52 protein-coding genes, 4 pseudogenes and 1 riboswitch (1 of these 57 running past the window's edge) are annotated in these 57,671 nt (G+C 36.3%); of the genes and pseudogenes, 40 read left to right on the plus strand and 16 right to left on the minus strand.

Features of this window, described 5'->3' with window-relative positions; all coding sequences use genetic code 11:
• Both HBN42_RS10185 and HBN42_RS01105 read left to right on the plus strand, forming a co-directional pair.
• Positions 1-3,337, plus strand: the 3' portion of a protein-coding gene (locus HBN42_RS10185; RefSeq protein ID WP_328804274.1) for a S8 family serine peptidase. The gene continues 1,220 nt to the left of window position 1, outside the view; 3,337 of the gene's 4,557 nt are visible here — the last part of the coding sequence; the start codon falls outside the window, past its left edge; it ends in the stop codon at positions 3,335-3,337.
• A 402-nt stretch (positions 3,338-3,739) separates the two neighbouring features.
• Positions 3,740-5,275, plus strand: coding sequence for a ClC family H(+)/Cl(-) exchange transporter (locus tag HBN42_RS01105; RefSeq protein WP_165992896.1), 1,536 nt, complete (start codon positions 3,740-3,742; stop codon positions 5,273-5,275).
• Between the two features lie 60 nt (positions 5,276-5,335).
• Here the strand turns inward: HBN42_RS01105 and HBN42_RS01110 are convergent, their stop codons facing one another.
• Complete coding sequence (locus HBN42_RS01110) at positions 5,336-6,253, minus strand: AraC family transcriptional regulator (protein ID WP_413251921.1); 918 nt, start codon at positions 6,251-6,253, stop codon at positions 5,336-5,338.
• Positions 6,254-6,655: 402 nt separating this feature from the next.
• Here HBN42_RS01110 and HBN42_RS09955 point away from each other — a divergent pair.
• The 6 genes and pseudogenes from HBN42_RS09955 to radC all read left to right on the plus strand — a co-directional run.
• A pseudogene (locus HBN42_RS09955) lies at positions 6,656-6,799 on the plus strand (family 1 glycosylhydrolase); the annotation flags it as partial.
• Between the two features lie 221 nt (positions 6,800-7,020).
• Positions 7,021-7,638, plus strand: coding sequence for an SGNH/GDSL hydrolase family protein (locus HBN42_RS01120; protein ID WP_165992900.1), 618 nt, complete (start codon positions 7,021-7,023; stop codon positions 7,636-7,638).
• A 30-nt stretch (positions 7,639-7,668) separates the two neighbouring features.
• Positions 7,669-8,499 carry a Cof-type HAD-IIB family hydrolase gene (locus tag HBN42_RS01125; RefSeq protein ID WP_165992902.1) on the plus strand — a complete coding sequence of 277 codons (831 nt, stop codon included), beginning with the start codon at positions 7,669-7,671 and terminating at the stop codon, positions 8,497-8,499.
• Positions 8,500-8,666: 167 nt separating this feature from the next.
• Positions 8,667-9,170 (plus strand): annotated as a pseudogene (locus tag HBN42_RS01130) (family 1 glycosylhydrolase); the annotation flags it as partial.
• A 168-nt stretch (positions 9,171-9,338) separates the two neighbouring features.
• Positions 9,339-10,469, plus strand: coding sequence for an AI-2E family transporter (locus tag HBN42_RS01135; RefSeq protein ID WP_165992904.1), 1,131 nt, complete (start codon positions 9,339-9,341; stop codon positions 10,467-10,469).
• A 189-nt stretch (positions 10,470-10,658) separates the two neighbouring features.
• A complete protein-coding gene (radC, locus tag HBN42_RS01140; RefSeq protein ID WP_165992907.1) occupies positions 10,659-11,339 on the plus strand; it encodes a RadC family protein in 681 nt (226 codons plus the stop codon).
• Between the two features lie 2 nt (positions 11,340-11,341).
• Here radC and HBN42_RS01145 read toward each other — a convergent pair whose 3' ends face one another.
• From HBN42_RS01145 to HBN42_RS01170, 6 genes are all read right to left on the minus strand, one after another.
• A complete protein-coding gene (locus tag HBN42_RS01145) occupies positions 11,342-12,037 on the minus strand; it encodes a gamma-glutamyl-gamma-aminobutyrate hydrolase family protein (RefSeq protein WP_165992909.1) in 696 nt (231 codons plus the stop codon).
• A 14-nt stretch (positions 12,038-12,051) separates the two neighbouring features.
• The gene (locus HBN42_RS01150) at positions 12,052-12,693 is read right to left on the minus strand and encodes a redox-sensing transcriptional repressor Rex (RefSeq protein WP_165992911.1); all 642 of its coding nucleotides are present in this window, start codon (positions 12,691-12,693) and stop codon (positions 12,052-12,054) included.
• A 283-nt stretch (positions 12,694-12,976) separates the two neighbouring features.
• Positions 12,977-13,324, minus strand: coding sequence for a DUF1831 domain-containing protein (locus HBN42_RS01155; protein ID WP_165992913.1), 348 nt, complete (start codon positions 13,322-13,324; stop codon positions 12,977-12,979).
• Position 13,325: 1 nt separating this feature from the next.
• Entirely contained in the window at positions 13,326-14,444 is a 1,119-nt protein-coding gene (locus HBN42_RS01160) for a cysteine desulfurase family protein (RefSeq protein ID WP_165992915.1), read from the minus strand.
• 2 nt (positions 14,445-14,446) lie between these two features.
• Positions 14,447-15,421, minus strand: coding sequence for a ribose-phosphate diphosphokinase (locus tag HBN42_RS01165; RefSeq protein ID WP_165992917.1), 975 nt, complete (start codon positions 15,419-15,421; stop codon positions 14,447-14,449).
• A 121-nt stretch (positions 15,422-15,542) separates the two neighbouring features.
• Positions 15,543-16,115 carry a CYTH domain-containing protein gene (locus HBN42_RS01170; RefSeq protein WP_165992919.1) on the minus strand — a complete coding sequence of 191 codons (573 nt, stop codon included), beginning with the start codon at positions 16,113-16,115 and terminating at the stop codon, positions 15,543-15,545.
• 93 nt (positions 16,116-16,208) lie between these two features.
• Between HBN42_RS01170 and yjbM the strand changes: the two genes are divergently transcribed.
• From yjbM to HBN42_RS01200, 6 genes are all read left to right on the plus strand, one after another.
• The gene (yjbM, locus tag HBN42_RS01175) at positions 16,209-16,880 is read left to right on the plus strand and encodes a GTP diphosphokinase (RefSeq protein ID WP_165992920.1); all 672 of its coding nucleotides are present in this window, start codon (positions 16,209-16,211) and stop codon (positions 16,878-16,880) included.
• Complete coding sequence (locus HBN42_RS01180; protein ID WP_165992922.1) at positions 16,855-17,691, plus strand: NAD kinase; 837 nt, start codon at positions 16,855-16,857, stop codon at positions 17,689-17,691. The genes yjbM and HBN42_RS01180 overlap by 26 nt, the downstream gene beginning before the upstream one ends.
• Positions 17,688-18,581, plus strand: a complete 894-nt coding sequence (locus HBN42_RS01185; RefSeq protein ID WP_165992924.1) for an RluA family pseudouridine synthase — start codon at positions 17,688-17,690, stop codon at positions 18,579-18,581. Before HBN42_RS01180 ends, HBN42_RS01185 begins: the two co-directional genes overlap by 4 nt.
• Before the next feature lie 14 nt (positions 18,582-18,595).
• Positions 18,596-19,591: a phosphate acetyltransferase gene (gene pta, locus HBN42_RS01190; protein ID WP_165992926.1), complete on the plus strand. Its 996-nt coding sequence runs from the start codon at positions 18,596-18,598 to the stop codon at positions 19,589-19,591.
• Positions 19,592-19,671: 80 nt separating this feature from the next.
• The gene (locus HBN42_RS01195) at positions 19,672-20,442 is read left to right on the plus strand and encodes an SDR family NAD(P)-dependent oxidoreductase (RefSeq protein ID WP_165992928.1); all 771 of its coding nucleotides are present in this window, start codon (positions 19,672-19,674) and stop codon (positions 20,440-20,442) included.
• A gap of 163 nt (positions 20,443-20,605) precedes the next feature.
• On the plus strand, positions 20,606-21,952 hold the full coding sequence (locus tag HBN42_RS01200) for an MFS transporter (RefSeq protein ID WP_165992929.1): 1,347 nt from the start codon (positions 20,606-20,608) through the stop codon (positions 21,950-21,952).
• A 50-nt stretch (positions 21,953-22,002) separates the two neighbouring features.
• Here HBN42_RS01200 and HBN42_RS01205 read toward each other — a convergent pair whose 3' ends face one another.
• Positions 22,003-22,689, minus strand: coding sequence for a hypothetical protein (locus HBN42_RS01205; RefSeq protein ID WP_165992930.1), 687 nt, complete (start codon positions 22,687-22,689; stop codon positions 22,003-22,005).
• 144 nt (positions 22,690-22,833) lie between these two features.
• Between HBN42_RS01205 and HBN42_RS01210 the strand changes: the two are divergent.
• The 8 genes and pseudogenes from HBN42_RS01210 (at position 22,834) to mgtA (ending at position 32,365) form a co-directional block, all read left to right on the plus strand.
• A pseudogene (locus tag HBN42_RS01210) lies at positions 22,834-23,714 on the plus strand (Cof-type HAD-IIB family hydrolase).
• 130 nt (positions 23,715-23,844) lie between these two features.
• Positions 23,845-23,994: a hypothetical protein gene (locus tag HBN42_RS01215; RefSeq protein WP_165992932.1), complete on the plus strand. Its 150-nt coding sequence runs from the start codon at positions 23,845-23,847 to the stop codon at positions 23,992-23,994.
• The gene (locus HBN42_RS01220) at positions 23,991-24,719 is read left to right on the plus strand and encodes an ABC transporter ATP-binding protein (RefSeq protein ID WP_165992934.1); all 729 of its coding nucleotides are present in this window, start codon (positions 23,991-23,993) and stop codon (positions 24,717-24,719) included. Before HBN42_RS01215 ends, HBN42_RS01220 begins: the two co-directional genes overlap by 4 nt.
• Entirely contained in the window at positions 24,712-26,241 is a 1,530-nt protein-coding gene (locus HBN42_RS01225) for an ABC transporter permease/substrate-binding protein (protein ID WP_165992936.1), read from the plus strand. Before HBN42_RS01220 ends, HBN42_RS01225 begins: the two co-directional genes overlap by 8 nt.
• 249 nt (positions 26,242-26,490) lie before the next feature.
• Positions 26,491-27,474, plus strand: coding sequence for a GMP reductase (gene guaC / locus HBN42_RS01230; protein ID WP_165992938.1), 984 nt, complete (start codon positions 26,491-26,493; stop codon positions 27,472-27,474).
• 43 nt (positions 27,475-27,517) lie between these two features.
• A riboswitch (purine riboswitch) is annotated at positions 27,518-27,613 on the plus strand.
• An 84-nt stretch (positions 27,614-27,697) separates the two neighbouring features.
• Entirely contained in the window at positions 27,698-28,279 is a 582-nt protein-coding gene (locus HBN42_RS01235) for a xanthine phosphoribosyltransferase (RefSeq protein WP_165992940.1), read from the plus strand.
• Positions 28,279-29,556, plus strand: coding sequence for a nucleobase:cation symporter-2 family protein (locus HBN42_RS01240; protein WP_165992943.1), 1,278 nt, complete (start codon positions 28,279-28,281; stop codon positions 29,554-29,556). The genes HBN42_RS01235 and HBN42_RS01240 overlap by 1 nt, the downstream gene beginning before the upstream one ends.
• Positions 29,557-29,782: 226 nt before the next feature.
• Positions 29,783-32,365, plus strand: a complete 2,583-nt coding sequence (gene mgtA, locus HBN42_RS01245; protein ID WP_165992944.1) for a magnesium-translocating P-type ATPase — start codon at positions 29,783-29,785, stop codon at positions 32,363-32,365.
• Between the two features lie 56 nt (positions 32,366-32,421).
• Here the strand turns inward: mgtA and HBN42_RS01250 are convergent, their stop codons facing one another.
• The gene (locus tag HBN42_RS01250) at positions 32,422-33,360 is read right to left on the minus strand and encodes an FAD:protein FMN transferase (RefSeq protein WP_165992946.1); all 939 of its coding nucleotides are present in this window, start codon (positions 33,358-33,360) and stop codon (positions 32,422-32,424) included.
• A 62-nt stretch (positions 33,361-33,422) separates the two neighbouring features.
• Positions 33,423-33,647 carry a 4-oxalocrotonate tautomerase gene (locus HBN42_RS01255; RefSeq protein WP_165992948.1) on the minus strand — a complete coding sequence of 75 codons (225 nt, stop codon included), beginning with the start codon at positions 33,645-33,647 and terminating at the stop codon, positions 33,423-33,425.
• 135 nt (positions 33,648-33,782) lie between these two features.
• Here HBN42_RS01255 and HBN42_RS01260 point away from each other — a divergent pair, with 135 nt between their 5' ends.
• From HBN42_RS01260 to nox, 9 genes are all read left to right on the plus strand, one after another.
• Positions 33,783-34,382 carry a thymidine kinase gene (locus HBN42_RS01260; RefSeq protein WP_165992950.1) on the plus strand — a complete coding sequence of 200 codons (600 nt, stop codon included), beginning with the start codon at positions 33,783-33,785 and terminating at the stop codon, positions 34,380-34,382.
• Positions 34,383-34,406: 24 nt separating this feature from the next.
• A complete protein-coding gene (gene prfA / locus HBN42_RS01265) occupies positions 34,407-35,486 on the plus strand; it encodes a peptide chain release factor 1 (protein ID WP_165992953.1) in 1,080 nt (359 codons plus the stop codon).
• The gene (gene prmC / locus HBN42_RS01270; protein ID WP_165992955.1) at positions 35,486-36,322 is read left to right on the plus strand and encodes a peptide chain release factor N(5)-glutamine methyltransferase; all 837 of its coding nucleotides are present in this window, start codon (positions 35,486-35,488) and stop codon (positions 36,320-36,322) included. The genes prfA and prmC overlap by 1 nt, the downstream gene beginning before the upstream one ends.
• Positions 36,309-36,899, plus strand: a complete 591-nt coding sequence (locus tag HBN42_RS01275) for an L-threonylcarbamoyladenylate synthase (protein WP_328804283.1) — start codon at positions 36,309-36,311, stop codon at positions 36,897-36,899. Before prmC ends, HBN42_RS01275 begins: the two co-directional genes overlap by 14 nt.
• A 10-nt stretch (positions 36,900-36,909) precedes the next feature.
• Positions 36,910-37,344 carry a GNAT family N-acetyltransferase gene (locus HBN42_RS01280; protein ID WP_165992957.1) on the plus strand — a complete coding sequence of 145 codons (435 nt, stop codon included), beginning with the start codon at positions 36,910-36,912 and terminating at the stop codon, positions 37,342-37,344.
• A 3-nt stretch (positions 37,345-37,347) separates the two neighbouring features.
• Entirely contained in the window at positions 37,348-38,607 is a 1,260-nt protein-coding gene (gene glyA, locus HBN42_RS01285) for a serine hydroxymethyltransferase (protein WP_165992958.1), read from the plus strand.
• Positions 38,608-38,609: 2 nt separating this feature from the next.
• A complete protein-coding gene (locus HBN42_RS01290) occupies positions 38,610-39,587 on the plus strand; it encodes a nucleoid-associated protein (RefSeq protein WP_165992961.1) in 978 nt (325 codons plus the stop codon).
• A complete protein-coding gene (locus HBN42_RS01295; protein WP_165992963.1) occupies positions 39,587-40,189 on the plus strand; it encodes a lysozyme family protein in 603 nt (200 codons plus the stop codon). Before HBN42_RS01290 ends, HBN42_RS01295 begins: the two co-directional genes overlap by 1 nt.
• Positions 40,190-40,469: 280 nt before the next feature.
• Positions 40,470-41,837, plus strand: a complete 1,368-nt coding sequence (gene nox / locus HBN42_RS01300; RefSeq protein ID WP_165992965.1) for a H2O-forming NADH oxidase — start codon at positions 40,470-40,472, stop codon at positions 41,835-41,837.
• A gap of 211 nt (positions 41,838-42,048) precedes the next feature.
• Here nox and HBN42_RS01305 read toward each other — a convergent pair whose 3' ends face one another.
• Entirely contained in the window at positions 42,049-43,032 is a 984-nt protein-coding gene (locus HBN42_RS01305) for an L-lactate dehydrogenase (RefSeq protein ID WP_165992966.1), read from the minus strand.
• A gap of 192 nt (positions 43,033-43,224) precedes the next feature.
• On the opposite strand from HBN42_RS01305, the gene gyrA reads away from it, so the two are divergent.
• The 8 genes and pseudogenes from gyrA (at position 43,225) to HBN42_RS10045 (ending at position 52,075) form a co-directional block, all read left to right on the plus strand.
• Positions 43,225-45,729, plus strand: coding sequence for a DNA gyrase subunit A (gyrA, locus tag HBN42_RS01310; protein WP_165992968.1), 2,505 nt, complete (start codon positions 43,225-43,227; stop codon positions 45,727-45,729).
• Positions 45,730-45,732: 3 nt separating this feature from the next.
• The gene (locus HBN42_RS01315) at positions 45,733-46,488 is read left to right on the plus strand and encodes a class A sortase (protein ID WP_165992970.1); all 756 of its coding nucleotides are present in this window, start codon (positions 45,733-45,735) and stop codon (positions 46,486-46,488) included.
• A 47-nt stretch (positions 46,489-46,535) separates the two neighbouring features.
• On the plus strand, positions 46,536-46,949 hold the full coding sequence (gene gloA2 / locus HBN42_RS01320; protein ID WP_165992972.1) for an SMU1112c/YaeR family gloxylase I-like metalloprotein: 414 nt from the start codon (positions 46,536-46,538) through the stop codon (positions 46,947-46,949).
• Between the two features lie 231 nt (positions 46,950-47,180).
• The gene (locus tag HBN42_RS01325) at positions 47,181-48,140 is read left to right on the plus strand and encodes a DUF1002 domain-containing protein (RefSeq protein ID WP_165992974.1); all 960 of its coding nucleotides are present in this window, start codon (positions 47,181-47,183) and stop codon (positions 48,138-48,140) included.
• Positions 48,141-48,329: 189 nt separating this feature from the next.
• Positions 48,330-49,256 carry a metal ABC transporter solute-binding protein, Zn/Mn family gene (locus HBN42_RS01330; RefSeq protein WP_165992976.1) on the plus strand — a complete coding sequence of 309 codons (927 nt, stop codon included), beginning with the start codon at positions 48,330-48,332 and terminating at the stop codon, positions 49,254-49,256.
• Between the two features lie 12 nt (positions 49,257-49,268).
• Positions 49,269-51,398 (plus strand): pneumococcal-type histidine triad protein, encoded by a 2,130-nt coding sequence (locus HBN42_RS01335; RefSeq protein WP_165992978.1) that lies wholly within the window; start codon positions 49,269-49,271, stop codon positions 51,396-51,398.
• A gap of 356 nt (positions 51,399-51,754) precedes the next feature.
• Positions 51,755-51,817 (plus strand): annotated as a pseudogene (locus tag HBN42_RS10040) (hypothetical protein); the annotation flags it as partial.
• A 15-nt stretch (positions 51,818-51,832) separates the two neighbouring features.
• The gene (locus HBN42_RS10045) at positions 51,833-52,075 is read left to right on the plus strand and encodes a hypothetical protein (protein WP_235925321.1); all 243 of its coding nucleotides are present in this window, start codon (positions 51,833-51,835) and stop codon (positions 52,073-52,075) included.
• A gap of 53 nt (positions 52,076-52,128) precedes the next feature.
• Here the strand turns inward: HBN42_RS10045 and HBN42_RS01345 are convergent, their stop codons facing one another.
• The gene (locus tag HBN42_RS01345; RefSeq protein ID WP_165992980.1) at positions 52,129-52,848 is read right to left on the minus strand and encodes a DUF554 domain-containing protein; all 720 of its coding nucleotides are present in this window, start codon (positions 52,846-52,848) and stop codon (positions 52,129-52,131) included.
• Positions 52,849-53,118: 270 nt separating this feature from the next.
• Here HBN42_RS01345 and HBN42_RS01350 point away from each other — a divergent pair, with 270 nt between their 5' ends.
• The gene (locus tag HBN42_RS01350; protein WP_165992981.1) at positions 53,119-53,478 is read left to right on the plus strand and encodes a hypothetical protein; all 360 of its coding nucleotides are present in this window, start codon (positions 53,119-53,121) and stop codon (positions 53,476-53,478) included.
• 143 nt (positions 53,479-53,621) lie between these two features.
• Here the strand turns inward: HBN42_RS01350 and HBN42_RS01355 are convergent, their stop codons facing one another.
• The 4 genes from HBN42_RS01355 to HBN42_RS01370 form a co-directional block, all read right to left on the minus strand.
• Positions 53,622-55,094: a peptide MFS transporter gene (locus HBN42_RS01355; protein ID WP_165992982.1), complete on the minus strand. Its 1,473-nt coding sequence runs from the start codon at positions 55,092-55,094 to the stop codon at positions 53,622-53,624.
• A gap of 118 nt (positions 55,095-55,212) precedes the next feature.
• Complete coding sequence (locus HBN42_RS01360; protein ID WP_165992983.1) at positions 55,213-56,355, minus strand: cation:proton antiporter; 1,143 nt, start codon at positions 56,353-56,355, stop codon at positions 55,213-55,215.
• Between the two features lie 753 nt (positions 56,356-57,108).
• Complete coding sequence (locus HBN42_RS10050; RefSeq protein ID WP_235925320.1) at positions 57,109-57,300, minus strand: hypothetical protein; 192 nt, start codon at positions 57,298-57,300, stop codon at positions 57,109-57,111.
• A 1-nt stretch (position 57,301) separates the two neighbouring features.
• Positions 57,302-57,595, minus strand: coding sequence for a type II toxin-antitoxin system RelB/DinJ family antitoxin (locus HBN42_RS01370; RefSeq protein WP_165992984.1), 294 nt, complete (start codon positions 57,593-57,595; stop codon positions 57,302-57,304).
• Positions 57,596-57,671 lie beyond the last annotated feature (76 nt).

Here is a 57,671-nt window from a genome sequence, read left to right on the forward strand (position 1 = left end):
TAATTCAGCTACCCCAACTACTTATGGTAATTATAAAACAATCCCAGAGATCAGAAGTACTTTATTAGGTGATACTGGTGGGTTATTTAAAGCAACATGGGCTATCAGTATTTCAGAACAAGATGGTTACCGTGTTAGAAGTTATTTGAAGGATAAATTAAATTCAAAAGTTAAATTAAATTTAGAACGAGATCCTAAATCAACAAAGGTATTTGAACATCGAGGGATTTCAGGTTTTAGTACTTGGGGACCAACCCCAACTTTAGAATTAAAACCAGATTTAGTAGCACCGGGTGAAAATATTTATTCCACTGGAAATGAAGGTGGCTACTTTAATGAGAGTGGAACTTCAATGGCTGCACCACATGTCGCTGGTGCAAGTGCATTATTATTACCAGTAACTAAGGAATTGAAAGAGAAATGGAATAAGCAATTTCCAAGTATTTCATTGATTCAATTGAATAAACTATTATTTCAAAATACAGCTGATATCCTTGAAGACTACACAATTCCTGAAGATGGAAAAAGATTACCTTATTCTCCTAGACGACAAGGTGCAGGTGCAATTAATCTGATAAAAGCAGCAAAAAATAAAGTTTTTGTATCCACTGACAATCATAAAGGTGCTATATTATTAAAAGATTTTGTTGAAAAAGAAAAACAATTTTCAGTTGTTATGCGAAATCTGTCAAACACTGAAAAGTTATTTAAAGTAGAAGCTAGTCCCATTTTAGGGCAAAAAACCTATTCAAATTACCGACAACATTTTGATCAGACTAATAAAATTAATTCAGTTCACGCTGTTCAAATTGATGGATCATCTTTATCATTTCCTTCGTATATTAGAGTACCAGCAAATTCTGAACTAACAATTCCACTGACATTGCATATTGGTAGTTTACAAATGGATCAATTTGTTGAAGGATTTATCAGTTTTAAATCCTTGGATAAAAATCAGCCAGATTTAAATATTCCATATCTTGGTTTTTATGGTGATTGGAATAAAGAAAAGATTGTTGATCCGGTGTCCTGGCAAGACGGAAGTAAGACTAAAATGACAGGGATAGTAACTGCTTATCCAACCGGGTTGGATGTTTTTGATTACGTTCCTTGGGGTGTTGACTATCAAAAATGGAAAGCTGATAATAATTATCTTGACGCAGATCCTAGATATTATGTGATGCAATCACAAGGTGGAATTGATAATCACTCAAAAATGAAACTCAGACTAATTTTTATGCGTCATGCTAAAGATTTCCAAGTAGAAATTACAGATTCTAAAGATGAGAAACAAGCAAAGACATTAAAAATTCTTAAAAACGGTCATTATTATCCAAAATATATGGAAAGTGCATATCATGAATACCCCGATCGTTATAAATTGATGTTTGGTGACTATGATTTAGATTTGGAATGGGATGGTAGTGTTTACAATCCTAAGAATAATGAAGAAGTGCCTCTCAAAGAAGGGACATACTATATTAAAGTTAAAGCACGACTTGAAGAGTCAAGGCCGTGGCAAGTTACCTATATACCATTTACTATAGATAATACCCCTCCTGAAGTTTCAATAATTGATAGAAATTCTAAAGAAATTACAATTACTGTTAAAGATAAACATTTGAAATCTGTTTCCCTAGTAAAAGAAAATAAAGTTATTAAGCAATTAGATCCAGATAAGGATGGTAATTATCATATGTCAATCTCTGATAATTATCAAAATCAAGATATTCGATTAAGAGTAGAAGATTTTGGTGAAAATAAAGGGGAATTTGAGTTTGATGACTTATTAAAAGGAGTTGTGAAAGATAAAATTTCTCATTTTTCATTAAATTCAACCATATCTGATAAGAATAGATGGAGTAAAACCCAAATTGCTAGTTCATCTTCACAATTAGGACATAACCTATTAGTGAATTCTGAAGAAACAACTGACAGTTTTTCTGAAAATGATGATGTTGATGATTTAGATCAGTCAGAAGATAACCCTCAAGAATTTATTAGTGGGACTGATTTTCATGACGGTAAAGTAACTTCTTCATATACAGAAGCAACGACTTCAAATAAAGTTAATATTGAGACAGATGAAAATGGGAATTCTTATAGACCGTATTTTGTTCATCTTCAAAAAGGTCAATACCTGATCATGACAAACACAAATGCACTTCAAAATGCTAAACAAGGGAATGAATTATTTCAACCAAGTTGGCAAGAAAAATTTGAATATAATGAATCTGATTACAAAGAAAGTCATTTTAAAAAGATTAAAGTACCAATGTATCAGGGATCCAATATATTAAATGTAAAAGTGTATTTTGCAGATAAAATAATTTTTAATAAAGGATTTGCAGTAAAACTAGATACTAAATTTCCAGAGTTGACCATTAACAATCAAAATATCCGCTATTTTAATAAAGATGGTCTTAATGCAGAAGTCACAAATGACCAAGTTATAGGAGAAATTTCAATTCCTAATAACACTTTACGCTTAGCTGGTGAAATAAAGGATGGACAAGATGGTTGGCGACTATTTATTAATGGTGATATGGTTGATAGTACGATAAAGGATGGTGAGTATGACGATTATTTCCACCAAAATAATAAATCTTGGTATTATGAAAAAACTGTAGAAGATGGTGATTATGTAAAAGTGACAATTATCGATTATGTTAAAAATAATAAGTCATTTTTATTTAAAGTTAAGTGTAATGTCAAAGACAGTGTGGATGGATTAGCAAAATTGCCTGTGCTTAATTCAGATCAGAAAGTACGTGATCACTTAACGGAAACTAACAAAGCGAACGCATCATTGAAAATACCTAAGGAATTATCTAATTTTAATGGACAAGGTATTACAAATCCAGAACAACTCATTAGAGAACTATCAAAACTATTACCAGACTATGGCATTGAGATTTTGAATATGACTAAAGGAAATAAAAACAATTCTCAATATTCAGCGATTATTCAAATTCAAAAAGGAGCATCTAGTCATCACCATCATTTAACTTGGAATGAAAAGGTCGATAAATCAAATCTACAAAAAATTATATTAAAGACAGCAACTGGTTATGATGATGAGAAAGTTTTGAATGAAAAAACAAAGAATTACCAACCTCTATTACCACTTTCAGATAAAGTTGAAAATAAGTCATTTAACTTAATTAACGCAAAAGAAAAGAAGAATGTGATGGACAAGTCAATACTTCCTCAAACTTCTGATTGTCATTCAAAATCTGAATTCTTACTTATGATACTAATTGCAGCTTGTGGTATTCTATGGAAAGGAGATAAAACAAGGAAAAATAAGACAAGTAACTCTCAAAGAAATAATTAGTCAAATCAATATTCTAAATAATTGAATTGATAATTAATAGACAAAAACGAATAATGAATACCTTCAGCTGATTAGAAGTGGTTCGATTATTCGTTTTTTGTTTATAATCCAATATCATCTTTCAGTCTTTTTGTTATAGTTGATCATTTAGTTGGAAATTAAGGTTTTGCATATCCAAATGATGAAAGTATTGACTTACAAATTAAAAAGTGCAAGCTTTGATCTAAAGAATAGCTAATCAGTCACAAAAGTAATGATTAACATATTTTTTGGAAGTCATTTCAGAAGTTAAGTATGGTGTATACAATTTAAAAGTAATAGTCATGAAATTGACTCTAGTAAACTAGAAACAATTCTAAAACTTTGATACAATAGAAAAAAGTGTTAGAAAGTGAGGGAATAATGGAAAATCATAAAAATGAGTATGCTTTAGTTGACAATTCTATTATTTCATTTGTTTGGCGTGGTGCTTTAGTCGGTCTTGTGGCAGGGACGGTTGTCTCTATATTTCGGTTGGCAATTGAGAAACTGGGTCATTTAGTTGTTCTTAGTTATCAAGCTGCCCATCATAATCCTCTTATTTTACTTGCCATTGCTGTTACTAGCTTTTTTATTTTACTTTTGGTTGGCTATCTTATTCAAACGGACTCAGATATTAAGGGTTCTGGCATTCCTCACGTTGAGGGTGAATTGAAAGGTCTTTTGACTCCCAAGTGGTGGAGTGTTCTTTGGAAAAAATTTCTTGCCGGAACATTGTCAATTTCCATGGGTTTTATGTTGGGACGTGAAGGGCCTTCTATTCAATTGGGGGCAATGACAGCCAAAGGCATCGCAGAGGGGCTTAAGTCCACTCGTTTAGAGAAACGGATTATGATTGCAAGTGGAGCTGCCGCTGGCTTATCAGCAGCCTTTAATGCCCCCATTGCAGGTTTACTTTTTGTTGTTGAAGAAATTTATCATCATTTTTCACGTTTGATTTGGATTAGTGCTCTAGTAGCAAGTTTAGTAGCTAATTTTATTTCCCTACACATTTTTGGTTTAAAGCCGGTTCTTGCTATGCCAAAAACTATGCCATTTCTTGCTCTTGATCATTATTGGATTTTGTTAATTCTAGGGGTACTTCTAGGCCTCTTGGGTTATGCTTATGAAAAGGTTATTTTATCTCTGAATAAGGGTTTTGATTTCTTTGGCAAACTTTTCCATCTGCCAAGTCATTATTATCCAATCATGATCCTGTTTCTTGTAGTTCCCTTTGGTTATTTTTTCCCTCAGTTGTTGGGAGGAGGAAATGGCTTGATTATTTCCTTGTCTCAAAATCAGCTCAGTTTAAACCTTGCAATAATCTATTTTGTCTTACGCTTTATCTTTAGTATGCTGTCTTATGGATCAGGTCTGCCAGGTGGTATCTTTTTACCCATCTTGACCCTAGGAGCTCTGGCAGGTTTAAGCTTTGCTTTAGGTTTTAATAGTCTGGGTCTGCTTGATCATTCCTATACTACTTTGTTTATTGTTTTAGGAATGGCTGGTTATTTTTCTGCCATTTCCAAGGCTCCCCTGACTGGTATGATTCTGGTAACAGAGATGGTGGGAGACCTGAAATCATTAATGTCTATCGCTGTTGTCACTTTGGTAGCCTACCTTGTAATGGATTTATTAGAAGGTGAGCCTATCTATGAAGCTATGCTTGAGAAAATGGCCTTAAGTAGACCTAGCGAACTGGTAGAACCAACCCTAATTGAGTTAACAGTGGGTGATAAAATTGCAGGGAAACTAGTTCGTCAGCTAGAGCTTCCTAAGAATGTTTTGATTACAACCCAGATTTACCACAAACATTCTCAAGTTGTTTCTGGTAATACACGATTAAAAAGTGGTTCAACTATTTTCTTGGTAGTCAATGAGCCTGATGTTGGCTATGTCAGAAAACTTTTGATGGGTTGATATGGCCTGACAACACTGGAAGATAAAAAAGACACATCATGACTAGTCATGATGTGTCTTTTAAGTTGTTCTAGGAGGATGGATAAGGGTTCTGCTTGCCTTTACTTTTGCATATTTCTTGCGATATTGACTGGGCGTCAAAAGGTAGTAGCGTTTGAACTGTCGATTGAAATTTGAAAGGTTATTAAATCCAATTTCAGTTGCAATTTCTAAGATAGGATTGGTAGAATTGATGAGCATTTCACAAGCCTTACTTAAGCGAACTTGAATGACAAATTCTGTACAGGAGCTTCCTGTATGTTGCTTAAAGACTGTCATAAAATGGGTCTTACTGTAGCCAGCAAAGTCTGCTAAAAAGTCAATAGTCAAATTTTTATGGTAATTGTTATTGATATAGTCAATTAAGGCTCGAATTTTTTCATTTTTTCGGTAGGTATCGTCAGTATTTTTTCTAAGGACATAGCGGTGCAGATAAAGCAAGTAAATGAATTCATGAAGCTTTGCCTTTAATAAGATTTCAAAATGACGATCTTCCTCTTTGGCTAAGGTAAAAATGGTAAAGAGGCAATCTTTGATCTCATCATAACCCGGCATAGTGGGTTTAATGCAATGAACAAATTTAAAAACACTGTTTTGTAAAGGTTGCAGGTAGTGTAAGCTAACCTGATCAACAATGGAAGATCCCACCATATCTAAATGAAACTGAAAGGTGTCTGTTACATGTTTTTTGTTATCAATAGGATGTATGGAATGCATGCCATTTGGTCTGATTAGAATAATATCACCAGCCTGGCTATTAAAAAAATCATAATCAATGTGGTATCTGGCTGTACCTTCACTGACATAATTAATCTCTAGTTCAGGATGCCAATGAAATAAAGTATCGGACCTACCGTCATTAACCTTAGTGTGAAAAAAACGATAAGGTAAGAGATGTTTTTTCTGTTCTTGTATATTATTTCTTTTGATTCTTGAAATGGACACCTTTATTCTCCCCAAATAACAGTATCATATAATAGTATTATATCAGAAGGATGTCAAAGTTACTTATGAAAAAGCATTTCTTTTTTTTAAAAAAGGTTGATCATTTTTTAGAAGGGGACATTGTTTTAAAATCATATGATAGTATTATGATTTCAAATGATAGTGTTAGCTTTGAGCTTTTAAAAATCCTATACTAAGGTTACTAGGAAGAGGAGGAAAGCAAATGACATATTCATTTCCACAAGGTTTTCTTTGGGGTAGAGCTACAGCTGCTAATCAATCTGAAGAGGGGCTTATGATCAAGATGGTAAGGGCTTAAGTGTTCAGGACGTCACACCAAAGGGAGGCATAGCAGCTAGTGAGCATGATGCTAATTCTTTGATCACAGATCATCCCACTGCAGAGCTCAGTAAACGTTATGGCTTTATCTATGTTGATAGAAATGATGACGGAAGTAGCAGTCTCAAACGTTTCAAGAAGAAATCATTCTATTGGTATAAAGAAGTGATTGCAAGCAATGGACAGTCCTTTTATGAGTAAGTGAATTAGTGTATAGGGATACCTTGGGCATAATCTCCGCTCAAGGTTTTTCTTTACTGGGAAATAAAAATGGCTTTTTGATCAGGATAAAAGTGATTTTTGCTCAGAGAAGGTATTGAGTTAAAAAGCTTCACTAAAACGGTTTCATAGGCTTTTATAGCCTAAATAAGTGTGACAGTTTTATCTTTTTGCTATACTAGAAGTAACAAAGGGAGGAAAATATGCTTGAAACTGTTTCAGAAGAGTTACTGGCTTATCAAGAAAGTCTATTAAAAAACTATCAAGAAGTTAACCATAAGGTTAAGAGTGGAAGCCTTGTTTTTGCAGGAGATTCTATTATTGAATTTTATCCATTAAAAAAATACCTTGGTCGTGAGAGATCAATCTATAATAGAGGAATCGCTGGTATTGACTCTAACTGGTTATTAAAAAATGTTGATGATCACATTTGTGATTTAAATCCTGAAAAAGTATTTATACTGATTGGCACCAATGACATTGGTTTAGGTTCTTCAAATAGGGACATCATCAAAAATATAGTAGATATGGTAGCTAGCATAAAAGCTGAAAGCAGGGAGACAAAAATCGTTTTACTATCAGTCTTACCTGTTTCTGATCAAGAGAAATTTAAGGGAACTGTAAAAGTACGGACAAATGAGGTTATTGATCAATTAAATGCAGATATTGCAGCCATTCCAGGTATTGAATTCATTGATATTAATAGCATCCTCAAAGATTCGCATAATAGTTTAGATGAAGCCTATACAAAGGATGGTTTACATTTGAATCAAAAAGGTTATCAAAAAATTTCTGAAAGTTTGGCTCTTTTCATTTCTTAGTCTTATAGATAGATAAAAAGGACAGATAGCATGACCATAAAAATGATTGTAAGTGATATGGACCGTACATTTTTAAATGACCGTGGCAGCTATAATCGTGACAAATTTATTACTATTTTAGACCAACTTGATAAGAGAAATATTCGATTTGTCGTAGCTAGTAACAATAAGATGGATCGGCTGAATCTGATCTTTAAGGGGCTGATAGACCGGATGCCCTTCGTGGGAGAAAATGGTTCCCATATAGTGGAAATGGGTAAAACTTTGAAGAGACATCAATTGGATAAAAAAGATGTGGCCTTATTTTTAGATTATTTTAAAGATAAGCTTGATACTTATGCTGTCATTGTTTCTGGTAAGTACAATTCCTATATGCATAAGCATGCCATTCCACCCAAGGCTTTTGCTATCGAACCAGAACAATTCTCTCAGTTCTTCTCCAAGATAAAAGTAATTGATGACTTCTCAACTATTGCCCAGGAAGATATTTTAAAAATTTCCATGATGCTCCCTAGTGAGAAGTACCAGGCAATTATGGATGATTTCAATGCTAATTTCAAAGGGAACTTAAGAGCAGTCACCAGTGGATTTGGAGCTGTTGACATTATAGAGACAGGAATTGATAAGGCATGGGGTCTCAGTATATTGATAGATCAGTATGGTGTCAGAGCTGATCAACTAATGGCCTTTGGTGATGGAGGTAATGATATTGAAATGCTTGAATTAGCTAAATATTCTTATGCCATGGACAATGCCCCTGAAAATGTCAAAAAAGCAGCCAATTTTCTGGCACCTCACCACAGTGAAGATGGAGTTTTACAAGTTTTGGAAAGCTTCTTAGCAGAGTCCGACTATGAATAATAATTGATGGAGATTTGATTGTGATCAAGTCTCTTTTTTATCTTCTCTCTAAGATAGAAAATCAGATGATAGTATCACTTTATAAGACTATGACATAAGAAAACGATTATAAAAAGTGATAATATAATCCTAGGAGATTGAAGGGAGCTAAAAAGCAGTGACAAAACAATTATTATTCAAGTCGTGTGGCTTCTGCTGATCCAAAGGTAAATGAACAAACCCAAGGCAATATCTTTGCTTCCATTAAAAATCCTTATTTGCAGTCATCAGAATGGGGTTGGCAAATTGACCCCTTAGGTCTACGCATTACTTTAAATGCTATTTGGGATCGTTATCAAAAACCTCTCTTTATTGTTGAAAATGGCTTGGGGGCAGTTGATAGGCCTGATGATAATGGTTACATTGAAGATGATTATCGTATTGATTACCTGCATGAGTATATTAAAGCAATGAGTGATGCCATTAATAGTGATGGTGTTGAACTCTGGGGCTACACAACTTGGGGTTGTATTGATCTGGTTTCAGCGGGAACTGGGGAAATGAAAAAACGTTATGGTTTCATCTATGTTGATCGTGACAATGAAGGTAAGGGTACACTGAAACGCTCTAAGAAGAAATCATTTTATTGGTATAAAAAGGTCATTGCCTCTCAAGGGACAGACCTAGACTAGATTGTAGACAAACTTTATTTACCTAGACCAATAGACTAAGAAGCTCTGCAGGCTATCAATAGATTTACTATTCTTCAAACTAAAATGAACTCTTTAAGGGTTCATTTTTTTACTGGAAAATTAGGAAGATTGGGAACTATTAGTGTATAATAAAAAAAAGGAGATTTTATGAAATTCGGAAAAAAACAGGTCCTATATATTATCATCGTTTTTATTGCCTGGTTTGCCATAAAAGTGAACTGGTATGCAGGAATGCAAATTATTGAAACAGTCTACAAGACCAGCTTGCCTTTTTTTTATGGAGCTGCCTTAGCCTATATTGTTAATATCGTCATGAGTTTCTATGAAAGTCAGATTAATAAATATATTAAACCTGGGGAATTTTTCAGGGTAAAACGAGCTTTTTCAATGATTTTATCTTACCTAACTTTTGTCATCGTCTTTTTTTGGATCTTTTCCATTGTTATTCCAGATTTGATAGCAAGTCTAAGCACTGTGACACAGATTGACACCAGTTCAATCAAAGATTTGATTAAAGATTTAAGTCATAATAAGTTTGTTGCCAGATTAATTAAGTATGTTGGTGGTGATTCCCAGATTTCACAAACCATTATTGATTATAGCCAGCAATTGCTAAAACAATTCTTAGCTGTCTTAACCAGTATTTTGACCAAGGTGACGGTCATAGCTTCCGCAGTCATTAATGTTTTTGTTGCCTTTGTCTTTTCTTTATATGTCCTAGGTAATAAGGAACAGCTCTGCAGACAGGGGAATTTGTTGGTGGATACCTATACAGGTATTTATGCTCAAAAAATTCACTATTTGGTTGACTTATTGAACAGACGTTTTCGTGGATTTTTTGTCAGTCAGACCATTGAAGCAATGATTCTAGGATCTTTAACTGCTCTAGGTATGTTTCTTTTCAATTTACCCTTTGCAGCTCCCATTGGTGTACTGATCGCCTTCACTGCTCTATTACCAGTAGTAGGTGCTTATATTGGTGTAACAATTGGATTTATCCTGATCATGACACAGTCCTTGTCGCAAGCCATATTCTTTGTTGTTTTCTTGGTTATCTTACAACAGTTTGAAGGAAATCTTATCTATCCACGAGTTGTCGGTGGCTCTATCGGTTTACCTGCCATGTGGGTCTTGATGGCCATAACCATTGGTGCTTCCTTAAAAGGTATTGTGGGGATGATTATCGCCGTTCCTCTGGCAGCTACTTTCTATCAGATCATCAAAGATAATATTGAGAAAAAGCAAGCCATACAAAAACAGAAAATAGATAGAAGCTAGGAAGTTTGCTCAACCTTAATTTTCTTGTCTATTTTCAAACTTATCAGTAAAAAAAGTGAAGAAAAGTTCGAACTAAAAATACTATTATAACTCCTAAGTTGGAAAAGAAACTTAGGGGTTTTATATGTCTTTATTTAAAAATCCTAAAAATAATTTCTTTTTTCGAATAAATAATAAGGAGGTGAAAGTATGTATGCTATAAAATGTACTAATGAAAGTCTTTTACCCAGGGAGAAATTAGTTCGCTTTGGGTCAGAACGGTTAAGTGATCAGGAGTTACTAGCTATTTTACTGAGAACAGGTAACAAAGATAAGCATGTTATGGAACTGGCTGCACAACTTTTGTCATCTTTGTCCTGTCTTTCTGATTTCAACAAGATGTCTTTACAGGAACTTCAGACTTTCTCTGGTATTGGATTGGTAAAATCCATTGAAATAAAGGCCATGTTAGAGTTGGCAAAGCGCATTCTTCAATCACAAACAGAAAATCAAGATCAGATATTATCCAGTCATCAAGTGGCACAAAAAATGATTATTGAATTAGGGCATAAAAAGCAGGAGCACTTAGTAGCCCTTTATCTGGATACCCAAAATAAAATAATAGAAGAAAAAACAATCTTTATAGGAAGTGTTAGAAGATCCATTGCTGAACCAAGGGAGATACTTTACTATGCTTGTCGAAATATGGCAACTAGCCTTATAATAGTTCACAATCATCCCTCTGGCAGTATCGAACCTAGCAAAAATGATTATCAATTTACTCAAAAAATAAAACGATCATGTGACCAGCTAGGCATTGGTTGCCTCGATCACATCATCGTTGGAAGTAATAAGTATTATAGCTTTCGTGAAAGTACAGATATCTTTTAGACTTAAAAGTTATTAACAAAGAAATGGAACAAATCAAGATCCTCTTGACGATAGCCTTGTAAGAGTTCAGGATGCCACTGAACTCCAAGAAAAGAAAGATCATCCTTATCAGAAATAACAGCTTCGATAGTTCCATCACGAGGGTCTTTTGCAATGGTTTTTAAGCCATCAGCTAACCTATTGATACTCTGGTGATGGAAGGAATTAATCAGGACTTTTTCGCCGTAAATAGGAAAGAGTGGGGATTCTTTTTTGATCTCAATATCATGGTAGAGGAAATCAGATGGGGCTTCCTGCCAATGATTATCTATATCTTGGTGCAAGTTACCACCAAGAACGACATTCATCAACTGTAGACCACGACAGATACCTAGTATGGGTTTCTTTTGTTTCATAGCCTCTTTGATGATATGGATTTCATAGATATCTCTTGCTAGGAAAAAATCATCATTGGAAGCCTTTCTTTCCTCATTGTAAAACTTAGGGTCAACATTTTGCCCACCAATCAAAATAATTTTGTCTACTAGGGAAACATAGGTTTTTGCGGCTAATTCATCACCAATTGGTAGAAGTAGTGGAACACCTCCAACTCTCGTAACAGCCTCTGAAAAACCCGCAGGAGCATAGGACCAAGGTAGATCATTTAAAGCAATATTTAATCTTTGGTTGGCTGTAATTCCGATAATTGGTTTTGGCATATTTTCTCCATTACTTATTTATTACTTTGATGCATAAAATATAAAAGTGTTTGCAATTCACTGGTCAAGTCAACATATTGCACAATAATACCTTTAGGAACATTGAGGTGAACAGGAGAGAAACTTAGAATACCACGAATACCAGCATCAATTAATTGATCAGCAACCTCTTGAGCCTGTGTACTTGGGACTGTCAAAATAGCAGTTTCAATGTCTGTCTTGATCACATGTTCTCTAATTTTTGAAATAGCATAAATAGGAATACCATCTGATGTTTGCGTTCCGACAATGGGATTTTCATCAACATCAAAAGCCATGGCAATTTGCATCTTGTTACGATCATGGAAGCGGTAGTGCAATAAGGCACGGCCAATATTCCCACAGCCTACCAACAAAACATTGGTCGTAGAATGATCGTTAAGAAGATCGGCAAAAAAGTTCATTAATTTTGTGACATCATAACCAAAACCGCGACGTCCTAGTTCACCAAAATAAGAAAAATCACGACGAACAGTTGCTGAGTCAATCCCCATAGCATCAGCAATTTGTTTAGAACTAGCTTTTTCGGTTTGATCGGCATGAAATCTTTTGAAGATACGATAATATAAGGACAAGCGTTTTGCAGTCGCTTTGGGAATAGATTTGTCAATAACCACGGTAGTAGCTCCTTTAAAATTTGTATTTTTCAGAAATTTATCTGTAACCATTGTAACAAATACTTTGTGAAAAATGCAACTTTTAGCAAATATATTTTATAAATAATACATTACTATTTTTTATTTAAAAAAGAAAAACCCTCAGTTTTCACTAAAGGTTTAGATAGCTTAAAGTATTCTGTTTCTATTTTACTAAAGAAAAGTAGTAGTCTGCCAGTTTCGCCGCTCTTTTATCATTCTAGACAAATTTTTTAGAGGGGGCCAACTAGAAAAACCCTTTTGCTTACACAGATTCTTTTGTAAAAATATCTCTTTCAACAAGGCTATCCATCAGAAAATAAAATTTATCCTGAAGAATTTTGTGCTTGTCCGATTTAAAAATATTAACCAATCTCAATCCAGATTTGTCAGTAATAGCTAACTTAAATGCAGAAAGGTCCTTATTAATAGTGATTTTCAAGGGGAAGCCGTCACCTGAATTAGGGATTTCTTCAAGAAGACGTGTTAACTCATAATGACCTATCTTAGTTTGAATGAAAGTAGTATCTCTTAAGGTGTATTTTTTTATCTTAGGGCTAATTGCATAGCTATAAAGACAATCCGGTAAGGCTATTTCTTTTTCAAATGCCATTTTATCCTCCAATTATTTTTTTTATCTCTTTCACTAATAAATGAACCTCATCAACTGTGTTTTGTTCAGAAAATGAAATTCTTATTGATTCTGATAATTCCTTAGCATTCTTACCATAGTAGGCTTCTAAAACATGACTAGGTTCTACAGTCCCTGCGGTACAGGCTGATCCCGTAGAAATAGCAAAGCCTGCAAGATCCAATCGTGTCAGTAAGATACTATTTTGACAAGCAGGAAAACCGATGTTAATCACGTGAGGCAATGACTGCTTACTTTTGTTTAGATAGTAGTTGTCACCTTCTAGGGATTCTAGAAAGCTATCATGCAGTTTGGTGATATGCTTACTGTTTGATTCCAAGTGGGAGTAGGTATCCTTTAAAGCTTGGCACATTCCAACAATTGAAATAAGGTTCTCTGTGCTGGCTCTTCTTTGATCTTCTTGATCACCCCCATGTAATAATGGGTCAAAGTGAAGAGAATTGGCATATAAGAAGCCCACCCCCTTAGGTCCATGGAATTTATGAGCAGAGGCAGAAAGAAAATCTATTCCCAATTCTTCAGGTTCAACAAGAGCCTTACCGACCAATTGAACAGCATCAACGTGAAAGGCAGCCCGATGTTCTTTTAAGACTTGACCAACTTCCTGGATGGGTAAGAGATCACCCGTCTCATTATTAGCAGCCATCATACTGACAAGAATCGTATCTTCTCTTAAGGCTTGCTTGACCTCTTGGGCGGTGATCTGACCATTTTGAGGGCTTAGATAGGTAACCTCAAAACCAAAGCGCTCTTCTAGATAAGACATGGTCTTTAAAACAGAATGGTGTTCAATAGAAGTGGTGATAAGGTGTTTACCCTTATCTTGGTTTGCTAGGGCATAGCCCTGAATAGCTGTATTATTTCCTTCTGTTCCTCCCGAGGTGAATATAATAGATCTCTCCTTAACTTTCAGTAATTCAGCTATTGTTTGACGACATTCCCTTAAAGTTTTATTGGCTTGTCGTCCTAGTCTATGAATACTGGAAGGATTTCCATAATTGTCAGCCATGACTTCTGTCATGGCTGAGATTACAGTGGAGGTTAAGGGAGTTGTTGCAGCATTATCAAAATAATAGATCATTTTTATTTAGTAGATTCTTTGTAGTAAGAAAATAGTGGACTAAGTGGACGACGTTCATGAATCAGAATAATGGCTTGGGCGATGAGTTCACTTGCAGTGATGTAGGTCACATTTTCAGGTTTGCGATTTTTATTTTTAACAGAGTCGGTTACTAGAATTTCTTTAATTGGTGCAGCTTCAAGAATTTCTGCAGCCCCACCAGCTAATAGGGCATGACTAGCCACAGCATAGATATCAGTAGCTCCTGCACGCTCTAAGATTTTTGCAGCTTCTGCAAAAGTTTTTCCTGTATTGAGGATATCGTCAATAATGATGGCTTTTTTACCTTCAACATCACCGATAATATAGCCCTCTTCACGTTCAGTATCATCTTGGGCATAATCAATAATGGCAATCGGTGCATCCAAATACTCAGCTAGACCTCTTGCTCGTTTAATACCAGAATTTTTAGGGCTGACAATAACAACCTCGTCACCAGATAAGCCTTTTTTACAATAGTGTTCAGCAAACAAAGGAATAGTAAAAAGATTATCTACAGGAATATCAAAGAAACCTTGAACTTGAACAGCGTGCAAATCAAGGGTCAATACACGATCAATACCAGCCTTGGTTAACATATTGGCAACTAATTTTGCAGTAATGGGTTCACGTGACTTAGCAATGCGATCTTGACGAGAGTAGCCAAAATAAGGGAGAACAACATTGATTGAATTTGCACTAGCTCTCTTACAAGCATCTATCATAATTAGAAGCTCCCATAGGTTGTCGTTAACTGGGAAGCTTGTCGATTGGATAATATAAATATCATCTCCACGGACCGTCTCATCAATATTAATCATGATTTCTCCATCTGAGAATTGACGGGAAGAAATCTTTCCAAGTGGAATTCCAGTTGCTTCAGAAATTTTTTCAGCAATAGGAAGATTAGAAGTTAGTGAAAACAGTTTGATTTGCTTGTCAGCATATCGTTCAGTCATGATAGCATTCGCTCCTTGTTGGTTTTCTAGAACAGTTTACGCTACGTAAAACTATTAAAAGGTACTTATTAACAGTACCATTCTATCAAAATTAGTAGAAAAATGCATATTTAGATGGAGATTATTTTGAATTTTTTAAAGTTTTTGCAAAGCGAGATACCTTACTTTTTGCAAATTTTAAGGAAATATTGTTATCTTTTAGAAATTGCTCAAAATCTTTTTCTCCTTGGATGGGATCATTGACCTCTAATTCTAATTCATAGTCAATGGTCTGGGCATACTGGTTATAATCCAAGGCCATTGTTCCGATTGCTGTTGCTTTTTCTTTTCGTCTGGTAGTTAGCTGACCAAATGTCCGTAGATCCTCAGGAGAGATGCCAAATTTAGTCATTTGAAGGAGGATATCCTTGTTTGTAATCTGACATTTTTTGATCAGGTTCTTGGCTTCTTGAAGGGAAAGATCCTGATTATACTCTCTATTTCCAACCTCTTCTGGAACTTTTAGAGTCATTTCAGCCTTATCAGAGAAGGTTCTGATCCGTAGAGACATGCGGTTAGCTTTTAAGTCGAAGTTAGCTGTATCAATATAGTAATTGGTCTGTGTCACGGCATTAATATGAGTCATTTGAGCTAAGAGACGCTGGTACTCATCCTTTGTTAATAAGGTCTTATATTCGATTTCTAAGTGGGACATGTGATTTTCCTTTAATATGTATTTTATGCTATAATGAATTGTTATTTCAATTTTATATTAAAGTATAAACTTTGACAAGAAAGGAGTGATAGCGTGGCTTTAAACTGGGAAGTATTCTTAGATCCCTATATTCAAGCTGTTGGTGAATTAAAGATAAAATTACGAGGAATTCGCAAGCAATTTCGGAAACAAAATCGCTATTCACCGATCGAATTTGTAACTGGCCGTGTTAAATCCATTGAAAGCATTAAAGAAAAAATGGTTCTGCGTGGTGTTTTGGAAGAAAATATAGCCCGTGACATTCAAGATATAGCTGGCTTAAGAGTTATGGTTCAATTCGTTGATGATGTTGACGAAGTTCTTAATTTGCTCCGTCAAAGACAGGACATGACCATTGTCTATGAACGTGATTATATTCGCAATATGAAATCCAGCGGTTACAGATCTTATCACGTCGTTGTTGAGTATCCAGTTGACACAATTGATGGACAAAAAAAGGTTTTAGCAGAGATACAAATTAGAACCTTGGCCATGAACTTCTGGGCAACCATTGAACACTCTTTAAACTATAAATATAAGGGGGATTTTCCAGAAGAAATCAAAAAACGACTTTCAAAAACAGGTGAAATAGCATTAGAACTGGATGAAGAGATGAGAAAGATTCGCGAAGATATACGTGAAGCCCAATTGCTTTTTGATCCAGGAACACGAAATTTAAGTGATGGTGTAGGGAATAGTGATGACACAGATGAATTATACAGATAAAACAACCCGCGTGGCAATTATTGCCAATGGAAAATATCAAAGTAAGCGAGTTGCTTCAAACCTATTTTCTATTTTCAAAGATGATCCTGATTTTTACCTATCCAAAAAAAATCCAGATGTCGTTATCACCATTGGAGGTGATGGCATGCTCCTTTCTGCCTTTCACATGTATGAAAAAGAACTAGACAGGGTGCGTTTTGTAGGTATCCATACAGGTCATCTAGGCTTTTATACAGATTACCGTGATTTTGAAATTGATAAATTGATTGATAATTTAAGAAATGATCAGGGAGAAAGTGAATCTTATCCCATCCTAAAAGTTATCATTACTCAGGACGATGGTAGGGTCATTCAAGCCAGGGCTCTAAATGAGGCAACTGTCAAACGTATTGAAAAGACAATGGTGGCCGATGTAACCATTAATGGGGTGAAATTTGAAACTTTCCGTGGTGATGGCATCCTAGTTTCAACGCCGACAGGAAGCACAGCCTATAATAAATCTTTAGGCGGTGCCATCTTACACCCAACCATTGAAGCTTTGCAATTAACAGAAATATCAAGCCTGAACAACCGTGTCTTTAGAACCGTAGGCTCATCAGTCATCATTCCGCAAAAAGATAAAATCGAATTAGTACCACAAAGAACAGGGATTTATACAATTTCTATTGATAATAAGACTTACAATTTAAAAAATGTTGTCAAGGTGGAGTATTTTCTTGATGATCAAAAAATCCATTTTGTTTCAACTCCAAGTCATACCAGCTTCTGGGAACGTGTTCGTGATGCCTTTATAGGGGAAATAAAATCATGAGATTCGACTATGTAGCAGACAGAAGAACAAAGGTAAAGACGCTTTTAAAGGGTCATGATGTTTCAAAAGCACTTCTAGCAAAAGTCAAGTATCGAGGTGGTCATATATTAGTCAATGGTGTTGAGCAAAACGCCATTTATCTTTTAAATGAAGGGGATGTGGTTACCATAAATATCCCTGATGAGAAAGGCTTTGAGAAATTAGAGGCTGTTTCTTATCCCTTGGATATTGTTTATGAAGATGATCACTTTCTGATCCTCAATAAGCCAGTTGGTTTTGCAAGTATTCCAAGTGCTATCCACTCCAACACAATAGCAAATTTCGTCAAGGCCTATTATTTAGAAAAAGATTACCCTAACAAACAAGTTCATATTGTGACACGTTTAGATCGTGATACAAGTGGACTAATGCTTTTTGCTAAGCACGGATATGCTCATGCTCGTCTGGATAAACAATTACAAAAAAGATCTATTGAAAAACGGTATTATGCTTTAGTGGCTGGCCAGGGACAATTGCCTGATGAGGGAGAGATCCTTGCGCCAATAGGTCGCTCAAAAGACAGCATTATAACAAGAACTGTAGATCCTATGGGAAAATATGCTAAAACGACCTACAAAGTAGTAGTTAGATATCCCGAGAACGTTCATTTAGTAGATATTAAACTCCATACAGGACGGACACATCAAATAAGAGTTCATTTTTCTCATATTGGTTTTCCCTTACTAGGTGATGACCTCTATGGGGGCCGAACAGACCTAGGCATCAGCAGACAAGCTTTGCACTGTCATTTTTTGAGTTTTTATAATCCCTTTACTGAAAAAGAGAGCATTTACACAATAAATTTGACAGATGACTTTGATAAGGTTATCCTAGACTTAGCAAAAAAATAATTGAGGTATAAAAAATGAATATCAGAAGTTTGTTTGGTGGATTAAAAGAAAAAGTAGTTGGACAACATGTGAAGATAGTTTTCCCCGAAGGAAACGATGAACGTGTTGTACGTGCTGCGGCTCGTCTGAAATTTGAAGGACTGGCGGAGCCGATTATCCTAGGACAAGCCGATGAAATTCGTGGCTTACTTACAAAATTAGGATTTGCAGATCAAGATTATATGATCATCAATCCTGAAACTTATCCAGATTTCGAAAAAATGAAAGCTGAATTTGTTGAAATCCGTAAAGGAAAAGCCAGTATGGAAGATGCCGATAAACTTCTTAGAGATGTAAACTATTTTGGCGTTATGCTGGTTAAAATGGGATTGGCAGAAGGTATGGTATCAGGAGCTTGTCATTCAACAGCTGATACTGTTCGTCCAGCCCTGCAGATCATTAAAACAAAGCCAGGCATTTCAAGAACATCTGGAGTTTTCTTAATGAATCGTGAAAACACAAATGAACGTTATGTTTTTGCAGACTGTGCCATTAACATTGACCCAAGTGCTCAAGAATTAGCAGAAATTGCTATTAATACAGCAGAAACGGCAGCAATTTTTGATATTGAACCTAAGATTGCTATGCTAAGTTTCTCAACAAAGGGATCTGGTAAGGCACCACAAGTAGAAAAAGTAGCAGAAGCTACAAAAATTGCTAAAGAATTAAACCCTGACTTAGCCCTTGATGGGGAATTACAATTTGATGCTGCCTTTGTTCCTGAAACTGCTGCTATTAAAGCACCAGATTCTAAGGTAGCAGGACAAGCCAATACCTTTATTTTCCCTGATTTACAGTCTGGAAATATTGGCTATAAAATTGCACAACGCCTTGGGATGTTTGATGCCATTGGTCCAATTCTACAAGGTTTAAATAAACCTGTTAATGATTTATCGCGTGGTTCAAGTGCAGAAGATATCTATAAATTAGGTATTATTACAGCTGCCCAAGCATTAGGTACTTTAGATTAAAGAGATAAAAAAGAGTGAAAAGTATCAGCAATGTTTACATTTTCACTCTTTATTTTTATCCTAAATGAAGGGAAGAAACTATGAAAAGAAAAATAGCACTGGTTACAGGAGCATCGGCTGGTTTTGGTAAGGCCATTGTTGGCCAACTGATAGATGACGGATATCAGGTTGTTGGAGTGGCTAGAAGATTTGAAAAGTTGAAGGAGCTTGAAGGCAGCTACGGTTCGGATTGTTTTTATGCCCTGCAAATGGATCTGACTGATATTAGATCAATCAGACAGGCCTTGAAAGAACTCCCTGAAAAGTGGCAAGACATTGACCTACTAGTTAATAATGCCGGTCTGGCCTTGGGTCTTGATAAGGCCTTTGAAGCAGACTTTGACAAGTGGATGACAATGATTAATACTAATATTGTGGGACTTATTTACTTGACTCGTCAGATTTTACCTGGCATGGTGGAGAAAAATAATGGCATGATTATTAATCTAGGCTCTACTGCAGGAACAATTCCCTACCCAGGTGGCAATATCTACGGAGCTACAAAAGCCTTTGTTAAACAGTTTTCTTTAAATTTAAGAGCCGATCTAGCAGGTACCAAAATCCGTGTTTCTAATATTGAACCAGGTCTATGTGAAGGTACGGAATTCTCTTTTGTTCGCTTTAATGGAGACCAAAAACGAGTTCAAGCAACCTACCAAGGAGCTCATGCTATTCAGGCTATAGATATTGCTAAGACGGTTTCTTGGATTGCCAGTCAGCCTGAATACGTGAATATTAACCGAATTGAGATGATGCCTGTTTCACAATCTTATGGACCACAACCTGTTTATCGTGATGACAATGAAAATTAAGTGTTTAAGTGACTTGTTTTTTAAGCTAAAATTTTGTAAAATAAAGAGCTGAGTAAGCAATTTACAATATACATTTAATTTGAAAAAATTAATGGAGGTACTATGATTAAGATAGTACTTTTTGCTACCATCTATTAACATTATAAAAGATAAGGAGAGCTTAATGTTCCAGGCAAAAGACTGGCGAGTAGTGCCAGCCATTATATCAACTGCTATTTTGAGTTTTAGTGGTGTTCTGATTGAAACTTCCATGAATGTCACCTTTCCCAAATTGATGACAGAATTTCAGGTGGATGCAACCAGTATTCAGTGGGTTACTACTGGTAACCTATTGGCAGTAGCAGTCATAGTTCCTTTATCAGCCTATTTGATTAAAAATTATTCGGAACGTAATATCTTTATAGCAGCAAATATCCTCTTTTTACTGGGGATGGCCATTGATAGCTTAGCTCCCAACCTACCCATACTATTAATTGGTAGGGTACTGCAAGGGATGGGAACAGGTATTGCCTTGCCCTTGCTATTTCACATCATTATGCAGGAGGTTCCTATTGAAAGACGTGGGCTAATTATGGGGATTGCCACAATGACGACATCCTTAGCTCCGGCCATTGGCCCAACCTATGGGGGTTTTGTTCTGGCACTTTTAGGTTGGAAAATGATATTTGTATTGCTTTTTCCTATACTGATTGTTTCAACGATCATTGGCTTAAGATCCATCCCTAAAAAAGAGGTCCTTGTCCTTGATTCTCTGAATTTTGCAGCTTTTATTAGCCTAGGAGTAGCTCTGTCCTGTCTTTTGTTGGCTATTGAAAAATTATCCATTTTGCTGCTTGTCCTTGCTATCTTAGCCTTTATCCTTTTTTATCAGGTAAATAAGAGATTACCCTTACTAAAACTTTCTGTCTTTAAAAATAAGGCTTTCATGATATTGTTGTTGGGAGTACTTGCTTACCAAATGCTTCCTTTGGCTTTATCCTTTATTTTGCCAAATCACTTACAAATTGTTTTGCATCAAAGTTCTATTAAAGCTGGTTTGTTTATGTTTCCAGGGGCTATCCTGGCTGCTTTTTTATACCCCTTTTCAGGACATCTCTTAGATAAGATTGGTGCATTTAAGCCTATTCTTAGTGGTATGTCCTGTGCTATCTTAGGCCTATTCTTAATGACTCTTGCATTGATGAAGGATTCTCTGCTTTTTCTTTTGATGAGTGATATCTTGGTCAAATTAGGAATGGGTATCGGAGCCAGTAACATGATAACTATGGCCTTGACCAAACTAAGACAGTCAGAATCAGCTGATGGAAATAGTCTCCTAAACACCCTCCAGCAATTTTCAGGAGCCTTTGCTACTGCAGTAGCTTCCCAATTCTTTGCCATGGGTAAAAATTCAGGACTTGCTAATGGACTTAGTTTAGGTGCCAGAAACGGGACTTACTTTATATTGCTGCTACTTGTTTTGAGCTTAGGCGGGATAATCTATCTGAGGGTGAAAAAAGAATTGACTTAAAGCTTATAATAACAAAAAAACCATGGTCATTTTGCTTCTGACTATGGTTTTTAAAAATCATTTGAGATGGAAGGACCAGAAGTCACATCAGACCAACCTACAATGGCCTGCGCAGTTTCTTCCAGGTAATTTTCAAGAATAGGCTTAATATCTTGAACCAGATCAAAGCTCCCCAGGTAATGTCCCTGATCATCTCTTAGAGGATAAAAGGACTGGACATAAATATGATCTAGGGAGGCAGAAGGTAAAAGAAAATGCTTATAGCTTGCTTCTGTGGAACTTTTTAAGAGTCGTAAAATCCAATCCTCCACAAAGTCTTTGTCATCAGGAAGGAAGCTACCATTAAAGTGATGATTGTGATAGAAAAAATGCCCCCTCTGATCGGCCAGACGCAATTGATAAGGGTAAAAATCCATCAGATCAGCCGATAAGCTTTGGTAAAAGTCTGTCAGATAGTGGCTTAAGGAGAGAATAGTTTTTGCTTCTTCAAGCAAGTCTTGATTAATAACAAAGGCGGATGCAGATTCTTCTTGGGAAAATCTTAAGGTGGGCAGTGGGTACTCTTTTTCATCGAAACTTACAATGGCCTGATAAGCATCCATAGTTAAGCTATCTGTATTTTCCTTGATATCAAGCTCAAATAAGGCTGTAAATGTCTGCTTTACAGTCCTAAAAAATCTTTTCTGAAAGGGATTGTTTTGTTCAATAAGGGCTAGTAGATGGTATCGCTTTTTCATAAGCTTATCTTAACGGGAAATGAGCAAAAATGCAATTATTGCGTTTGAAGATCAGACAATAGTGTTACAATATCATATCAAAAGCCTAGATTGAATCCCCTTATCAATAGTATAATGTCATTATTAACTTAAGAGGTGAGAATGATGTCAAAAAAAGTAATCTTTTTAGATGTTGATGGAACTTTAGTAGATTACCTTAACCGTATTCCAAAATCAGCTATCAAGGCAATACAGGCCGCCCGTGTTAATGGATATTTTGTTTATGTTTGTACAGGGCGTAGCTGAGCAGAAATGCAGGCTGAAATCTGGGATATTGGTATTGATGGAATGATTGGAGGAAATGGCCCCTATCTTGAACACCATGACAAGGTCATCATGCATGAGATGATTTCAAAAGAAGATAGCAAAACCATCGTAGACTGGCTATATGAACGGGGCTTAGAATTTTATCTTGAATCCAACAATGACTTGTTTGCTAGTGAGCATTTTAAAGAAGCAGCTGCACCTGTTATAAGAACCTATGCCCTACGCAAGGGAAAAACGGCAGAAGGAGTGAAAGATTTGGAAGCAGAAGATCTCCTTCATGGCATTATTTATGGGGGAAATTTATACCGAGATGATTTGAATAAGGTTTCCTTTATTTTAAGTGACTATCAAGACCACTTAGATTCCAAGAAAGCCTTCCCTAATCTGGCTGCCAACACATGGGGTGGACGAGGTGAAACTGTCCTCTTTGGAGATTTAGGCGTCAGCGATGTTACCAAAGCTCATGCTATTGAAGTTCTTTTAGACTATTTAGGATGCGAGAAAAAAGACACCATTGCTTTTGGTGATGCAAAAATTGATATCCCATGTTAGACTATTGTGAAGTGGGTGTGTCTATGGGCGATGGTGGGCCAGAAATTTTAGCTATGGCTGATATGATTACAGACGATGTGGAAGAAGATGGTTTATATAAGTCTTTCAAAAATTACAACTCATTTAAAAGCCTATCTTTCCTTGCCATATCCTTTAAAAAGTTTTAGAAGTAAGATACTATAAAAACTCTAAAAAATGCTTTTAATCTAAGATATTTTTAGAGTTTTTTCTTATCTGGGAAGCAAGAAGAGATGATTTTAATGAATCTATTTGACTTCTTTTTTGGACAATTTTATAATGATGAAAAAGTCAAAAAATAGGGATCTTTCAAAGACAAAACAATTGCCTATTCTAAGTTTTGATGGTATGGTCATAGATAATCAGGGGAGCTTAGAAAGAGCCAAAGCCTATACTGGTTCCCTAATAGAAGAGATGGAGACAATATGATACAGTTTAATAATGTTTCAAAGGCTTTTGGAGATACCGTGGTTCTTAAAGAGCAGAGTTTTCAGATTAAAGATCGGGAATTCTTTGTTCTTGTGGGATCAAGTGGTTCAGGAAAGACCACCCTTTTAAAAATGATCAATGGCTTGGTGGAACTAAGCTCGGGTCAGATTATGTTAAATCATAAAGCTCAAAATGAAATCAATTTAAGGGAAATGAGACTGTCTATTGGCTATGTCCTCCAACAAATAGCGCTTTTTCCCAATCTAACTGTTGCTGAGAATATTGCTATTATTCCTGAAATGAAGAAGTGGACAAAAGAGGAAACTCTGCAAAAAACTAAGGAATTATTGGATAAGGTTGGCTTGCCAGCTAAAGATTATCTTCATAGGTATCCCAGTGATCTTTCAGGGGGAGAACAGCAAAGAGTGGGTATTGTCCGTGCCATTATTTCCCATCCTCAGATTTTATTGATGGATGAACCCTTTTCAGCTCTAGATCCTATTTCAAAGAAACAATTACAGGATTTAATGTTGGCTCTTCATAAAGAATTTGATATGACCATTGTTTTTGTTACTCATGACATCAAAGAAGCCATCAAATTAGGGGACCGTCTTGCTATTCTTGACCATGGGAAAATCATTCAAATGGACAGACCAAGAGATATTATGGCTAATCCTGTCAATGATTTTGTAGCCAGTCTCTTTGGAGGTGAAGATCATGAATAGTTTATTAACAACTTTCCAAGATCGTTTCAGCGAGTGGACTAAGGCTTTGGCAGAACATTTGCAAATTTCACTAGTCGCACTACTGATTGCTATTTTAATTGCTATCCCTTTAGCCAGCTTATTAAGTAAGAGTAAGCGGTGGTCTGATATTGTTTTGCAGATAACAGGAATCTTTCAAACTATTCCTTCTTTGGCCTTGTTAGGACTCTTTATTCCTTTAATGGGAATTGGAACAGTACCAGCAGTTACTGCCTTGGTTATCTATGCCCTCTTCCCTATTATTCAAAATACTATTACAGGGCTTAATGGTATTGAACTCAGCCTAGTTGAGGCTGGGACAGCCTTTGGTATGACCAAGTGGGAACGTCTTAAAAAGTTTGAAATCCCTATTGCCATGCCAGTTATCATGTCAGGAGTGAGAACTTCAGCTGTCATGATTATTGGGACAGCAACCCTAGCAGCATTGATTGGAGCAGGAGGTTTAGGCTCCTTTATATTACTAGGGATTGATCGCAACAACCCCAATTTGATATTGATTGGTGCCATTTCCTCGGCCCTCCTAGCTATCATTTTTAATATGGTTTTGCAATATTTGGAAAAAGCTTCGCTCAAAAAGACTATTCTAGCTTTCAGCTTAATTGTACTGGCTCTATTTGCATCATTTCTTCCGCAAGTCGCTGGTACATTCTCAAAGAAAACTGACCGTATTGTCATTGCTGGAAAGATGGGAGCAGAACCAGAAATCCTCATTAACCTTTATAAAGAAATGATTGAAAATCAGTCACAGATAAAGGTTGACACAAAGCCTAACTTTGGTAAAACAAGTTTTCTCTATGAAGCTTTAAAATCAGGCGATATTGATATCTATCCAGAATTCACAGGAACTATAACCTCTACCTTGCTTAAAAAGAAACCTGAACTGTCTAATAGTCCTAAGAAGGTCTACTTGCAGGCTAAAAATGGCATTGAAAAACAAGATAATCTAGTGCTTTTAAAGCCCTTTGCTTATCAGAATACCTATGCCATAGCTGTGCCTGAAAAATTAGCTCAAGTTAAGAAGATTTCATCTATCTCTGATCTCAGTTCTCATCAAAATGAACTAAAGGCTGGCTTCACACTGGAATTTAAAGATCGACCTGATGGCAATGAAGGCTTAAAAAAACTCTATGGACTTGATTTGTCAGTATCTACCATGGAGTCGGCTCTGCGTTACCAAGCTATTGAAAGTGGTCATATTCAAATTACTGATGCCTATTCAACAGATGCAGAACTAAAGAAATACCATTTACAAGTTTTAGAGGATGATAAGCATCTCTTTCCACCTTACCAGGGTGGTCCTTTGATGAAAAAAGAGCTCCTTAAGAAACATCCAGAAATTAAAAAAATCCTAAGTAAATTATCTGGTAAAATTACTAAAGAAGAAATGCAGGAAATGAATTATCAGGTCTCTGTTCAGGGTAAGAATGCCAATCAGGTGGCACGCCATTACTTACTTAAGGAAAAATTGATTTCAAAAAAATAGATTAGAGGGTCAATAAGAACTCTCTAGAAGCTCTAGCTGCGGTGATTGTGGCTAGTTTTTTATAAAAAACGAACGTTTAAAATCAAAAATAGAGAAATTTTTGACAAAAACAAAGAAATGAGTAATATAATCTAAGGAAAGGTAAGTTTTTACCTAGCGATGCTTCTTTTTAGAAGTCATAGGAAGGTCATTTTTAAGAGGTAGGTTAATCACACTTGTAAAGATTAACCTATTTAGAGGAGAAACCTTATGTTTAATGACATGCCAGTATTTGATTATGAAGATATTCAACTCATTCCAAACAAGTGTATCATCACTAGTCGCTCTGAGGCGGATACTAGTGTTAAGCTTGGCAATTACACATTTAAATTACCAGTCATTCCAGCTAATATGCAAACCATTATTGATGAAGATATTGCTGAGCAATTGGCTAAAGATGGTTATTTTTACATCATGCATCGTTTTGACGAAGAAGCTCGTAAACCTTTTATCAAACGTATGCATGAACAATCTCTCATCGCCTCTATATCAGTAGGTGTTAAAGATTATGAATATGCTTTTGTTAGTTCTTTAAAAAATGACGCTCCTGAGTTTATCACCATTGATATTGCCCATGGTCATTCTGACAGCGTTATTAATATGATAAAACACATTAAAGCTGAGCTTCCTGAAACTTTTGTCATAGCCGGAAATGTTGGAACTCCAGAAGCTGTTCGTGAATTAGAAAATGCAGGAGCAGATGCTACAAAAGTTGGCATCGGACCTGGTAAAGTTTGTATCACAAAAGTCAAAACAGGCTTTGGTACTGGAGGATGGCAATTAGCAGCACTTCGCTGGTGTGCTAAAGCTGCCCGCAAACCAATCATAGCTGATGGTGGTATTCGTACCCATGGCGATATTGCTAAATCAGTTCGCTTTGGTGCAAGCATGGTAATGATTGGCTCACTCTTTGCAGGTCATATTGAAAGTCCTGGTAAAACTGTGGAAATTGAGGGAGAAAGCTTTAAAGAGTATTATGGGTCTGCTTCAGAATATCAAAAAGGTGAACATAAAAACGTTGAAGGCAAAAAGATTTTACTCCCTACAAAGGGTCACTTAAAGGACACCTTAATTGAAATGAAACAAGATTTGCAATCTTCAATTTCCTATGCTGGTGGCAGAGACTTGGGTGGTTTACGCCGTGTTGATTATGTTATTGTTAAAAATTCAATTTGGAATGGTGATTCTATTTAAAGCTCCTATTGAAAAATTTTAAAATAATGTTACAATGTGATCATTAAAAATAAAATGACATACTTATTTATGCTGTGAATTGGCGCAGTGTTTCTACAAGACACCGGAATGTCTTACAATAAGTAAGCTTAGAAGCTTGCTTGGTTTAAAAAACCATGCAAAATAGGGGGGGTTCCTCTTATTTTGCGGCAGGCTTTTTTATATTTTGTGAAAGAGGTAGAGGATGGAATTACTTGAGGAACGCATTTTAAATGATGGTAATATTTTGGGAGAAAACATCTTAAAGGTTGATAACTTTCTAACCCATCAGGTAGATTACAAGTTGATGAAAGAGATTGGACAAGTTTTTGCTCATAAATATGCTGAGGCTGGGATCACAAAGGTTGTCACAATTGAAGCCTCAGGGATAGCTCCTGCCTTATATGTGGCAGAAGCTTTAGATGTTCCAATGATCTTTGCTAAGAAACATAAAAATATTACTATGACCGAGGGTATCTTAACAGCCCAAGTTTATTCCTTTACCAAACAAGTGACAAGTACTGTATCTATTTCAGGAAAATTCCTAGATGCTGATGACAAGGTTCTGATTATTGATGACTTTTTGGCTAATGGCCAAGCTGCAAAAGGTTTGATTGAAATAATCAAGCAGGCTGGTTCTAAGGTCCTAGGTGTTGGTATCGTTATTGAAAAGTCTTTCCAGGATGGCAGACAATTGCTGGAAAGTTTAGGTGTGGAGGTGACTTCCTTAGCACGTATTAAAAATTTTGAAAATGGTCAATTAAACTTTATGGAGGCGGACGCATAATGTCTACTAAGCATCAACATTCACATTCCCAATCGGCAATTTTAGGCTTACAGCATTTATTATCAATGTATGCCGGATCTATTTTGGTTCCCATTATGATTGCTGGAGCGCTTGGTTACTCTGCAAAAGAGTTGACCTATCTAATATCTACTGATATCTTTATGTGTGGTTTGGCCACTTTCTTACAGTTACAACTGAACAAATACTTTGGTGTTGGATTACCAGTTGTTCTTGGCTGTGCCTTTCAATCTGTAGCTCCTTTATCCATTATTGGGGCGCATCAGGGCTCAGGAGCTATGTTTGGTGCTTTAATTGCATCCGGGATCTTTGTCATTCTTATTGCTGGTGTCTTTTCAAAAATTGCACGATTCTTCCCTGCAATCGTGACTGGTTCAGTTATCACAACAATTGGCTTGTCTTTGATACCTGTTGCCATGGGAAATATGGGAAACAATACAGCCAAGCCTACTAGTCAAAGTGTTATCTTATCATTAGTAACCATTTTAATTATCTTGGCCATCCAAAAACTGGCTCACGGTTTTATCAAATCAATTGCTATTCTCATTGGTTTGATCTCAGGAATTTTGATTGCTGCTATGATGGGCTTAGTTGATAGCTCAGCAGTTTCAAGTGCACCTTGGATCCACGTCCCAACTCCTTTTTACTTTGGAGCACCTAAGTTTGAAATCACCTCAATTATTATGATGTGTATCATTGCCATCGTATCCATGGTTGAATCTACTGGGGTTTACTTGGCCTTGTCTGATATAACAGGTGATACTATAGACAGCCAACGGTTACGCAATGGCTATCGTTCAGAAGGTTTAGCCGTTCTTTTAGGTGGGATTTTTAATACATTTCCTTATATCGGTTTCTCACAGAATGTTGGCCTTGTTCGTTTATCTGGTATCAAGACCCGTCGCCCTATATACTATACAGCCTTGTTTTTAGTTATTATTGGTTTACTACCAAAATTTGGTGCACTGGCTCAGATGATTCCAAGTCCTGTTCTTGGAGGAGCTATGCTAGTCTTGTTTGGTATGGTTGCCCTTCAAGGGATGCAAATGCTTAACCGTGTTAACTTTCAAAATAATGAACATAATTTTATTATTGTTGCGGTCTCCATTTCAGCAGGTGTTGGTTTTAATGGAACCAATCTCTTTGCCAGCCTACCAACCACTGCCAATATGTTTTTAACTAATGGTATTGTTATTGCAACTGTTGTAGCAGTGCTCTTAAACTTGGTTTTCAATGGCAAGTTAAAAGATAATGCCTAATAGATGATCAGAGCAGCTGATTATTAACTCCTTATATTTCCAAAAGTTGGAATAAAGGAGTTTTTTTCTTTTTAGAAACACCGTGCCTCAAAAGTCCTTGTTAATTTACTTTTTTAATTTGTTTAATATAAGTTATTTTTATATAATTAGGAGCATAGTAAATTAGCAGACTTTTCCAATTTAAAGTGCCTTAAGTTAAAAATATTTCTTGTAGGAGGGAGCTGAGATGACAGAAAAAAACAGACTAGTCGAAGATAAGATTCTAAATAGCGACTTACAAAAACTAGCGCAAAAAGAGACCCAAGAATTATTCACTTTTTTGCATACTTCTCATCAAGGCCTGAGTTCAGAGGAAGCAGAAGAACGCCTAGATTTATATGGTTATAACAAGGTTGATAGCCAAAAACCCCTGACAGTTTTCCAAATTTTGTGGAAGAGTATTTGTGATACCTTCATCTTGGTCATGTTAGCATTGATGACAGTTTCTTTTTTGACTGAAGATATTGAATCTGCCTTGGTTATGTTAGCAATGGTAAGTATAAGCATTCTTATTTCTTTCTTACAAGAATATAAATCACAAAAGGCCAGTATTGCTTTAAAGGAATTAATTGAAAATACAGCCACTGTTTATCGTGGCGGCTTGCAAACAGAAATTCCTATGGATGAAGTAGTACCTGGGGATCTGGTGAAATTAGCCACTGGTGATATGATTCCAGCTGATTCTATTATTGTAGAAGCAAAAGACTTATTTATCAATCAATCATCCCTAACTGGTGAATCTATACCTGTAGAAAAAACAGTAGAAAATAAGGGACAAGAACAATCCGCCATTTTTGATCAGCAGAATCTTATTTTTATGGGGAGTGATGTTATAAGTGGTGCTGGTAAAGCTCTTGTGCTTAAGACTGGACAAAATACACTCTTTGGAGATATTGCCACCAAAGCAACTGAACAAAGGGTAGAAACTTCCTTTAGCAATGGATTAAATGCTGTTAGTAATATCTTATTACGTTTAATTTCTGTCCTCTTTCCAATGGTTTTCCTACTCAATGGTTTTTTAAAAGGTGACTGGCTAAATGCATTCTTCTTTGCCATAGCAGTAGCAGTAGGATTGACACCTGAAATGCTTCCAATGATTGTGACCAGTAATTTAGCTAAGGGTGCCAACTTATTAGCAAAAGAAAAGGTTATTGTTAAAGAACTAGCGGCCATTCAGAATTTAGGCAGCATGGACATTTTATGTACAGATAAAACGGGTACCATTACTGAAGATAGAGTTGTCTTGTTAGAGCACCTTGATTTATTGGGTGAGAGTAGTCTGCAAGTCTTAGAATATGCCTTTTTAAATTCTTACTACCAAACAGGTTGGAAAAACCTCATGGATGTAGCAGTTATTGATTTTTACCAAAAGGGTCAAACAGATCAAGCAGTGTATGAACATCATACTGTTGATGAGATTCCCTTTGATTTTTCACGTCGGCGCATGAGCTTAGTCATTGACGAAGGACACAACCATCTCATGATCACTAAGGGTGCTATTGAGGAAATGATTGCCATTTCATCTCATATATCCATCGGCCATGAAGTTAAGGTACTAGGTCATGACGAAGAAAAAGAACTCATCAAGATGAGTGAGGAAATGAATGAAAAAGGGATGCGGGTTCTAGCTGTTGCTATTAAACACATCAAGGACGGCAAAAGACATTACTCCCCTCAAGATGAATCACATATGACCTTAATGGGGCTTATTGGTTTTCTAGACCCAGCTAAAGCTTCAGCTAAGGGTGCTATAAAAGAATTACATGATAAGGGTGTTGCTGTTAAAGTTCTAACAGGGGACAACCCAATTGTTGCTGCAAAAGTTTGTGAAGACGTTGGTATTGAAAATGAAAGGTATTTGCTGGGATCAGATATTGACCGATTACCTGAAGAGGAACTGAAAAAATTGGTTCAAGAAGTTAATCTTTTTGCAAAATGTACTCCAAATCAAAAGTCTCACATTATCAAACTCTTACAGGATAATAAACACACAGTTGGCTTTATGGGAGATGGTATAAATGATGCTCCTGCCTTACGAACAGCCGATGTTGGAATATCTGTAGATACTGCAGCAGACATTACCAAAGATGCCAGCTCTATTATTCTACTTGAAAAAAGTCTGCATGTTTTAGCCATTGGTGTTCTTGAAGGACGCAGGGTCTTTGAAAACATGATGAAATACATCAAGCTAACACTGAGTTCCAATTTCGGAAATGTTTTTTCCATTCTCATAGCTAGTATCTTCCTTCCTTTTTTACCTATGTTGTCCATGCAGTTGCTGGTTCAAAACTTAATCTATGATATTTCTCAATTGACCATCCCTTGGGATAAGGTGGATGAAGAGGCTATTAGTAAACCTGTAAAATGGGATGTTAATCAACTATGGAACTTCACCCTGAAAATAGGTCCTGTAAGTAGTGTCTTTGATATTATCAGCTTTTTAGTTCTCTGGTATGTCATTAAAGCCAATACACTTGCAGAGCAATCTGTTTTTCAGGCAGGATGGTTTATTGTAGGTATCTGTACACAGGTACTTGTTGTCCATATTATAAGAACAAAGAAGAAACCCTTCATTAATAGTCGTGCTTCTTTAAGTCTGATCCTATCTTCCTTGTTTGCCATTCTCACCAGCCTTTTCATCGTTATTTCACCCTACCATACTATTTTTGACTTTGGTCAACTTCCAGCCCTATACTGGCCAATCTTCTTAGTCATTGTTACTTCCTATCTCCTTTTGGTTCAGTTGATTAAGCAAAAGTTTTTAAAATAAAAAATCCCACTTAGCTTGAAAAGACTAAGTAGGATAGATAGAATTTACTGGTAAATTTAGTTGAAGAAGAGGGAAAATCTTTTCTCTAGGCCTTTTGATAGGGCAATCTGCTTATCTTTGGTCACAATGATGCCCTCAATACCTGGTAAGTTGTTTAAGATCCTATAGACTAGGCTATTATCCAAGCCAAAAAGGCGGCTTGTCCAGATTTCACAGTCTAGAGAGGAATCTGCAACCACTGTTAAACTGGCCATGCTTGTCTCTATTGGATAGCCTGTATGTCGATCAAAAATATGATGATAATCCTTATCAGCAACCTTTAGATGACGCTCATAGATACCAGAAGTGACTACAGACTGATCATGAATTTTTAAGACACCCAGATGTTGTCCCCGACTTTTTTGCGGGTTTTGAAGGCCGATATAGAATGTTCCATCCTCTCGCTTGTCATTTGTTCCATGTACAAGCACATTGCCTCCAAGATTGATTAGAGCAGAGTCAATGCCGTCATCAATTAAGTAGGCCATGATTTTATCAGCAATATACCCTTTTGCCAGTGCTCCCAGATCAAGCTTCATACCTTTCTTGCTTAAGAAAACACTGCCTTTATTCTGATTTAAAATAATCTCATTTGGATTTGTCAGAGTGAGTTTTTCTTTGATGGCGTCCTGGTCTGGAACCTTGGCATCTGAGAATCCAATTCTCCAGCTTTGCACTAAGGGACCAATAGCGATATTGAGATTACTAGGATCTACTTGACTGTGAATTTTCCCAATTTGAATAAGTTCAAATAGGTCAGGATCAACCTCAATTGCTTTGATTCCAGCATGCTTATTAATCATCATAAGCTCAGAATCAGAGTCATTAGCACTGAATCTATTCTTATAGACTTCAAGAAGCTGACAAACTCGCTGTAGTTGGGATTGGGCTGTTTTTGAAGTGATCTGAATATCAATGGTGGTTCCCATCATCTTCAATTGGTGTTCTACCTGCATTTTTATCTCCCCATCAAAAGAACTCTGGTTTTACTGAGAAAAAGAGGCCTAAAGACCATTCTTTAGCCTTTTTTCTTTTTCATTTCTCCATGAGGGAAATAAGTCCCCTCTGCTAGGTCAGTAATGGTAACATGAATATTTTCTTTTGGTGTCTCAGCGATACGTGCGACAACCTCTGTAACTTCACGAGCTAGAGCGATCTTTTGCTCCTTGCTACGTCCTTCAAATAATTCTATTTTTACAAATGGCATTGCTATTCTCCTTTTTAAATTATTGTATTTTATCATTTTATCATAAATTTTACCTTAGTATAGAGATAATGAAAACGTTTTTTATGACCCTTGAGCCGTCAATACAGATCGCAAAAAAAGTACAATTGTGATAGAATAGTAAAGATAAATGAAGAAGGTAGGGATGCAAGTTTGGCACAATTATACTATAAGTATGGGACAATGAATTCAGGAAAAACAATTGAAATTTTAAAAGTTGCCCATAACTACGAAGAACAAGGAAAACCCGTTGTTATTATGACTAGTGCCTTAGACACCCGAGATGGTTTCGGACTTGTTTCTAGTAGAATTGGAATGAGGCGTGAAGCTGTGCCTATATCAAATGATATGAAAATCTTTGATTACATTGCTTCTTTAGCAGATACTCCCTACTGTGTGCTTATTGATGAATGCCAATTTTTAAGCAAAGAAAATGTTTATGATTTGGCCCGTGTAGTTGATGAATTACATGTTCCTGTCATGGCTTTTGGCCTAAAAAATGATTTTCAAAATGAGCTCTTTGAAGGTTCAAAATACTTATTATTGCTTGCTGACAAGATTGATGAAATTAAAACCATCTGTCAATATTGCAGTAAAAAAGCGACCATGGTCTTAAGAACCAAAGACGGTGTGCCTGTTTATCAGGGAGAACAAATTCAAATTGGTGGAAATGAAACCTACATCCCGGTCTGCCGTAAACACTATTTTAATCCGCCTATAGCTTTAAAAGAAAAAGATAACCTTTCACGTTAAAATATAAGGAGAAAGAAAAAACACATGAATATTTATGATCAACTACAGTCAGTTGAAGACAGGTATGAAGAGCTGGGTGAACTATTAAGTGATCCAGAAGTTGTTTCTGATACGAAACGATTTATGGAACTCTCAAAAGAAGAAGCAAGTAGCAGGGATACAGTAGCCACCTACCGTCGCTATAAAGAAATTATCCAAGCCATCTCAGATGCGGAAGAGATGATCAAAGATTCTGGTGGAGATGCTGAAATTGAAGAAATGGCAAAGGAAGAGTTAAAAGAATCCAAAGCCGCTAAAGAAGAATACGAAGAAAAATTAAAAATTTTATTACTTCCCAAAGATCCTAATGATGACAAAAATATTATCTTAGAAATCCGCGGAGCTGCTGGTGGTGATGAAGCTGCTCTTTTTGCAGGTGATTTGCTTAACATGTACCAAAAATTTGCTGAAAGCCAAGGCTGGCGCTTTGAAATCATGGAAGCTTCCTATAATGGTGTAGGAGGGATCAAAGAAGTGATCGCAATGGTATCTGGTCAATCTGTTTATTCTAAATTAAAGTATGAATCTGGTGCCCATCGTGTTCAACGTGTTCCTGTAACAGAGAGTCAAGGCCGTGTTCATACGTCAACAGCAACAGTTCTTATTATGCCAGAAATTGAAGATGTTGAATATGAGATTGATCCTAAAGACTTACGTATTGATATTTACCACGCATCTGGAGCTGGTGGTCAGAACGTCAATAAGGTAGCAACTGCGGTTCGGATCGTTCATATTCCAACCAATATCAAAGTTGAAATGCAAGAAGAACGTACCCAACAAAAGAACCGAGATAAGGCAATGAAACTTATTCGTGCTCGGGTTGCTGACCATTTTGCACAAATTGCCCAAGATGAGCAAGATGCTGAACGTAAATCAACTGTAGGTACTGGAGATCGTTCTGAGCGCATTAGAACTTATAATTTCCCTCAAAATCGTGTAACAGATCATCGGATTGGACTTACCTTACAAAAACTTGATACCATTCTTTCAGGTAAAATGGATGAGGTCGTTGACGCACTGATTATGTATGACCAAACGCAAAAATTAGAATCTTTAAATAATTAATGAATTACGCAAGCTTACTTAAAAAGTATGAAGAGGAACTTATTGAGATTGGAGAAGACAAAGAAAATATTTCCTATGTCTTCAAAGAACTGAAAAACTGGTCGGCTTTTGTTTTTTTTAGTCATCAAACTAAAGAAGTTAATAGTGCTGATGCTGAGCTTTTAAGGGATATTATGATCCAACTAAAGAAGCATCTATCTCCCCAATATATAGTGGGTAAAGCATATTTTAGAGACTTTGAATTGAAAGTTGATCAAAGAGTTCTGATTCCAAGGCCAGAAACTGAAGAACTTGTTGACCTGATTTTAAAAGAAAATCCTAAGACAGAAGTAAAAGTGTTGGATATTGGTACCGGAAGTGGTGTCATTGCTATAGCTTTGAAAAAAGAAAAACCAAGATGGACAGTACATGCATCAGACATTTCGCCTGATGCATTAGTACTTGCTAAAGAAAATGCTAACTACAACCAAGTGGAAGTCAGCTTTTTGCAATCGGACGTTTTTAGTTCCATTTCAGAAAAGTATGATATTATTGTGTCAAATCCACCCTATATTTCTCGAGCAGATAAAAACGAGGTGGGCAAGAATGTCTTAGCATCTGAACCCCATTTAGCCTTATTTGCTGATGAGGAAGGCTTTGCTATCTACCGACAAATCATAGAAAATGCTGGCAAATTTTTAAAGAGTCAGGGTAAGCTCTACTTTGAAATAGGCTATAAACAAAGTGCAGGGATCACAAAATTGGTGGAAGAGCATTTCCCGCAAAAACGGTTTAGAATTTTAAAAGACTTTTATGGAAAGGATCGCATGGTTGTCATTGATGATAAAGGAATTTGAAACCATTATAAATCAAGGTGGAGCTCTTGTTTTACCAACTGAGACTGTCTATGGTATCTTTGCTAAGGCTTTGGATCAAGAAGCAGTCGAAGCTGTTTATCAGTTGAAAAAAAGACCCAAAGATAAGGCTATGAACTTAAATATAGCCTCCTACCAAATGATTCTTGAATTTTCAAAAGAACAGCCGTCTTATTTGCAGGATTTGTACCAAGCCTTCTTGCCAGGTCCTCTAACCATTATTTTGAAGGCAAACCAAGCTGTCCCTTTCTGGGTTAATTCTGGTAAGGATACAGTAGGTTTTCGTTTTCCAGATCATCCTATAACCTCTAAAATTATTGCAGGAACAGGTCCCCTAATTGGTCCCTCTGCTAATGTTTCAGGTTCAGAGAGTGGTAAAGTTTTTAAAGAAATCATGGAAAGCTTTGATAAAAAGATTCAAGGTTTTGAAGATGATTCTGCCCTCACAGGTCAGGATTCAACCATTCTTGATTTATCAGCTGACCTAGCTAAGATTTTAAGACAAGGTGCTATTACCAAAGAGGAACTTTTGAAGGTTGCTCCCCAAATGCGTTTTTGAAAGGGTCAATATGTTAAGAACAATAGTTGAAGAAGATGCCAGTGCATTGCAACAAATTAATGAATTTTCTTTGGGCTATAAATCAAGTTTGCAGGCAACAAGACAAAAATTGAAGACACTGTTAAAAGACAATCACCATTATTTCCTTGCTTATGAAGACCTAAAAACACATAGTCTGGTAGGATATATCCATGCAGAAGTTTATGAGACCTTGTATGCCGAAAGAGGATTTAATGTACTTGGCCTAGCAGTGCTAGACTCTTTTCAGGGCAGGGGAGTTGGTCAAAAACTAATAGAAGCTTTGGAAGTAGAAGCTAAGAAACGAGAGTGTGGTTTTATTCGTTTGAATTCAGCAAGTCATCGGGAAAAAGCACATGCTTTTTACGAGAAAGTTGGATACCATTCTTATAAAACCCAGAAGCATTTTATAAAACAGATGAGGTGAAAAATGATTTTTGATAAAGAAAATTTTGAAGAATTCGACAAAGAACTTTGGGATGCGATTCACGCTGAAGAAAGAAGACAAGAACAAAATATAGAACTGATCGCCTCTGAAAATGTGGTCTCTAAGGCTGTCATGAAAGCTCAGGGGAGCTTACTAACCAATAAGTATGCTGAAGGCTATCCAACTAAGCGTTACTATGGTGGAACTGAGTACGTGGATGTGGTTGAAAATTTAGCTATTGAACGTGCTAAGGAGCTTTTTGGGGCTAAATATGCCAATGTTCAGGCTCACTCTGGTAGCCAGGCAAATGCAGCCGCTTATATGTCTTTAATTGAAGCTGGAGATACAGTCTTAGGGATGGATTTAGCAGCCGGTGGCCATTTAACACATGGGTCACCAGTCAATTTCTCTGGAAAGACCTATCATTTTGTAGGCTATGGACTTGATCCAAAGACAGAGCAGCTTGACTATGAAGCTATTTTAGAACAAGCCAAGGAAGTTAAACCAAAACTCATTGTAGCTGGAGCCTCTGCCTATTCACGCATCATTGATTTTTCAAAATTCCGTGATATTGCTGATCAGGTAGGTGCCTACTTGATGGTTGATATGGCTCATATCGCTGGTTTGGTTGCTGCTGGCTTGCACCCAAGTCCCGTTCCTTATGCTCACATCACAACTTCAACAACACATAAAACTCTAAGAGGTCCTCGTGGTGGACTAATCCTAACCAATGATGAAAGTATAGCCAAGAAAATTGATTCTGCGGTCTTTCCAGGCTTACAAGGTGGCCCTCTAGAACATGTTATAGCTGCAAAGGCTGTCTCTTTTAAAGAAGCTCTAGACCCTGAGTTTAAAGAATATGTGCAAAATACTATTACAAATACCAAGGCTATGGCTCAGGTCTTTGCTGCAGATAGTCGCTTTTCAGTTATTTCTGGTGGAACAGATAACCACGTTTTCCTAGTAAAGGTTACAGACGTTATTAAGAGTGGTAAGGCAGCTCAAAATCTTTTAGATGAGGTTAATATTACCTTAAATAAAAATGCTATTCCTTTTGAAACACTTTCTCCATTCCAGACTTCTGGTATCCGTATTGGTTGTGCTGCTATTACCAGCCGTGGCATGGGAGTAAAAGAGTGTCAAAAAATAGCGGAGCTAATCATTAGAGCACTTGTTGACCATGATAAGCCAGAAGTTTTAAGTCAGGTAAAGGCTCAGGTAGCTGAAATCACTGACTCTTTCCCACTATATGAAAACTTATAATTATGTTAGATATATACATTAAAAAAATTATTATTCACCAATTCAGTCCAGCTGATACTGAATTGCTATTATCAGATACAGAGATTGCCATTACACCAAGAATTGACGAGTATTTTCGCAAAAAACTTGCAAAAGTGTTTTCTGACGATGCTAAGAGAGGACAGTTCGAACCTGAAAACGACTTTCTCAGCCATTTAAGTGACGATTTCATGGAATCTTCTAAAAAGGTAGCTCAGCTCTGGAAAGAAGAATTTCTGATCTCTGAAGATCAAAAAACAAATGATCTGGTTTTTATCCAATTTGATAAAGAAGGAGAAGCTTACTTTGCCTTTCTTCGAATTGCCTTAAAAGAAAGTATGGCTCATTTGTCTGATAATCAGGAAAATCCCTACAGCATTACTCAGAATAATTTACCCAGTCCAACACAAGCTCCAGATGAAGCCTTGGTGATTAATTTAAAAGAAAACCATTATTACCTTATTGAAAAAAGGGTTAAACATAATGGTAGCTTCGAAAATTACTTTTCGGAAAATCTTCTTAAGGTAAAACCAGAACAATCTGTCAAAAAATCCATTAAAACCATTGCTCAAACGGCTAAAAAAATAGCTGAAAATTTCAACCAGGATGACTTCGCCTTTCAATCTAAAATGAACTCGGCCATATTTAAAAATTTGGAAGAAGAAGCTGAATTATCTCCAGAAAAATTAGCAAATCAGTTGTTCGACAATAATTTAACTGCTAGACTATCCTTCGTTGATCAAATCAAAGAAACCATACCTGAACCAATTAAAGTCAACGATATTGACCACTCCCGACAAATCAAAAAATTAGAAAGTCAAAAATTATCCCTGTCAAATGGTATTGAACTGACAGTTCCAAATACTGTGTATCAGGACGCAAAGACTGTTGAATTCATAATGAATGATGACGGAACTTATTCTATTTTGATAAAAAATATAGAGGATATTAAAAACAAATAATGTTTAAATTTTTAAAACGCGTCGTCTTTCTTGTATTCCTGATATTTTGTATCTATCAAGTTTATGTTATTCACAAAAATGTTAAAAATGTGATGAAATATAAACCTATGGTCGAAAGGTCATTGGCCGAAAATGATACAAGAGCAAATGTTGACTTAGTTTTAGCAATGATTTACACGGAAACAAAGGGTGGTGAGGTTGATGTCATGCAGTCTAGTGAAAGTAGTACGGGTACAGCTAACACGATTACAGATAGTCAAGCAAGTATTGAACATGGGGTAAAGCTCTTATCACATAACTTAGCTCTAGCTGATAAAGCAGGAGTGGATTCTTGGACAGCAGTACAGGCTTATAATTATGGTACAGCCTATATTGATTATGTTGCCAAAAATGGTGGTGAAAATACTATTGAACTAGCCACTCACTATTCCAAAAATGTAGTGGCACCAAGTCTTGGAAATACCAGTGGGACAACTTATTTTTATTACCATCCCTTAGCCTTGATTTCAGGTGGTAAACTCTATAAAAATGGTGGCAATATTTATTATTCAAGAGAAGTTCATTTTAATCTCTACCTCATTGAGCTAATGTCTCTATTTTAAAAAACAAAAAAATGTGAAATATACTTCTGAAAAATGAAGTATATTTTTGTTCGGAAACTCATTTTATAAGTAAATTAACTTAAAATAATGTTCAATCAATCACAAATAATAAGTTTAAAATGTCTAAAATAATTCTTTTATCACGAAAAAGCCTATAAAATTAATACTTTAGACTAGCTTCATTTAGTAAGTAAGTATAAGCAAAAGACTTGGTGAACCCTTTTTGCTATGTTATAATAGGTTTCTAATTAAAATATTGTGAAAAGAGGAACAAATAGATATGTCAAAAATTGTTGTTGTTGGAACTAATCACGCTGGTACAGCGGCTATTAAAACCATGTTAAGTCAATACGGTTCTGAAAATGAAATCGTAACATTTGATCAAAATTCTAATATATCCTTTCTAGGATGTGGTATGGCACTTTGGATTGGTGAACAAATTGATGGAGCAGAAGGACTTTTCTACTCTAACAAGGAAGAACTTGAGTCAATGGGGGCTAAAGTTTACATGGAATCACCTGTTTTAAATATTGATTACGATCGCAAAGTGGTAAGAGCCCTTGTAAATGGTCAAGAACATGTTGAAAGCTATGATAAATTAATTCTAGCAACTGGATCACAACCAATCATTCCTCCAATCAAAGGCGTTGAGCTTCAAAAAGATTCCCTTGAATTTAAAGCAACTCTAGAGAATTTACAATTTGTGAAGCTTTTCCAAAATTCTGAAGAAGTTATCAAAAAACTAGAAAAACCAGGTATCAACCGTGTAGCTGTAGTAGGTGCAGGTTACATTGGTGTGGAATTAGCAGAAGCTTTCCAAAGAAAAGGCAAGGAAGTTGTCTTGGTAGATATTGCTGACACTTGTATGGGTGGCTATTATGATCGTGATTTCACTGATATGATGAGTAAAAATCTTGAAGATCATGGTATTGAACTTGCATTTGGTCAAGCTGTACAGGCTGTTGAAGGAGATGGCAAGGTTGAGCGCCTTGTTACTGATAAAGCATCCTATGATGTAGATATGGTCATCATGGCAGTAGGCTTCAAGCCTAATACAGGATTAGGTAATGGTCAGTTAGAAACCTTCAAAAATGGTGCTTGGGTTGTTAACAAAAAACAAGAAACAAGTATGAAAGACGTTTATGCTATTGGTGATTGTGCTACTATCTATGACAATTCACGTGATGATATTAACTATATTGCCCTAGCTTCAAATGCTGTTCGTACAGGTATTGTTGCTGCGCATAATGCCTGCGGCTATGAGCTTGAAGGAGCAGGAGTTCAAGGCTCAAACGGTATTTCAATTTACGGCTTGAACATGGTTTCTACAGGTTTAACCTTAGAAAAAGCAAAAGAAGCTGGCTTCAATGCTTTGGAAACTAGCTTTAACGACCTCCAAAAACCTGAATTTATCAAGCATGATAACCATGAAGTAGCTATTAAAATCATCTATGATAAAGATAGCCGTGTTATTTTAGGTTGTCAAATGGTTTCAAGAGAAGATGTCTCAATGGGAATCCACATGTTTTCATTGGCTATCCAAGAAAAAGTAACAATAGAAAAACTTTCATTGATGGATATCTTCTTCTTGCCACACTTTAACAAACCTTATAACTATATCACTATGGCAGCCCTAGCTGCTGAATAATAAGAAAAGAGATAGAGTTTTTCTATCTCTTTTAGTTTGAAGAATTTAATCAGATTTGCTGACCTAAGCTGGCTAAAACTGTCTTATCAAGCTAAAAAAGTGCTCTGAGACTCTTTATAAAGATAAGCTAGCACAAGTTGTTAGGAAGATTCTAAAGTTCCAGAAAAGGAATAAAAAAAAGAAGACAGTGAACTATCTCCTTCTATAAAAATTAATTTTTGACTGCAGAAGCAAATTCTTCTTTGGCAAATGCTTGGTCAATGATTTCTTTTAATTGTTTTGCTGAAGCTTGCATCTTTTGTAATTCAGCATCATGTAGTGGAATGTTTACAGGGCGGACAATACCATAAGCACCTACGATAGCAGGTTGTCCGATGTAACAGTCGCTAACCCCTTCATATTGACCTTCTTGGAAGACAGAAAGTGGTAGAACAGCATTTTCATCATCCAAGATAGCTTTTGTAATACGAGCTAAGGCTACAGCGATACCATAGAAAGTTGCACCTTTTTTGTTGATGATTGAGTAAGCTGCATCACGAACAGAAATAAAGAGGTCAACTAAACCTTGCTCATCGATGTCGCGGTTAGCTTGGAGCCATTCGTAAAGACCAACACCAGCTACATTGGCATGAGACCATACTGCAAATTCTGAGTCTCCGTGCTCTCCCATGATATAAGCATGGACAGAACGTGTGTCAACGCCGATCTTATCTGAAAGGGCTTGACGAAAACGTGCTGAATCAAGAGAAGTACCTGAACCAATAACACGTTCTTTAGGAAATCCTGAGAATTTCCATGTTGAATAAGTTAAGATATCAACTGGATTAGCAGCAACAAGGAAGATTCCGTTAAAGCCAGATGCCACAATTTGAGATACGACTTCTTTATTGATTTTTAGATTTTTTTCAACCAAATCAAGACGTGTTTCACCAGGTTTTTGAGGAGCACCAGCAGTTAAAACTACTAAATCAGCATCATGACAATCAGAGTACTCAGCGGAGTATATTTTTTTAGGGGAGGTAAAGGCAAGTGCGTGTCTTAAATCTTCCGCGTCACCTTCTGTTTTTTCTTTAAATATATCAATTATGCCCAATTCTTGAGCGATGTTTTGTGTTACTAAGGCAAATGCATATGAGGAACCCACGGCACCATCACCGACTAGGATCACTTTTTTATGTTGTTTAGTGGCTGTCATTTCTAAACTTCTCCTTATATTTATTAGGGAATTCATACCCATATAAATTAATTTTAGCATTTTGCTAAAAGTTTGTCACTAAAATCACGGAAAATATGAAAATGGTTTTCCGATAGCGTTTCCATAAGGAAAAAATAAGGAAATTATGATATAATATAATGGAGTTTTGACTAGAAAAGGAGCATTCCTTAAATGCAAGATAGAAATTTAATTGACGTCAATCTGACCAGTGAAATGAAAACGAGCTTTATTGATTATGCCATGAGTGTAATTGTTGCTCGTGCACTGCCAGATGTACGTGACGGATTAAAACCGGTTCATCGTAGAATCTTATATGGGATGAATGAACTAGGGGTTACTCCAGATAAACCGCATAAGAAATCAGCTCGTATTACCGGTGACGTTATGGGTAAATATCACCCCCACGGTGATTCATCAATCTACGAGGCTATGGTTAGGATGGCACAATGGTGGTCCTACCGTCACATGCTTGTAGATGGACATGGTAACTTTGGTTCTATGGACGGAGATGGTGCCGCAGCGCAACGTTATACCGAAGCTCGGATGAGTAAAATTGCTCTTGAAATGCTCAAGGATATCAACAAAAATACTGTTGACTTTCAAGATAACTATGATGGCAGTGAACGTGAGCCTTTAGTCTTACCAGCGCGTTTTCCTAATCTATTAGTCAATGGAGCTACAGGTATTGCAGTTGGTATGGCGACTAATATTCCACCTCACAACTTGGGGGAATCAATCGACGCTGTTAAGTTAGTGATGGAAAATCCTGAGGTTACAACAAGAGATCTAATGGAAGTCATTCCAGGTCCTGATTTTCCAACTGGTGCCCTAGTTATGGGGCGTTCTGGTATTCACAGAGCTTACGATACTGGACGTGGTTCTATTGTTCTACGTTCTAGGACAGAAATTGAAACTGAGAAAAATGGCCGTGAAAGAATTGTGGTCACTGAGTTTCCTTATGGGGTTAATAAAACTAAGGTTCACGAACATATTGTCCGCTTAGCACAGGAAAAAAGAATCGAAGGTATTACCGCAGTACGTGACGAGTCAAACCGTGAAGGTGTGCGCTTTGTCATTGAAGTTCGTCGTGATGCTTCAGCAAATGTCATTTTAAATAATCTCTTCAAATTAACAAGTTTACAAACTAACTTTAGTTTCAATATGCTTGCTATTGAAAATGGGGTTCCAAAAATTCTGTCCTTACGTCAGATTATTGATAACTACATCATTCACCAAAAAGAAGTGATTAAACGTCGGACACAGTTTGACAAGGAAAGGGCAGAAGCTAGGGTTCATATTTTAGAAGGTTTATTAATCGCTCTAGATCACTTGGATGAAGTCATTGCTATCATTCGAAACAGTCAGACAGATGTGATTGCGCAAGCTGAGCTCATGTCTCGCTTTGATCTATCCGAGCGTCAAAGTCAGGCTATCTTAGATATGCGACTTCGTCGATTAACCGGATTGGAAAGAGATAAGATCCAGTCTGAATATGATGATTTATTAGCATTGATTGCTGACTTAACAGATATCTTAGCTAAGCCTGAACGTATTCAAAAGATCATCATTGAAGAGATGGAAGAAATTAAGCGTAAGTACGCTAATCCACGTCGGACAGAACTGATGATTGGTGAGGTTTTATCCTTAGAAGATGAAGACTTGATTGAAGAAGAAGACGTTCTTATCACCTTGTCTAATAAGGGCTATATCAAACGTCTAGCTCAGGATGAATTTAGGGTTCAAAAGCGCGGCGGTAGAGGTGTCCAAGGGACAGGGGTGAATGACGATGATTTTGTACGTGAGTTAGTATCGACAAGCACCCATGATACCCTCTTATTCTTCACCAATCTTGGTCGAGTTTACCGTCTAAAGGCTTACGAAATTCCTGAATATGGTAGAACTGCCAAGGGCTTACCAATCGTTAATCTCTTAAAACTAGATGAATCTGAAACCATCCAAACCATTATTAATGCTAGAAAAGATGAGGTCAAAGACAAGTATTTCTTCTTTACAACTCGTCAAGGTATTGTTAAGCGAACTAGCTCTGCTGACTTTAGTAATATTAGGCAGAACGGCTTAAGAGCATTAACACTTAAAGATGAAGATGAATTGATTAATGTCTTGTTAACCAATGGCAGTGAAGACATTATAATTGGGACTAAATCAGGCTATTCTGTTCGTTTTAATGAAAGTTCAATACGAAATATGGGAAGATCAGCAACAGGTGTCCGAGGCGTTAAATTGCGTGATGGAGACCTCGTTATTGGTGCTTCTCGGATCAATGATGGTCAAGAAGTTCTAATCATTACTGAGAATGGTTACGGGAAACGTACAGCCGCTTCAGAGTATCCAACAAAAGGACGTGGCGGCAAAGGGATAAAAACAGCTAACATTACTGCTAAAAATGGTGAATTAGCTGGTTTAATTACAGTTGCTGGTAATGAAGATATTATGGTTATCACCAATAAAGGTGTTATTATCAGAACTAATGTGGCCAACGTGTCACAAACTGGACGCTCTACCTTGGGCGTTCGCATTATGAGGCTTGATCAAGCTTCTAAGATCGTTAATTTTGCTCTAGTTCAAGCTGTCGAAGAAGAAATGATCGATGAGGTCATGACAGAAGAGCCTAAAGCAATTGCTGACGATAACCTTACAAAAACAAATGAGGAATAATGCATGTCAACTAGAACTAAAAGAAGAAAAAAATCAAGATGGTTAGCGACCTTAAGAAATATTTTTGCAGTCATTCTCCTTGTGGTTGGTCTGGCCTTACTTTTTAATAAGCCTATTAGAAACACACTAATTGCTTGGAATTCCAACAAGTATCAAGTTAACAAAGTATCAAAGAAGAAAATTGAAAAGAACAAAGAAGCTAAAGGTAACTTTGATTTTTCATCCGTAGAAGCAGTTAGTACAGAAGCAGTTATTGAAGCTCAAATGGCTGCGCAGGACCTTCCAGTTATAGGTGGTATCGCCATACCAGAAGTTAGTATTAATCTACCTATTTTTAAAGGGCTTGGAAATACGGAACTTATCTATGGAGCTGGTACCATGAAGGAAAACCAGGTTATGGGTGGCGAAAACAATTATAGCTTGGCTAGCCACCATATCTTTGGCATGGTTGGTTCCTCTAAGATGCTCTTTTCACCTCTTGAAAGAGCAAAAATAGGCATGGCAATATATGTTACGGATAAAGAAAAAATTTATCGTTATGATATTAATAGTGTCAATACAGTTACGCCTGATCGAGTAGACGTTATTAATGACACTGCCGGTTTGAAAGAAATTACTTTGGTTACCTGTACAGATGTGGAAGCGACTGAGCGTATCATTGTAAAAGGTATCCTTAAAAAAGAGTATGACTATAAAGGAGCTCCATCTGAAGTCTTAAAAGCTTTCAAACATTCCTACAACCAAGTTGCCGCTGAATAAGTGAAAACAGGATTTTTTCCTGTTTTTCTATTTTTAAGGAGAAAATTATGAAATTAGATGCTGTCCATCATATTGCTATCATTGTTTCTGATTATGAATTATCAAAAGATTTTTATGTGACTAAACTAGGTTTTGATATTATCCGAGAAAACCATCGACCAGAGCGTCATGATTATAAGTTAGATCTGAAATGTGGAGACATCGAACTGGAAATCTTTGGAAACTCTAAAAGTGATCCCAACTATCAAGCTCCACCTAAAAGGATTGGCAGACCAGACTATAACCGAGAAGCTTGTGGCCTTCGTCATCTTGCCTTTTATGTCCAAGATATTGAAAGCTACATTGAGGAATTAGAAGCTATGGGGATCTATGTGGAACCTTTACGTTATGACGACTATACTGGAAAGAAAATGACATTTTTCTTTGATCCAGATGGCCTACCATTGGAATTACACGAATAACTTTGAAGACCTTTTTCTCAAGTGCTGGGGCAAGCTCCTTGACTTTTGAAACCATATACTTAGATTTTTCCCGAACAATAAGGAGCTAAAAAGAGATGAATATGAAGTTTATCTCCCTGTCTTATTTTGTCTTACTTTTGTAGTCACTTTTAAATCCATTGTAAATTCAAAGCATGATATAATATTAGGGATTGGTTTTTGCAATCAAACTAATAGAAGAAGAGGAAAATAATGTCATTTAAAAAGAAACTTCTAATGGCTGCCTTGGTCTTAGGTTCAGCTATGGCCATACAAAGGACGACTTATGCAACAAGTAATAATGTACAGAGCATTATTGACGAAGCCTATGTTCAGCCTGATTATGTTATGGGATATTCCCTAACTGAAGAGCAAAAGAATCAAACCTTGTCTTTACTCCAATATAATAGTGGAAAAGATACAAGGATTAAAACTTTAAACACAAGTGCCTTTGCGAAAATTATGAATGTAGCAGATGATCCCAGCCTCAGACTCTATTCATCAGTAAAAATAGAAAAATTAGGATCTGGAAAGGTCTTGAAAGTCTCAATTGTAACTCCTGAAAATATTAACAAAGTCACTGAAGACATGTATCGTAATGCAGCAGTTACTCTTGGTATTGCCCATGCTAATATTAGTGTTGCCTCACCAATACCCGTTACAGGTGAATCTGCCCTAGCTGGAATCTATTATTCCCTAGAAGAAAATGGAGCTAAGATCCCTGAAGAAAATAAAGAATTGGCTCAGGAAGAATTAGGAACTTTATCCAATATAAATGAGGCAAACGCTGGTAAAGAAGGTTACGATGCTGACAAATTAAATGTTGCCCTGACAGACATTAAAAAAGCAGTTGCCGAAGGGGGTAAAAACCTTAGTAAAGAAGAAGTGCAAAAAATTGTTACTGATACCCTAGATCATTATCATTTAAAAGACAGCATGTCTTCTGATCAGGTTACTCTAATTGTCAATTTTGCTGTTAATCTTTCAAACAGTGGTGTGATTTCAAATGCTAACTTTACAGATACTTTAAACTCACTCAAAAATAGTATTGTCTCACAAGCAGGAGAAAGCTTTAAAAACATCAATGTCAATTTTGATGCCACTAAGGCAATTGAAAGTGGTAAGGGCATTTGGCAACAAATTGTGGCATTCTTTAAAAATTTAATAGGTTAAAAGAGAAAGGGGATTCCTCTTTCTTTTTTTTGAATTTTTAATAATGAATAAATAATGCGACATTTTTCTATTATTTTTCATAACATTTTCTCATTTTTTGTTGACAAAGCTCTTTTTTAGCACTATACTTAACTGATTAAGTTAAATTAAGCATACTTTATTTAGTGTGTTATTTAGAAAGGAGTATTAGTGAAAAAACTAAATATTAAGATAAGTTTATTAGTTGCCCTTCTCCTTTGTTTACTACCTCTTTATGGCTGTCAAAAGAAGGAGACAAAGACTAATAAAGGCCTCCATATTGTCACGAGTTTCTACCCAGTCTATGCTATGACTAAATATATATCAGGTGATTTAAACGATGTCAAAATGATTCGATCGCGCTCAGGTATCCACTCTTTTGAGCCTTCTGCCAATGATGTAGCAGCAATCTATGATGCTGACGTCTTTCTTTACCATTCCCATACGTTAGAATCATGGGCTGGACACCTAGATGCAAGTAGTCACCATTCAAAGGTTAAGATTATTGAATCATCCAAAGGTTTAAAGCTAGATAAAGTTCAGGGATTAGAGGATATGGAAGTTGGAGATGGTATTGATCCAGCTACACTTTATGATCCTCATACCTGGTCTGACCCATTGCTTGCTGCTGATGAAGCTGATCACATTGCTGATAAATTAGCAACAATTGATGCAAATAACAAAGACTATTATCACAAAAATGCAGATCAGTTTAGAAAAGAAGCCAAGGCTATTTTTGAAGATTATCAGAAAAAATTTAAAAAGGTAAAATCTAAGACCTTTGTAACGCAACATACGGCCTTTTCTTACCTAGCCAAACGCTTTAAGCTAAGACAACTAGGAATAGCAGGCATCTCACCTGAACAAGAGCCTACTGCAAGACAATTAAAAGAAATCCGCGATTTTATTAAGACCTATCATGTCAAAACCATTTTCGTCGAAAAAAATGTTTCTCAGAAAATGGCTAGAACTGTGGCTCAATCAACTGGCGTCAAGTTAAAAACATTGAGTCCACTTGAAGCAGATCCAGAAAATGGAAAGGCCTATTTAGAAAACGTCAAGGAAAACCTTGATATTTTATACAAGGAATTAAAATAATAGGAGGAATACATGAACAACAAAAAAATCATAGGTGCCGGTGCTGCCCTAGTTATAGCAGTCAGCGTATGCAGCTATCAATTAGGGCAATATCAAGCTAAAGCAAAATATGACAATTCTGTTTCTTATGTCCAAAATGGGAAAAAGGGCAAAGTTGATCAAACCAACCTGACTTCTGAAAAATCACCTGATGACATTAGTAAGGAAGAAGGCATCTCAGCTGAGCAAATTGTTATTAAAATTACAGATAAAGGCTATGTTACTTCCCATGGTGATCATTACCATTATTACAATGGGAAGGTTCCTTACAATGCCTTGATCAGTGAAGAATTAATCATGAAAGATCCTAAGTATGTCTTTAACAAGGATGATGTGATCAATGAAGTCAAAGATGGTCATATCATTAAGGTTAAGGGAAAATACTATCTCTATCTGAAAAAAGGTAGTAAAAGAGAAAATGTAAGAACTAAAGCACAAATTGCAGAACAAGCAGCAAAAGGAAGTAGAGAAGCTGCAGCTAGAGGTTCTCATGGCTCTCGCTCTGGAGCAGGCAGTGCTAGCCCTCAACAGTTAAGAGCAGCCAAACTAGAAGGACGTTACACCACAGATGATGGTTATATCTTTAGCCCAAGTGATGTCATTGAAGATACTGGCGATGCCTTTATTGTTCCCCATGGAGATCATTTCCATTACATTCCAAAATCTGACCTTTCAGCAAGTGAATTAGCAGCTGCTCAAGCTTATTGGAACAATAAGTCTAGTGGAAAAGTGTCTAGACCAGACCTAGCAATGGGAGGACATTATTATAATCCTCTTGGTCACTTAAATCCAGCTGTTCACTACCCAATTCCAATAGGTGATTTAAACTCAGCTCACTATGTTATAAGACCTGGACACCCAAATCCTGGTGGAAAAGGTACTGTTGCCTATAGGGATTTATTAAAGAAATTATATGCCTTGCCAAAAAATCAACGCCATGTTGAAAGTGACGGACTTGTCTTTGACCCTGATAAGGTAACGAGATTAACTTCATTTGGCTATGTGGTGCCTCATGGTGATCATTGGCATGTCGTACCAGCAGAAAAATTATCAGCATTAGAAATTCAGTTGGCAAATATGCATCTGAATGGCAATAAACTTTTACCAGGTCATTATCAGCCTGTTGCTAAAAAGACTTCGAAAAAAGCTAAAGCACACGGTGAAAAGCATCGCCCAATCACTCCGAAAGATCAACGAAAAGGCAAACCTAATTCTCAAATCGTTTACAGCCCAGAGGAGATTAGAGAAGCTAAAGCTAAAGGTCATTATACAACCAGTGATGGCTATATCTTCGATGCTAATGATATTACTGGCAGTACAGGAGATGGCTATTTCACACCTCACATGGATCATGAACATTGGATTCCAAAAAATGAATTATCAAAAGAAGAGCAGGCTCAAGCGGAAAAAGTTTTAGCTGAAAAGCAAAAAAATAAAAAATCTAAGTCCTCAAAAGACAATCCTTTAGATAAAAACAAAACAAAACCGATCATTGATGAAAAAAACATGAGTAATGAGGAACTCTTTGAAGCCGTAGAACCAGCTAAAATTGTTCCATTAGAACTAATCCCAAGTAACGCAGCTTATACAGTTGCTGTCAAAGATGGCAGATTAATTATTCCCCATTTAGACCATTATCATAATTTTCCATTGTATTGGTTTGATGGTAAGGTACATAAAGCTCCAGATGGATACACTTTAAAACAACTTTTCGCTACTATCAAATATTATATGAATCATCCAGAAGAAGTTCCTCATAAATCAGGTTGGGGTCATGACAGTGATCATGATAAGAGAGGTGAAGCGGATACAGGTAAAAATTATAATCCAAATGAAGAACCAAGCGCAGAATCTGATGATGACGACGATCACGATCTTTTCTCTCCTAAAGAAGAAGTAGATGAATATGAGCAAAAAATGCAAAAACTAGCAAGTCAATATCAAATGGATAAAAATACTTTCCAAACTAGAATTATCAGAATTGCTATAAAATATGTTGTCAGCGTAGATCAAATGAGCTTTGGTAATCCAATTACTTTCACAGCTAAAGATGGTAAACAAGTCTCTTATAATGTCTCTACTGATCAAATCACTGAGAACTAATCTTTTATGTCTTTGTATGACTTTTGCGCCGTTTCACTAAGAAGGTACAAAAGAAAAAACCACCCGCTATGATATGATACCTCTTAAGTAGACATGGTAAATAACCAAAATCTACTTAAGAGGTATTTTTATGTCTAGAAGAGAAAGATTCAGCCCATACGAGAAAAAAAGCTTGTCTTAATTACATTAATAGTAATCGTTCCAGAGCTGAAATATGCAACAATCTCCATATTTCCATAAGCGCGATTCAAGATTGGGCTACCATCTATAAGAAATATGGGATTTTAGGATTTAACAAGAAAACAAAAAACCGTTCCTATTCAAAAGAATTTAAACTGAAACTTGTTAGAAAATGTATTAATGGAGAAGCTTCATCTGTTGATTTAGGTCATCAGTATAATATTTCTTCAGGGCTTTTAAGAAAGTGGATTAGGATGTCTAATGCCAATAGAGAACTTAAGGATTACAATCCTAAACAGGAGGTTTACATGGCAGAGGCAAGACGTAAAACCACTATTGATGAATGTCAAGAGATAGTTAATTATTGTATTGGACACAATCGTAATTATAAGGAAACAGCGGCGCTTTATAATATTTCTTATCTAAGTGGTGTGCATGAAAAATCAGTCGCACATCTATTTTGTACGACTGACCTTATAAAACAAACACTATTTTAGATATTTAACCTGTCAAGTAGACAGGTTAAATATCATAAGCAGGTGGTTAAGATTTAAAAGTAAGCTATCAGTACAGCAAAGATCAATGCTGGTAGCATATTGGCTACTCTAATCTTTTTGCCAAAGACCAAGTTAAGTCCCACACAGAATATTAAAATGGAACCGACCAGGGAAATATTGGCCAGAGCTGTTATGGTCATATAGGGTTTCAAGAGTCTAGAGAGTGCGGTGATGGTGCCTTGTAAAATAAAAACAGGAATGGCAGAGAAGGCCGCTCCCTTCCCAAGTGAGGAAGTCATAATAACAACAATGATAAAATCCAGTACACTTTTGGTTAGAAGAAGTGAAATATCTCCATTAATACCATCTTGAATTGGGCCAATGATAGCCATTGCACCAATGCTAACAGTTAGAGTTGAGACCACAAAGGCATTAACAAACTCAGAATCAGAGTCTTTATTATTGCCTGTCTTTAATTTTAACCAATGGCCGAGCCTTTCAAAAGCATCTTCAATATTGATAATTTCACCCAAGAGAGCTCCCAAGGACAAACAAGCTACCACAAGCATACTTTGTCCGCTAGCAAGATTATCATGAGAAAGTTTCAACATGCCAGACATGGCACCTGAAATACCAATAAAAAGAACACTAACACCAGTGGCCATACTAATACCGTTTTGATGTCGCTCATTGAGCCGATCTCCAAAGAATTTTCCGATAAAACCTGCAAGAATAATAGCGGCAGTATCAATCAAAGTTCCTAAGCCAAACATATATGCTCCTTTCAGAGGTGAAACCCCAAGCTCTATTATACCTTTAGGAAAGCCCCTGTCAATAAAGAAAGCAGCATTTACCAAACTGTTATAATTTAAAACATTCAGAATATTAATGCAAAATTTTGAATAAAATATAGGGAAGAATTTACTTTGGGCTACAAATGAACTTTCCTCCTTGACTAAAGTCTCCAATTGTTATACCATTTAATTATTAAGTACACTTAATAATTAAATTAGATACTTAAAATTAGAAAATAGGAGCAACTTATGTCAAAGAGCATGAAAAACATTTATCACTTTTTAATAGTTTGTTTAGTGGCTTGTGCTTCTTATTCATGGACAAATCAACCAATAGTAGTGAGATCTCTTGAAAAAACAACCAGTCTAAATCTACCTCAAAATCACTTAGCCATGGGACAGTCTATTATTAGCAGCTCCAAAACAGAGTCAAAAGCAAATCTATCCATAATAAAAAGCCAAGCAGAAAAACCTGGATCTCAAGCTTCTGATAGTTTTATCCATAAAGTTCATTTTATCTTAGTCTTCTTATTAGGTGGTTTAGCTTTGATCTTATTTGGCCTGGCTAAAAATAATCAGAAAAGACCTTACCGGACAGTTTATAAATAGTGACACTCTTTGGGGTGTCTTTTTATGACCAAATCTGAACTGTCTCTGCTTACTATTCTTTGATGCTCTGCCATTTTACCCTAAAAGAAAGTAAAGACCATCAGCAATAACTACTGATGGTTAATGAGATTTTTGTCTCTTCTTTAATCTGTTACTAGCTTATCAATTCTTGGTACATAAAATAGCATTAATATGCCAAAGAGGATGGCTATTCCTCCAACGATACCAAAGTAGCTGATCTCTGTAGTAGACGTGTAAAACTTAACAATCTGGGCGTTGATGGCCTGAGCAGCAGCATTACTTAAAAACCAAATGGACATCATTTGTGCTTTAAAGGCTTTAGGGGCTAGTTGGTTGGTTACAGAAAGACCAATAGGTGAGATGAGCATTTCCCCAACGATAACGATGGCCCAGCTCATAATAAGCCAAAGTGGGCTAACTTTGCTATGAACACCAAATAATACCCCTGGCAACATCATCCAGATGAAGGATAAGCCACTGGCTACCAATCCATAAGCAAACTTCTTAGATGAAGAAGGTTGTTTACTTCCAAGTTTTGACCACATCCAAGCAAAAAAGGGAACGTAGATCATGATAAAGAGGGGATTAATACTTTGGAAGTAGGATGAAGGGAAATTGATATGATGGCCAAATACATTAAAGTAAAGACGAGTTTGGTCATCAGCAAACAGTGCTAATACTACAGACCCTTGCTCTTCAATTGACCAAAATAGGATTGAAGCGATGAAGAGGGGAATATAGGCTAAAACATGTGAGCGTTCTTCCTTGGAAATTTTCTTGCTTTTTAAAATAATTACAAAGTAATAAATAGGAATAACAATAGCAACTATTGTAAAAAAGTTAATGACTAAATCTATGGTTAAAAGCCCAGCTATTTGCAAGACAATGATAAGCAAGGCAAGAAAAAGAGTGCTGATTGCAATCTGAGATATGAGTTTCTTTTTTTCTACTTCAGTCAAAGGATCATTTGGCTTAAAGCTGTCTTTTGATAGGGATTTTTTCCCGTCTTTGACATATTGAACCAATCCTATAAACATCCCAATAGCAGCCAGTGAGAATCCAAGGTGGAAGTTAACTTCTTGTCCTAGGTAACCTACAACAGCTGGTGCGATAAAGGAACCAAAGTTGATTCCGAAGACAAAAATGCTAAAGCCAGCTTCTCTTCGTAAATCATTGTCATCATAGAGGCGGCCGACCATATCAGAAACGTTTGGCTTCAATAGACCAGTTCCTAATATAATTAAAGCGATAGAAACAAAAAGGGCTGTTTTTCCAAATGGCGTCGAAAGAGCAATATGCCCAAGCATAATTAATACACCACCATAAAAAACAGTCTTTTGACTTCCCAAAATCCTGTCACTAACGTAGCCTCCCAAGACAGAAGACAAATAAACTAAGGAGCCATAGATAGCCATAATAGAAGCGGCAGTAGCCTTATCAAATCCAAGGCCTCCTTTTGTAACACTGTAATACATATAATAGAGCAAAATTGCTCGCATCCCATAATATGAGAATCGTTCCCACATCTCAGTAAAAAATAAAGTGGCCAGGCCACGGGGATGACCTAAAAAAGTTTTCGATGAATCACTGTTCATGATTTTCTCCTTATCATAATATAATTATTAGAATACTCCAACATAAAAACCTTGTCAAATGCTTTTAGAAGAAAATTTTCTTAAAGTCATTCATAAGGTCATATGGATTTTTGTCACTTTATTCTTCATCTTTAAATGAATATTTTAAGATGAAAGGTGCAATGATGGTTGAAAGGATAACCACAATCACTAGGGTTGAATAAATATCACTGGAAATTAATCTTTCAGCTAGGCCAATTTGAACAATAATCAGAGCCATTTCTCCCCGACTGACCATACCGCCTCCGATTGTCAGCGAAGCTTTTTTGGAAAAGTCAAAGCCTCTTGCTACTAAATAACCTGGAAGTAATTTACTTAAGATGGCTAATAGGGTAAAGAGGATAATCAAAGGTAGGTTTTTAATAAGGCCTGCTAATTCTAAAGGTAGGGCAATAGAGGCAAAGAAAATGGGGATAAAGAAAACATATGCGAACAAGGACAGTTCGTGTGTGATAGTCTCTGCTTTCTTTGTTTGACCAATAGCTAGACCTGCAAAGAAGGAGCCGATAACAGAACTCATTCCCACCTTAGTAGCGAGTATGGCCATGAGCAAGCAGATTAATAAGGCTAAAAAGCTATCTTTTTCAAAATACTTAATTCTATCTACGTAACTATAAACACCTGGTACAATGTACTTCACAAGAACAACTAAGAAGAGTAGGAATAATATCTGGAATAGGAGTTGAAGGATGAGCTTAATAGGTGAGCTACTACCATTTGAAGTAGATACAAAGAAACTCAAGAGTAAAACGGCTAAGATATCATCAGCAACAGCAGCTCCCAAAATAACAGCTCCAGTATTGGTTTTTACTCTGCGGTATTCTTGCAAGACTTCTACAGTAATAGAAACACTTGTAGCTGCAAAGACAATACCGTAAAAGAGTGATGTTTTCATTTCATAGCCAAGAATCTGAGTTGTCATATAAAACAAGATGACAGGAACTATAACACCACTAATAGCAACAACGAGACTGGGTTTGAGAAATTTTTTTAATAAGGATAAATTGGCTTCCAGTCCAGCTAAAAACATCAATAGGATTACCCCAAGTTCTGATAAGAAATGGATAACCTCTCCACCGTGAATAATATTTAGAACTCCTGGTCCAATAAGAATCCCTACCAGTAGTTGTCCAACAACAGCTGGAATGCCAATTCTTTTTGAACATTGAATTGCTAATAAACTCGAAAAAAGTATAATTGTAATGCTTATAAGGTCGTGCATCGTTCCTCCAAAAGATTTTTATTTTAAGAAAACCATCTTATTATACCATTAATTAGCTCTCTTAAAAAGAATATTAACTGTAGACTTCTTTCTCGAAAAAGTGGAAAAATAGAATAAAAAAACACTGAGAATCTTGTCAAAGTGACATTTTTTCTTGATCATCACCTTTTAGCTGGTCATTTCTCAAAGAAAGCTTATGGCAGCCAAAGATACTAGTAAAGGTGGGGTGCCTTTTTACCCTGGTGAAAGTAGCTGAAATAAGAGGATTTCAGCTACTAAGAAGATGAGAGACTTATGGCTCTCATATAGGCATGGAATTCTTAAAAGGAAGTGGCCTTGCATGCACCAGCTAAGAAGAGTATAAAAAAGATTGAAGAAAAAGTTTTTTCTTCAATCCAGACTGTAGACAAACCCTATTTACTTAGACCAATAGACTAATAAGCTCTGCAGGCTATCAATAAATTTCCTATTTCTGCGAAGCAACCGCGAGTTTATTAAGGCTACCTCCGCATTCTGAAAGAAATCGCTATCGTCCGACAGCACATAAGGAAGGTTTCAAAAAACAACTTTTTCTTCAATCGGAAGCACTTAGGAAACGGTTCTAGTAAGATTAGTTTTTATTTTTTAAAAACTCAATTAGTCGTATTTTATCAAGTCTTGTAAGTTTTCCAATAACTTTCAACTCATCAATTTGGGAGTTGAAGTGGATATTATTAATCGTATCAATCCATGATGGTTTTCTTAGACCGGCTTCTAGCCAGTTAATAATTTTAAAATATTGGGATTGAATGTGCTTTGATTTATTAGCAAATTGACTGGTAACCTTAAAAGCGAAGAGAAATTTTCGATGAGCCCTAGTAATAGAATGGGTCTAGACTTTGAACCGCTTTTATCATGGAAATCTACGCTTGCAATAGCAAGAGAAAAAGGTTCAAAATTTTCCATATTATCCCTCATGTTCTGAAGATTCCTCATCAAAGAAGAAAGCAAGATCTTCAGGATTGTTAAAATCAATTGCTTTTGGTGTTGAATTCTTTAACAAAAGTTCAGTAAGTTGCTGTTCTAATTCTTTATCAGTAGGTGTTTGACGAAGCTCAAAGGGAAGACCTTTTACTTCTTCAGACTTCTTAAGAAACATCACAAAAGCTTCGCCGACAGAAGTTCCTAAAGATTGATAAATCCCTGAAACACTATCTAGTAAATCGGCATCTACACGCTTTTGGAAATTTTTAGTAACCATAAAAGTTCCTCCCATTCAAATAACATGTTTATTGTAATGTTTTTGCATGCCTATGTCAATCTTTAGCATGCCATAT

The organism is Streptococcus catagoni, assembly GCF_011421425.1.
GTDB classification, from domain to species: domain Bacteria; phylum Bacillota; class Bacilli; order Lactobacillales; family Streptococcaceae; genus Streptococcus; species Streptococcus catagoni.

What these genes read in the sequence shown, in the direction of transcription:
- radC (WP_165992907.1), top strand. Translation starts at nt 10,659, where the DNA reads ATGTATGCTATAAAATGTACTAATGAAAGTCTTTTACCCAGGGAGAAA.
- HBN42_RS01235 (WP_165992940.1), top strand. Translation starts at nt 27,698, where the DNA reads ATGGAATTACTTGAGGAACGCATTTTAAATGATGGTAATATTTTGGGA.
- HBN42_RS01305 (WP_165992966.1), bottom strand. Translation starts at nt 43,032, where the DNA reads ATGACAGCCACTAAACAACATAAAAAAGTGATCCTAGTCGGTGATGGT.
- HBN42_RS01165 (WP_165992917.1), bottom strand. Translation starts at nt 15,421, where the DNA reads ATGACTGAACGATATGCTGACAAGCAAATCAAACTGTTTTCACTAACT.
- HBN42_RS01135 (WP_165992904.1), top strand. Translation starts at nt 9,339, where the DNA reads ATGAAATTCGGAAAAAAACAGGTCCTATATATTATCATCGTTTTTATT.
- HBN42_RS01350 (WP_165992981.1), top strand. Translation starts at nt 53,119, where the DNA reads ATGTCAAAGAGCATGAAAAACATTTATCACTTTTTAATAGTTTGTTTA.
- HBN42_RS01105 (WP_165992896.1), top strand. Translation starts at nt 3,740, where the DNA reads ATGGAAAATCATAAAAATGAGTATGCTTTAGTTGACAATTCTATTATT.
- HBN42_RS10045 (WP_235925321.1), top strand. Translation starts at nt 51,833, where the DNA reads ATGTCTAATGCCAATAGAGAACTTAAGGATTACAATCCTAAACAGGAG.
- HBN42_RS01200 (WP_165992929.1), top strand. Translation starts at nt 20,606, where the DNA reads ATGTTCCAGGCAAAAGACTGGCGAGTAGTGCCAGCCATTATATCAACT.
- gyrA (WP_165992968.1), top strand. Translation starts at nt 43,225, where the DNA reads ATGCAAGATAGAAATTTAATTGACGTCAATCTGACCAGTGAAATGAAA.
- HBN42_RS01355 (WP_165992982.1), bottom strand. Translation starts at nt 55,094, where the DNA reads ATGAACAGTGATTCATCGAAAACTTTTTTAGGTCATCCCCGTGGCCTG.
- HBN42_RS01145 (WP_165992909.1), bottom strand. Translation starts at nt 12,037, where the DNA reads ATGCCAAAACCAATTATCGGAATTACAGCCAACCAAAGATTAAATATT.
- HBN42_RS01335 (WP_165992978.1), top strand. Translation starts at nt 49,269, where the DNA reads ATGAACAACAAAAAAATCATAGGTGCCGGTGCTGCCCTAGTTATAGCA.
- HBN42_RS01170 (WP_165992919.1), bottom strand. Translation starts at nt 16,115, where the DNA reads ATGTCCCACTTAGAAATCGAATATAAGACCTTATTAACAAAGGATGAG.
- guaC (WP_165992938.1), top strand. Translation starts at nt 26,491, where the DNA reads ATGTTTAATGACATGCCAGTATTTGATTATGAAGATATTCAACTCATT.
- HBN42_RS01220 (WP_165992934.1), top strand. Translation starts at nt 23,991, where the DNA reads ATGATACAGTTTAATAATGTTTCAAAGGCTTTTGGAGATACCGTGGTT.
- HBN42_RS01370 (WP_165992984.1), bottom strand. Translation starts at nt 57,595, where the DNA reads ATGGTTACTAAAAATTTCCAAAAGCGTGTAGATGCCGATTTACTAGAT.
- mgtA (WP_165992944.1), top strand. Translation starts at nt 29,783, where the DNA reads ATGACAGAAAAAAACAGACTAGTCGAAGATAAGATTCTAAATAGCGAC.
- HBN42_RS01155 (WP_165992913.1), bottom strand. Translation starts at nt 13,324, where the DNA reads ATGGCATTTGAAAAAGAAATAGCCTTACCGGATTGTCTTTATAGCTAT.
- nox (WP_165992965.1), top strand. Translation starts at nt 40,470, where the DNA reads ATGTCAAAAATTGTTGTTGTTGGAACTAATCACGCTGGTACAGCGGCT.
- prmC (WP_165992955.1), top strand. Translation starts at nt 35,486, where the DNA reads ATGAATTACGCAAGCTTACTTAAAAAGTATGAAGAGGAACTTATTGAG.
- HBN42_RS01290 (WP_165992961.1), top strand. Translation starts at nt 38,610, where the DNA reads ATGTTAGATATATACATTAAAAAAATTATTATTCACCAATTCAGTCCA.
- gloA2 (WP_165992972.1), top strand. Translation starts at nt 46,536, where the DNA reads ATGAAATTAGATGCTGTCCATCATATTGCTATCATTGTTTCTGATTAT.
- pta (WP_165992926.1), top strand. Translation starts at nt 18,596, where the DNA reads ATGAATATCAGAAGTTTGTTTGGTGGATTAAAAGAAAAAGTAGTTGGA.
- HBN42_RS01195 (WP_165992928.1), top strand. Translation starts at nt 19,672, where the DNA reads ATGAAAAGAAAAATAGCACTGGTTACAGGAGCATCGGCTGGTTTTGGT.
- HBN42_RS01225 (WP_165992936.1), top strand. Translation starts at nt 24,712, where the DNA reads ATGAATAGTTTATTAACAACTTTCCAAGATCGTTTCAGCGAGTGGACT.
- HBN42_RS01215 (WP_165992932.1), top strand. Translation starts at nt 23,845, where the DNA reads ATGATGAAAAAGTCAAAAAATAGGGATCTTTCAAAGACAAAACAATTG.
- HBN42_RS10050 (WP_235925320.1), bottom strand. Translation starts at nt 57,300, where the DNA reads ATGGAAAATTTTGAACCTTTTTCTCTTGCTATTGCAAGCGTAGATTTC.
- HBN42_RS01250 (WP_165992946.1), bottom strand. Translation starts at nt 33,360, where the DNA reads ATGCAGGTAGAACACCAATTGAAGATGATGGGAACCACCATTGATATT.
- HBN42_RS01160 (WP_165992915.1), bottom strand. Translation starts at nt 14,444, where the DNA reads ATGATCTATTATTTTGATAATGCTGCAACAACTCCCTTAACCTCCACT.
- HBN42_RS01295 (WP_165992963.1), top strand. Translation starts at nt 39,587, where the DNA reads ATGTTTAAATTTTTAAAACGCGTCGTCTTTCTTGTATTCCTGATATTT.
- HBN42_RS01205 (WP_165992930.1), bottom strand. Translation starts at nt 22,689, where the DNA reads ATGAAAAAGCGATACCATCTACTAGCCCTTATTGAACAAAACAATCCC.
- prfA (WP_165992953.1), top strand. Translation starts at nt 34,407, where the DNA reads ATGAATATTTATGATCAACTACAGTCAGTTGAAGACAGGTATGAAGAG.
- glyA (WP_165992958.1), top strand. Translation starts at nt 37,348, where the DNA reads ATGATTTTTGATAAAGAAAATTTTGAAGAATTCGACAAAGAACTTTGG.
- HBN42_RS01325 (WP_165992974.1), top strand. Translation starts at nt 47,181, where the DNA reads ATGTCATTTAAAAAGAAACTTCTAATGGCTGCCTTGGTCTTAGGTTCA.
- HBN42_RS01360 (WP_165992983.1), bottom strand. Translation starts at nt 56,355, where the DNA reads ATGCACGACCTTATAAGCATTACAATTATACTTTTTTCGAGTTTATTA.
- HBN42_RS01255 (WP_165992948.1), bottom strand. Translation starts at nt 33,647, where the DNA reads ATGATAAAATACAATAATTTAAAAAGGAGAATAGCAATGCCATTTGTA.
- HBN42_RS01125 (WP_165992902.1), top strand. Translation starts at nt 7,669, where the DNA reads ATGACCATAAAAATGATTGTAAGTGATATGGACCGTACATTTTTAAAT.
- HBN42_RS01345 (WP_165992980.1), bottom strand. Translation starts at nt 52,848, where the DNA reads ATGTTTGGCTTAGGAACTTTGATTGATACTGCCGCTATTATTCTTGCA.
- HBN42_RS01315 (WP_165992970.1), top strand. Translation starts at nt 45,733, where the DNA reads ATGTCAACTAGAACTAAAAGAAGAAAAAAATCAAGATGGTTAGCGACC.
- HBN42_RS01185 (WP_165992924.1), top strand. Translation starts at nt 17,688, where the DNA reads ATGAGATTCGACTATGTAGCAGACAGAAGAACAAAGGTAAAGACGCTT.
- HBN42_RS01280 (WP_165992957.1), top strand. Translation starts at nt 36,910, where the DNA reads ATGTTAAGAACAATAGTTGAAGAAGATGCCAGTGCATTGCAACAAATT.
- HBN42_RS01180 (WP_165992922.1), top strand. Translation starts at nt 16,855, where the DNA reads ATGACACAGATGAATTATACAGATAAAACAACCCGCGTGGCAATTATT.
- HBN42_RS01120 (WP_165992900.1), top strand. Translation starts at nt 7,021, where the DNA reads ATGCTTGAAACTGTTTCAGAAGAGTTACTGGCTTATCAAGAAAGTCTA.
- HBN42_RS01240 (WP_165992943.1), top strand. Translation starts at nt 28,279, where the DNA reads ATGTCTACTAAGCATCAACATTCACATTCCCAATCGGCAATTTTAGGC.